This is a genomic window from Mycobacterium neglectum (assembly GCF_002591975.1).
Classification (GTDB): Bacteria; Actinomycetota; Actinomycetes; order Mycobacteriales; family Mycobacteriaceae; genus Mycobacterium; species Mycobacterium neglectum.
Genome location: NZ_NVQE01000042.1, coordinates 1 through 49193, shown reverse-complemented (window position 1 = coordinate 49193; position 49193 = coordinate 1). Strand labels below are relative to the sequence as shown.

Below are 49193 nucleotides of genomic sequence, written 5' to 3'. Positions count from 1 at the left end.
CAAACGCACAGCGTGCGGGTTCAGAAACACAGAAAACTCGGCCCGCCGGATACGCTTCCACTGCACCCGCAAACAGCGGGCCGCAACCCAGACATCATGCTGATTGCCCGCTCAAAATCGAAGAGCCGTCAAAGCCTGCACCTCGTCTCGAGCATTGCATCAGACGACGATGGCAACGAAACCAGCGGACTTACGATTTTCGAAGTTCACAACGGACTAATCACCTATCACGGCCGCTTCGACGAAGACGACTTCGAGGGCGCCTACCGCGAACTGGAGCGTCGCTACTACGCGGGCGAGGGGTCAGAGTTCGCCGAAAACGGCCTCGCGGTGTGTGAAACAGCGCTCGCGATCGCGCGAGGCGACCATGAGTTGTTGTCTCGTGAGTTGCTTTCTCCCACACTGCATTGGGGCAACCGGTCTGGCTCCCCCTCGCCGGGTGGTTCCACCGATGCGCTCATTAGTTGGTTCAAACACTTGGACGAACTGGTCGTCTCCTCAAACATGTGGCAGCCGGCAATCTGTTGGTTGTCGTCTGGTCTGAGTGTCTTTCGTTTGCAGCGAGATGCTCGTGGACGTGATGGCGAACTGTACACGTGGAAAAGCATTGCCGTCGGCGAGCACGGCCACGGCCAGTTGTTGTCGGTATACGAATTCGATCCTGAGGACGAGGATGCGGCGTTTGCTTACGCCGAGGAGCGGATGCAGGCGGCCAGCGTCCGACTCGCTGTGACGAACCGCAGCGTTCAGTCCGCAGAGAAGCTCGGTCAAGCACTGAACGCTCACGATATCGACGCGATTATGAACTGCTTCTCAGACGACCTGGTGTATGACGATCATCGGCGACTGACCGGTGACCCGATCAGCGGCCGCACCGAGTTCCGAGCCGCATTCGAGCGGATACTCGCCCAGTACAGCCATTTTGAGAGACGCGTCCTCGCAGTTCGGGGTGATCGCCTGAATCTGCATAAGGGCCGTTGGTCAGATGACTCCGGGAACGAGACGGCCTACCTTCACGTTTACGAAATGGACGACAACGGTCTGCAGATCTACGAGGGCCGCTTCGACGAAGACGACTTCGAGGGCGCCTATCGCGAGCTCCAGCGGCGTTATTGCGCCGGGGAAGGAGCGTCGTTCGCGGCAGGAGTTGGGGTCGGCACGGAGTGGCTGATCGCCGCCAATAACGGCGACTTTGACCGGGTGTTCGGCGAGCTCAGTCACCCCGACCTACGAACCGGTAACCGGTCTCGCTCGGGATTCCCGGATCGCACGGCCGCCGAGCTTCGCGCCAGCTTCGATGGGCTGAACGCGATGGTCGCCTCGGCGCGGATATGGAACTCAGTTGAACACTGGTTGTCCCCTGCCGTCGTCGTTGGCCGCCAGGAGCGAGAAGCAGTTGGGCCAGACGGCGAGCAATACACATGGGTGCGACTCTTCGTATTCGAGGCTGCAGACGGACGAGCCGCCGGCATGTGTGAATTCGACCCCGACGACGAAGACGCCGCGTTTGCCTACGCCGAGGAGCGGGTGCGGGTAGCGCAACAGCGCTAGCGTGGAGATATGACGACCCCCGCCCCCAAGCTGCAGCTGTCCAACGACGAGTGGCGCAAGAAGCTCAATCCCGAGGAGTACCACGTACTACGCGAGGCCGGTACCGAGCGCCCGTTCGTCGGTGAGTACACCGACGCCAAGACCGAAGGTGTCTACGAATGCCGGGCGTGCGGAGCCGAGTTGTTCCGCAGCAGTGAGAAGTTCGAATCCCACTGCGGCTGGCCGTCCTTCTTCGATCCGGCCAACTCCGACGCGGTGATCCTGCGCTCCGATGACACCCTGGGCATGCACCGCGTCGAGGTGATCTGCGCCAACTGCCACAGCCACCTTGGCCACGTCTTCGAGGGTGAGGGTTACCCGACGCCGACCGATCAGCGCTACTGCATCAACTCGATCTCACTGCGGCTCGTACCCGCCGAGTAGTCGCTAAGCCGGGTAAACCCCGAACTCGGATTGGTCCTCGGTGTCGGCAACGCACTGAAAGATCAACGGCGCCGTCATCGCATTGCCGGTGTAGCAGGTGAACGGCCCGATCGTCTGAAACTTTTCTCCGTACAGATCGTACTGAGCGGCGTAATCAGCGGCAGTGATGCAGTCGATGTCACCGGCGGTGATGACGATGCTCTGCCCATTGGCAGGCGCACAATGTTCGCCGCCAGGTGGCTGCGCGGCCGCGACCGGCGCCAGCGCGAGCGCGACCAACGGCAGTGTCGTGACAAGCAACGCCTTGGTGATCATTGACCAATGATGACCGGACTTTGCCTATGTCGATGGGTAATCGGGAATCCAGCGCACCTCGGCGATGCGCGCGGCCAACTCGTCGTCGCTGCGTTTCGGGGCGACGCCGTCCGCGACCGCTTGCCGGCCGACGGCGAGCGCAATCTTCACGGCGATGTCGGGCACTTCCGACCAGGCGGGCAGCAGCGGCTGATTGGGATCCCTCAGAGCGGGAGACGCATCACCGAGGCTGGTCGCCGCGGCCCGCATCATGTCGTCGGTCACCCGCGTCGCTTGCGCCGCCGTCACCGCCAGCCCCATCGCCGGGAAGATGTACGCGTTGTTGCACTGTGCGACCGGCCGCTCGACACCGTCGCGGTGCAACGGCGCGAACGGTGACCCCGTGGCGATCAACGCCCGCCCGCCAGTCCACTCGTCCAACTCGGCGGGGTGTGCCTCGGCCCTGCTCGTGGGATTGGACAGCGGGAAGATGATCGGCCGCTCGGTCTTGGCCGCGAGCTCGCGGACGATCTCTTCGGTGAACGCACCCGCCGCGGTCGAAAGACCCAGCAGCACACCCACATCAACGTGATGCACAACGTCGGCCAGCTGCGCGGGCCCGGACAAGCCCCAGTCCCCCACCGAGCTCGTCGGCTGGGCGAACGCGCGTTGCCCGTCGGACAGGTCGGCGCGGTCGTCGGTGAGCAGTCCCACGACATCGACCACCCAGATCCGCGACGTCGCTTCCTGTTCCGACAGTCCTTGCGCGACCATCTCCCGCTTGACCATGTTCAGCACACCGATACCGGCCGAACCGGCACCCAGCATCACGACCTGCTGTTGGGACAGCGGGACTCCGGCGACCTTGGTGGCGCCATGCAGCGCGCCGACGGCCACGGCGGCGGTCCCCTGGATGTCGTCGTTGAAGGTGAGTAGCTCGTCGCGGTAGCGCTCGAGGATCGGCTGGGCGTGCGCGGTAGCGAAATCTTCCCATTGCAGTAATACGTCCGGAAGTTCATCGCGAACCGCGGCCACGAACTCGTCGATGAACGCGTAGTAGTCCTCGTCGTCGATGCGCCGGTGCCGCCAGCCCAGATACTGGGGATCTTCCAGCAGTTCGACATTGTCGGTGCCCACGTCGAGCACGATCGGCAGGGTGCGCGCCGGGTTGATGCCTCCGATGAGGATGTACAGCGACAGCTTCCCGATCGGGATGCCCATGCCGCCGATGCCCTGATCGCCGAGTCCCAGAATCCGCTGACCGTCGGTCACCACGATCACATCGGGATTGCGATGCGGGCGATTGCTCAACACCTCGCGCAGGTGTTCGCGGTCGGGATAGCTCACGAACAGTCCGCGCGGCCGGCGATAGATCTCGCTGAAGCGCTGACACGCCTCGCCGACGGTCGGGGTATAGACGATCGGCATCGTCTCGGCGATGTGGTCGTGGAGCAACCGGTAGTACAACGTCTCGTTGCGATCCTGCAGCGCCCGCAGGTAGATGTGCTGGTCGAGACCGGGCCGGCGGGTGGAGAACTCGCGCCAGCTGTGCTCGACCTGTTGATCGAGGGTTTTCTCCGCGGTGGGCAACATGCCCAGCAGGCCGTACTTGCGTCGTTCGGCGTGGGTGAAGGCCGTGCCTTTGGTGGTCAACGGGTCAAAAAGCTTGGCCTGTCCGGTTATTGCCTCAGACACCTGTGTCCTTCCGCCGGAAGCGTTACGGGAGTTTGGTGATCAACTCTTCCACGCTCACCCGCGGCCCGGTGAAAAACGGGGTCTCTTCGCGGGTGTGACGGCGGGCGTCGGTGGCGCGCAGTTCACGCATCAGGTCGACGATGCGATACAACTCGGGCGCCTCGAACGCCAGGATCCACTCGTAGTCCCCGAGCGCGAAAGCGGGCACCGTGTTCGCGCGGACGTCCTTGTACTCCCGGGCGGCCATACCGTGCTCGGCCAGCATCTTGCGGCGCTCGTCATCGGGCAGCAGGTACCACTCCAGCGACCGCACGAACGGATACACGCAGACGTACGCGCCGGGCTCCTCACCGGCCAGGAAGGCAGGGATGTGGCTCTTGTTGAACTCGGCGGGCCGGTGCAACGCCACGCTGCTCCACACCGGATCGCTCGCCCGACCCAGGGCGGTGGTGCGGCGAAAATCCGAGTAGGTCGCCTGCAGGGCCTCGACGGTCTCGGCGTGGGTCCAGAACATGAAGTCGGCGTCGGCCCGCATGCCGGCGATGTCATAGATTCCGCGTATCACGACGCCCTTGTCTTCCTGTTGCTTGAGGAAGGTGGCCGTCTCGTCGACGGCGGCGGCGCGCTCGTCGCCCAATTCACCAGGCTCCACCGAGAACACCGAAAACATCAGGTAGCGGACGGTGGAATTGAGCGCGTCGTAGTCGAGCTTGGCCATAGCCCTATCGTGCCACGCGCGAGGTGACGAGCGAGCCGGCCGCCTTGGTGGCTGCGCCCACACACGCGGGCACCCCGATGCCGTCCAGGTAGGCACCGGCGACGGCCAACGTCGGAGGTACACCCGCCCGCAGCTCGGCGACAAGTTCGCCGTGGCCCGGGCCGTACTGTGGCATCGCGTCGATCCATCGCGCGACGTGACAGTCCTCGGGCTCGGTGGCGACCCCGAACACCGTGGCCAGGTCCTGCGCCGCCCAGTCCAGCAGGTCTTCGTCGCCCGCGCGGCGCGCCACGTCCTCGCCGAACCGGCCGTATGACAGGCGCACCAGCTCGACGTTGCCGCGCTGACCCCATTTTCGCGACGAAAGCGTTATCGCCTTGGCGTGCAATCGTTCTCCCCTCGCGACCAGCACCCCGGACTGCTGAGGCAACGGAGTACCCCCCGGGAGAGCCAGAGCCACCAGCGCACTCGAGGCCACCCCGATGCGGCGAGCGGCCGCGGCGGTGCGCGGGGCTACGTCGTCAACGAGGCGGGCGAGCCGCGGCGCCGGTACAGCCAATACCGCCGCGTCGGCATGGTGACGCCCGCCCTCGTCGTCGACGATCTCCCAGCCCCGCTGCGAACGGCCGATCCGCTCGACGGCCACCTGCAGCCAACGGAAATCTGCCCGCTGGACCAACTCGTCGACCAGCACCGCATAGCCGCCGTCGATCGCCCCGAACACCGACCCGGTGGCTACGGACGGCCCCGAGGCAGACAACGCGTCGCGCACCGCATCGGTCAGGCTGCGCGCGCCGCGGTCCAGCGCGGCGGCCAGCGTCGGAAGAGCCGAGCGCACGCCGATGGTCGCCGACGATCCGGCGTACACACCTGCCAGCAGCGGATCCACCGAGCGGGCCACCACCTGGTCACCGAACCGGTCGGAGACCAACTCGGCAACGGACGGATCGGCCCCGGGCCGCCAGCGCAGCGGCCGGTCCCGCTCGTCACGGATTCGCGCCAGTGTCGCCTCGTCCACCAGTCCGGTGAGCGCCGCGGGCTGCGCCGGAATGCCCTGCAGCGTGTCCGTTGGCATCGGGTGCAGGCGCCCCTGGCTGTAGATCAACGGCCGCGCCCCCGTGGTGCCGATCTGCCTGCCACTCAGGCCCAGCTCGGCCAGCAGTGCGGGCACCTCGGGACGTCGGGCGAGGAAAGCCTCGGCGCCGACGTCCATCAGCTGGCCGCCGATCCGCTCGGTGCGCAGCACACCTCCCAGCCGGTCAGCCGGGTCGATCAGCGCTATCGACACGTCCGGACCCGCCCAGACCCGCAACCGATATGCGGCGACGAGACCTGAAATCCCTCCGCCGACAACGCAATACGACGTGCTCACAGCGAATGCACCACCGCCACCAGTTCAGTGATCACGCCGGGGTCGGTACCGGGCAGCACGCCATGGCCCAGATTGAAGATGTGTCCGGCGGCTCCGGCATCGATCGCGCGGCGGGCGTCCTCGACGACAGCGCGGGCCGCCCGCTCCACAACCGGCCAGCCGGCGAGCAGGACGACCGGATCGAGGTTGCCCTGAAGCGCCGTGTTGGGTGCTACCCGTGCCGCGGCGTCAGCCAGCGACGTGCGCCAGTCCACACCGACGACAGCGGGGGCACCATGCCCCGACACAGCCTCAGACATCGCGCCAAGCAGCTCGGCGGTACCGACCCCGAAATGGGTCATCGGCACACCGGCTTCCTTCAACGAGGAGAACACCCGCGTGCTGTGTGGCAGCACATAGGTGCGGTAGTCGGCCAGCGACAGCGTCCCGGCCCAGGAGTCGAACAGCTGGATCGCATCCACACCGGCGGTGACCTGCGTCTGCAGGAAGGCGATCGTCACATCGGTGAGCGCCGTCATGAGCGCGTGCCAGGTGGCGGTTTCGCCGAGCATCATCGCCTTGGTCCGCTCGTGGTTGCGGCTCGGGCCCCCCTCCACGAGGTAGGAGGCCAGGGTGAACGGCGCGCCCGCGAAGCCGATGAGCGGCACATCGCCAAGCTCGCCCACCAGTTGCGTGATGGCTTGTGCGACGGGCGCAACCTGCTGTGGATCAAGCGGTTTGATCGCGTTGATGTCGGCGATGCTGCGCACCGGATGGTCGATCACCGGTCCGACGTCAGGCACGATGTCGAGTTCGATGCCCGCCGCCCGCAGCGGCACCACGATGTCGGAGAACAGGATGGCGGCGTCCACGCCGTGCCTGCGAATCGGCTGCAGCGTGATCTCGGTGATCAGCTCCGCGTCGAAGCACGCCTGCATCATGGTGTTCTTCGCCCGCAGCGCCCGGTACTCGGGCAGCGAACGTCCGGCCTGCCGCATGAACCACACCGGAACGCGGTTTGGCTTGCGGCCGCGAGCGGCGGCGAGATACGACGAGTCGGGCAGCTCACGGCGGGTAGTCATCGGGTCCAATGCTGCCATGCGCCTCCGGCAGCCCCCCAATTCCCTGCCCAGCGGCACCGGACTTACGCCGACGACGTCTGGCACTTCTCGCGGCGCAGCAAACCTCGCCTGACCACTGCCTATCCCCTCACCGGCCGAAATCGGCGCGCCTGCGCACAGACCAGGCCCGATGGGGCTAGCGTCGAACGGTGACCACCGCCGAACCGGCTCAATTCCGCGAAGCGGTGGCGGCTATGAATGCCACCACCGTCCGAGCCGAGATCGAGCTCGGCCCGATACGCCCACCTCAGCGGCTGGCGCCGTACAGCTACGCGCTCGGCGCCGAGGTCCGCCACCCCGAGACGGCCATCGTTCCCGAACGTTCGGAGGGCGACGCGTTCGGCAGGCTGATCCTGCTGCACGACCCCGAGGGCGCCGAGGCATGGGACGGCACGATGCGAATGGTGGCCTACATCCAGGCCGACCTGGACGCCAGTGAGGCCGTCGACCCACTGTTGCCGGAAGTCGCGTGGAGTTGGCTCGTCGACGCGCTGGAGTCGCGCGCCGAACATGTCACCGCGCTGGGCGGCACGGTCACCGCGACCACATCGGTGCGCTACGGCGACATCTCCGGACCGCCACGCGCCCACCAGCTGGAACTGCGGGCGTCGTGGACGGCGACCAACCTGGCGCTGGGACCGCATGTCGAGGCGTTCTGCGACGTGCTAGAGCATGCCGCAGGCCTGCCCCCGTCAGGGGTGACCGACCTGAGCTCTCGCACGCGCGCCTGACGCATGGCCGACTCCCAGGAGGCCGGCCCCGAGTCGGGTTCGGAGGACGAGCCGGAAGCAACGCCACTGTTGGCACCGCGCGACGGCGTGCCCGAACTGTCGGTGAGCACAAGCGAGATCAAGAGAGCTGCCGAACTCTTGGCGTCCGGCGACGGACCGTTCGCGATCGACGCCGAACGCGCCTCGGGGTTCCGCTATTCGAATCGTGCCTACCTGATCCAAATTCGGCGGGCCGGTGCGGGCACGGTGCTCATCGACCCCGTCAACCACGGCGGTGACCCGATGGCCACACTGGCTCCCGTCGCAAAGGTGCTGGCCACCGACGAGTGGGTGCTGCACGCGGCCGACCAGGACCTGCCCTGCCTGGCCGAGATCGGAATGCGACCGACGGCGCTCTACGACACCGAACTCGCCGGCCGACTCGCGGGCTATGACAAGGTCAACCTCGCCACGATGGTGCAGAAGCTGCTGGGCCTGCAATTGACGAAGGGCCATGGCGCCGCCGACTGGTCACAGCGGCCGCTGCCGCACGACTGGTTGAACTACGCCGCGCTGGACGTCGAAGTGCTGCTCGACCTGCGTCACGCCATCGCTGCTGTGCTCGAGGAACAGAACAAATCCGCTTGGGCGGCAGAGGAATTCGAGCATCTGCGGACGTATGAGGGCATGCCGACCCGAAGGGATCGCTGGCGGCGCACGTCGGGCATTCACAAGATCCGTGACGCACGCGCGCTGGCAGCCGTGCGTGAGCTGTGGACGACTCGCGATCACATCGCACATCGCCGAGACATTGCGCCGGGGCGCATCCTGCCCGACGCGGCGATCGTCAACGCCGCTACCGTCAACCCCGATACCGTCGAAAAGCTGACCGCCCTACCGGTGTTCGGCGGATCACGGCAGCGCCGCATGGCCAGCGTGTGGCTGGAAGCACTCGACCGCGCCCGCTCCACCGACGACCCGCCGGCATCTGCGGAGCCGTCCGTCGGGCCACCGCCCGCGTCGCGATGGGCACGCCGCAAGCCCGAGGCGGCGGCTCGACTGGAAGCGGTAAGGACCGGTATGAGCGAACTGTCGCAACGGATCTCGGTGCCGTCCGAGAACATCATCACCCCGGAGATCGTGCGCCGGTTGTGCTGGGATTGGCAGCCACTACCAACTCTCGAGGAAACTGCCGCGGTGATCGACGAGTTCCTGCGCGAGGCGAAGGTGCGGCAGTGGCAGCGCGAACTCACGGTGCCCGGGCTCGCAGAAGCCCTCTACGCGGCCGAGCCCACCGACCCCAGCGCCGAGATATTGGAGTAGTCGCGCTCAGCCGACTCGGTCGATATGGGCGAGGAAGTGCTGCAGCACGGCTTCAGGAGCTTCGATCTGCGGCCAGTGACCGATGTCGTCGGCGAGCATCACCACGTCCGCATCAGGGATGACCTCGGCATACCGTCGAGCCATGTGGGCGCCGGAATTGGGGTCGATGGGTCCGTCGATGAGCCGCATCGGCACCGAGGTCTCGCGCATGGCGCGCACCCACCGGTTGCGGTGTGTGTACCGATCGCCCAGGAACCGTCCGACCTTGTGCATCACCCGCTTGCCGTCGTTGTATTCGAGGATCTCGTGGAATCGCGCCATCAGCTCGCGTGAGGGCTTGGTGTTCGGACCGAACATCTCGTTGATCGTCGGCTCGACTATCCGTCGCGACAGCGGGCTGCCTTGCAGCGGGCTCATGAGGTCACCCAGCGGCGTTGCGGACATCACCTTCTGCATGGTGCGCGGCGTGTAGGCCTCGTTGAACATCCCGCCGTTGAGCCAGGTGATCGACTGATAGCGCACCGACCCGTACGCATGCTGACCGAATTGGCTGCGGGCCAACAGTTCCTGGCCGACCGAGTCACCGAGGTCGTGCGCGAGCATATGGCACTGCTCGACCTTCAGATGGTCGAGCAGCGCCTCGTGCATATCTGCGTGATCGTGCACCGAGTAGCCGTAGGCGACGGGTTTGGCCGAGAAGCCCATACCGATCATGTCGGGGGCGATGACGGTGAACCGTTCGGTCAGTGCGGGCCAGATCAGCGACCAGTCCCATGAGTTGAACGGATAGCCGTGAACGAGCAGCAGGGTCGGGCCGGTGCCTTCGACCCGGTAGAAGATGTCGAAGCCCAGGTAGTCGAAGTACTGGCCGGCGGCTTTCCAGCATTCGAGTTCAGCATCCATGACCCAAGTGTCGCCGAGACTCGCCTACCGTGAAGTGGTGACCCTCCTGCTCGGCCCCGCATTGCGGCACGTCTCGGACACCACCGCGCTGATCTGGGTGCAGACCGAGCATGCAGCCACAGTGCAGATCCTGGGCTGCTCGGCTCCGACGTTCGAGGTGCAGGGCCACCATTTCGCCCTCGTCACGGTAACCGGACTGACACCGGACACCGTCACCGAATACGAGGTCAGGGTGGACGGGCTGCAGGTGTGGCCGCTGCCGGACTCACGGTTCCCCCGCAGCATCATCCGCACCCGTGGCCCTGAGTCCAAGCATCGCCTTCGCGCCATCTTTGGGTCCTGCCGCTATCCGAAGACAGACGACGACAAGGTCGACTCGAAACTGGGCCTTGATGCGCTGGACAGCTATGCCGACCGCATGGCTGTCCAACCCGTTGACGACTGGCCGGACGCACTGATCTTGCTCGGCGACCAGTTGTATGCCGACGAACTGACCCCCGAAACACGTCGTCGAGTGGCCGGCCGTCGGACTCGCCGCAACACACAAGCCCAGCGTCCACCTGATGAGGTGGTGAGCTTCGCCGAATACGAAAGGCTCTACCGCCATTCGTGGGGCGACCCGGAGATCAGGTGGCTGATGTCCACCGTCCCCACCGCGATGATCTTCGACGACCACGACATCCGCGACGACTGGAACACCTCCGAGTCGTGGCGGACCGAGGTGAACGCCAAACCGTGGTGGCGAGACCGCATCCAGGCAGGCCTCGCCTCGTACTGGGTCTATCAGCATCTGGGCAATCTCAGCCCGGCGGAATTGGCCGACAACGAGGATTACGAACGCCTGCTGTCCACCGATGGAGACACCTGGCCGTTCCTGAGGGATTTGGCCGACCGGGCCGACTACGAAGTCGACTCCAATAAGGGCGTGCGATTCAGCTATCGGTGGGATCTGGGGACGTAGCCGGCTGATCATGGTCGATTCGCGCAACGGGCGAATACTGGATTCCGGGCAGCGGATGATGATCGGCGATCGCGAGTTCGAGTGGCTGGAAGACAATGCGACCGAGCACCTCGGGGAGATCGACCATCTGATGCTCGCATCGTCTCTCCCCTGGCTGCTGCCGCCGGTGATCGGCGATCTGCAATCGGTGAATGAACGCATGGCCGACCGTCCCGGCTGGCGGGGCCGCCTCGGCGAAAAGCTACGACGCGCAGGAGATTTCGAGCACTGGGCGGCGTTCATCAAGTCTTTCCTGCGGCTGACCGAACTGATCGCGCGTGTCGCGGATGATGTGTCCGGGCCGGCCACCGTTTCCGTGCTCTCCGGCGATGTGCACCACAGTTACGCCGCCCGCGCCGAACTGGCCGCCCCGGGATCACGTCGGCAGGATCGCGCGGAGGTGCATCAACTGGTGTGTTCGCCGGTGCACAACTACGTGCCCTGGTTCGTCAAACCGGCATTCAGGCTCGGGTGGTCGACGTGGACGGCAGGGCGCTCGGGTCGGTGGGCGCGTCGACACGGGGTACCACCACTAACCGTGACCTGGAAGAACACCTGCGGCCCACTCTTCGGTAACACCATTGCCACACTGCAGGTCGACGGCCGCAGAGCAGAGGTGTACTTCGAGCAACCGCGCGGTCAGACCGAACTTGAAGAGGTCGGTCGGGTAACACTGAGCGGCCCTGACACCGGCGAGATGGCAGCGGACCAGCGGGTTAGTCGAAGCGTTGGCTGACTTCGCGCTCCGGAGCGACGGATGAACCCTGAGCCGCCACCCAGCCGGTGATCTGGCGGGCGATGTTGCGGTCTGTCAGCCCGACCTCGGAGAGCACCTCGCCGCGCGACGCATGCGCGAAGAACTCCTGCGGCAACCCGAGATCGCGACAGGGCACATCGATCTCGGCCCGGCGCAGCGCCGCGGACACCGCGGACCCGACGCCGCCCTGCACGCCGTTGTCCTCGATGGTGACCACCAGCTTGTGTGCGGCGGCCAACTCCCCCACTGCTGCAGGCACCGGAAGGACCCACCGCGGGTCGGCGACGGTGACGCCGATGCCCTGGTTGCGCAGCCGCTCGGCGACCGCCAGTGCCATCGCGGCGAACGGTCCGACCGCCACCATCAGCACGTCGTCGGACAAGCCGTCGGCCGGGACGGCGAGCACGTCGACGCCACCACGACGTTCGATGGCCGGAATATCCTCGCCGACATCGCCTTTCGGGAACCGAATGGCAGTCGGTCCATCCTTGATGTTGAGCGCCTCGCCGAGTTCCTCACGCAGGCGGGTGCCGTCGCGCGGCGCGGCCACCCGCATCCCGGGGACGATGCCCAGCATGGACAGATCCCAAATGCCGTTGTGGCTCGCCCCATCAGGGCCGGTGACACCCGAGCGATCCAAGACCATCGTGACGGGCAGCTGGTGCAACGCCACGTCCATCATGATCTGGTCGAACGCGCGGTTGAGGAACGTGGAGTAGATGGCCACGACCGGATGCATGCCGCCCATTGCCAGGCCGGCGGCCGACGTCATCGCGTGCTGCTCGGCGATGCCGACGTCGAAGAACCTGTCGGGGAATCGCTTACGGAAGTCGGAAAGCCCGGTCGGGCCGGGCATCGCGGCGGTGATGGCGACGATGTCGCGGCGCCGGGCCGCGTAGCCGATCAACGCCTCGGAGAACGCCGACGTCCACCCGGGGCCCGGTACCGAGGTCGCCAGCCCCGTCTCGGGGTCGATGACACCGCAGGAGTGCATCTGGTCGGCTTCGTCGTTCTCGGCCGGGGCGTACCCCATGCCCTTGCGGGTGACGACGTGCACGATCACGGGTGCGTTGAAGCCACGCGCATGACGCAGCGCGTTCTCCACCGCGTGCTCGTCGTGACCGTCGATCGGACCGACGTACTTCAGGCCCAGATCGGTGAACATCACCTGCGGCGAGAGCGCGTCCTTGATGCCGGCCTTGATGCTGTGCATGCACTGGTAGCAGAGCTCGCCGATGATCGGCATTTTCTGGACGGCCTTGCGGCCCTCCTCGAGTACTCGTTCGTAGCCCGGTTGCAGGCGAAGCCCGGCCATGTGTTCGGCGAAGCCACCGATCGTGGGCGCATAGCTGCGGCCGTTGTCGTTGACGATGATGACCACCGGGCGACGGGACGCGGCGATGTTGTTCAGCGCCTCCCAGCACATGCCGCCGGTCAGGGCGCCGTCGCCGACGACGGCGACCACGTGGCGGTTGCGGTGTCCGGAAAGTTCGAAGGCCTTGGCCAGTCCGTCGGCATACGACAACGCTGCGCTGGCATGACTGGACTCCACCCAGTCGTGCTCGCTTTCGCTGCGTGACGGATAGCCCGAAAGGCCGTCCTTTTTGCGCAGCGTGTCGAAGTCGTGGCTGCGTCCCGTCAGCATCTTGTGCACATAGGACTGATGCCCGGTGTCGAAGATGATGGGATCGTGCGGCGAGTCGAACACCCGATGCAGAGCGAGGGTGAGCTCGACCACACCGAGATTGGGGCCGAGGTGGCCTCCGGTGGCAGCGACCTTGTGAATCAGGAATTCGCGGATTTCCTGTGCCAGGTCACTCATCTGTGACTGGGTCAAGTGCTGCAGATCTGCGGGGCCGCGGATCTGTTCAAGCATTCCGTCAGTCTACGCAACGGCCTCGGTTCAGTCCTGCCGAGACTCGTAGACGTCGGGGACACCGTCCTCATCGGTGTCGACGGTCTCCTGCTCCCAAATCGCCCGATATTGCCTGTTCCGCAGCCGTAATAGCACCGCTGCCAGCAGAGCGGCACACACCGACCCGGTCAACACGCCCATCTTGACGACTTCGTCACGGTGCGATCCCAACCCGTACGCGAGGTCACCGATCAGTAGCGACACGGTGAATCCGATACCCGCCAGCATCGAGATGCCGAGCACGTCGATCCAGCGCAGGGCCGAATCGAGGCTGGCACGACTTACGGCGGAAAGCACTCGCGTAGTCAGAAAGATCCCAACGGGCTTGCCCACGACGAGTCCGAGAACGATGCCCAGGGCGATCGGGTCGCTCAACGCACTGGTGAGCCCGCTGAATCCGCCGACAGCAACCCCCGCCGCGAAGAAGGCGAAAACGGGCACGGCGACGCCTGCCGACAATGGGCGCAGTTTGTGCTCGAACTGCTCGGCCAACCCTGGGCCCGCCTCAGGACCGCCGGCCGCAGCTGAGCGCATCACCGGCACCGTGAAGCCGAGCAGCACGCCGGCGACTGTGGCATGCACACCGGACTCGTGCATCAGCACCCATGTGGCCGCAGCGAGCGGCACCAAAAGCCACCATGAATCGACCCGACGCTGCACACACAGCGCGAAAAGCGCCAGCGGTATGGCTGATAGACCCAGCGCCCAGATCTTGATGTCTTCGGTGTAGAAAATGGCGATCACCGTGACTGCCAGGAGATCGTCGACCACCGCGAGGGTCAACAAAAAGGTGCGAAGCGCCGACGGAAGGTGTGTCGAGATGACGGCGAGTACAGCGACTGCGAACGCGATGTCGGTCGCGGTGGGGATCGCCCAACCCCGAGTCGCGCCGTCTCCGACATGGGCGGTCACCGCAACAAAGATCAGCGCCGGCACCACCATTCCCCCGACGGCGGCCGCGATCGGCAGGGCAGCACGGCTTGGGTCGCGCAGATCACCCGCGACGAACTCGCGCTTGAGCTCCAGTCCGACGATGAAGAAGAAGATCGCGAGCAACCCGTCGGCGGCCCACTCGCCCAGGGTCAGGTTCAAGTGGAGACCCAGCGGTTCACCGCCGATCTCCAGATCTCGAAGCCAGAAGTAAGTCGCCGACCACGGCGAATTGGCCCATATCAACGCTACGGCCGCGGCCACCAGCAGGATCGCGCCGCCGACAGTCTCCTTGCGAAGAATGGAAGTGACGCGGCTGGTCTCCGCCCACGAGCCCCGTGAGAAGAGCGCTCCGCGTGGGAAGCGACGAAGTGGATCGGTGCTCAACTATTTGCCCTAATCGGTAGTCGCCGGTCGCTGAAGGAATCGCCGACCAGACTTCCCGGCACACCTGGAAACACCCTATGCCATTCGCTCGATAGCGGCGTCGGAGGACAACCTGGTGTTCATGTGGCGGCGTGCCGACGGCCGCCCTGACATTCCGGCGACGGCGACATTCCTCGCTGTCGGGGCGGTGCTGATGGCCTCCGGTGTGGCGGGATACCGCCGTCGCGACCTCACTTCGTGATTCTGCATTCTCGACTCTGGGCCACGACGATCACGTGGTCTTGGCGACGAATCGCCGGAACAGTAGCCAAGCAACCGCGAGGTTATAGAACACACCGGCGACCAGGTATGGCCACCACGTGCCGTGCTCGCTGGCGACCCAGAACGTCTTCGCCGCCCAATAGGGCGGCAGCACACCAAAAGCCAGATTCCAGGCCGAGTCGATGAACCACGGCAGGCACGGCAACCCGGCGATCAGCATGCCGAGGGCGCGCATCATGGCGATGCCCTGAATCTTGTTGGCCGCGACGGCGACGATCAGCAACAGCGTGACGACCGCCGACAATCCGGCCAGCAGGCCGATCGGAACCAGGGCGGGAACGAGACCTGCTTCGAGTATTCCGCTGAACGACAGCGTCGCCACCACATATACGGTCGTCAGCGTCATGACGGTGCCCGCACGGTAGGCGAAGAACGTCGACAACGGCACCGGGGTCACCCGCAGCACGGTCATCGTGCCTGCGTCGACCTCGTCGAGCACGAGGAATGCGCCGAGTCCGCCGACGATGATGATGCTCGTCAGCAACAAGAACCCGGTCAGAACAAGTGGGTAGTACGGAACCAGATCGAAGTCGTATCGTGCCGCCAACATGTCGGTGAACAACGGAACGAGGATCACGACTCCGACAGTCCAGATGACCGGAGCCAGAACGATCATCACCAACAGCGGATCACGGTAGGTGCCTCGAATATCGTTGCGGCCGAACGCCGCCAGCACCTTCACCGAAGATGTCATCACAGTCATCACATACCTCCCGATCTAGCGATGACGTAACGGCCGAACAGCGTCCTGGCTGCCCAGAACAGCACCGCCAAACTTGCGAGTGGATACAGCACCGCATAGCCCACCTGCCACGGGGCCAGTGCCACCTGATCGAAGGCCTGGCCGAGCAGCAGCATTGGCCCAAGAGTCGGGATCACATACAGCGCCGGGTTCTCCCACACCCCGGAGTAGTACAGCACCGGTAGGCCCGTCATCACTGCGAGAGGGCCGGTCGCCGACATGAACCAATCGCTGACCGACGAGAACGGAAGCGACGTGATGAATCCGACAAGCAGCATCAACAACGTGCCGAGCGCCAGACCGGTCAGCAGAGGCAGTGGACGATAGGCGAATCCGTGGGCGGCTGACACCACGATAAGCGCCACGACAACTGAAACAGTTAACAGCACAATGAGTTTCGCCCAAAGATACTCCCAGAATCGCAGCGGTGTCGTGATGACGGCGCCGAGGGTGCGCTCCTGCTTCTCGAAGAACACCGAACCTCCGATGAAGAAGAAGCCGATGATCGCGATGTCGCCCAGCAGGATGTAGGGCTCAGCAATCGGACGCAAGGCGTGCGACATGGGCAGCAACACCGCCAGCCAGATGAGTCCGGAGAAGACCGCCGCATGCAGAAACTTCTGCCTGACTTGCAGGGTGATTTCGAGCCGCAACGCACTCGTCAGCCGATTCATGCCAGTTGCCTTCCGGTGGCCTCGACGAAGACGTCGTCCAGGCTGGCCTCGCGGCTATGAATGGTTTCGACGTGGTGGTCTCGCAGCACAGAGTGAAACGCGGGGTTGTCGGCCAGACCGTCCATGGCGAACTCGGCGGCCTCCAAAATGCCGTTGACCCCGCGGAACTGGACTCGGACGCGCCGTTGACTGCGGGCGATCTTCAGTTCGGCGGGCGTGTCCATCGCGACGATCCGGCCGTCGACCACGAAGGCGACTCGGTCGCAAAGCTCGTCGGCAGTGGCCATGTCATGCGTAGTGAGGAAGACGGTGCGGCCCCGCGCCTTTAGATCAAGAATCATGTCCTTGACCTTGCGCGCGTTCACCGGATCAAGGCCAGAGGTGGGCTCGTCGAGAAAAAGTAGTTCCGGGTCGTTGATCAGCGATCTGATGAACGTCAGACGCATCTGCATTCCCTTGGAGTACTTGCCAACTCGCGTGTCAGCGTCGTCGGCGAGACCCACTGCGCCGAGGAGTTCAACCGGCTCCAGTGTGTCGCCGCCGTAGAGCGAGGCGAAGAATCTCAGGTTCTCCAGGCCGGTGAGCTTCTGATAGTGATTCGGCAACTCGAACGAGACCCCGATGCGCTGGTAATAGTCCGGCCCCCATTTCCGTGGGTCCTGACCCCACACCGTCGCTTCGCCGCCGTGACCGCTGAGCAACCCGATGAGGAGCTTTTGAGTGGTCGACTTGCCTGCACCGCTGGGGCCGAGAAACCCGAAGATCTCGCCTTCCCCCACCGAGAAGTCCATGCCGCGCACCGCCGGCTGCGTCGACTTCGGATAGGTGAAGGTCAAACCGCGGACGCGGATTACCTCGGCAGTGGTAGACGGCGACGTGGCCGCCGCGGCGACGCTCTCCATGGACGGTCTCCTCTGGGTATGCGGGTACCAGTTCCGACCAGACTTCCCGGAGCGCCGTCGCTGACTATACTGACTTTTTAGAAATCTTTGAAGACCCTGACCGGAGATCATGATGGCGTCGGATTCGCAGGAGCAGCTCGCGCTTGTTCTCAGCTCGCACGGTCTGCAGCGGATGACCGCGCGAGTCTTGGCATCGTTGCTGTTCACCGAGCATCCGACCATGACCATGGGCGACCTCGCCGAACAGCTGCAAGCCAGCACAGGCGCGGTCTCGGGAGCTCTGAAGATGCTCGGCTCGGTAGGCCTTGTGGAGCGCGTGCCGGCACCGGGAAGCCGGAGGGACCACTATCGGTTGCGGGACGACGCATGGGCGGTCCAGTACACGAATCAGAACGAGGTGACGACCGCAGTCCTGACGGCGGCCGAGGCGGGGATCGCGGCCACGCCCGACGGCAGCCTCCCCCATCAACGACTCACGCAGATGCGCGACTTCTACGCATTCCTCCTCGATGAGATCCCGGCGCTACTGGATCGCTGGCGGCAGCGGTCGACGTCTGCTGGGCGATGACGTCGGATACGTTGGAACAGTCATGATCATCGAACGGCAAAGCGTGATCGACGCACCCACTGATCGGGTGTGGGCCCGCGTGGTCACACCCGAGGGCATCAATGATGAACTGCGGCCGTGGATGACGATGTCGATGCCGCGCGGCGCGAAGGACTTGACCGTCGATACCGCGCCGGTTGGAACCCCGATCGGGCGCTGCTGGATGCGGTTGTTCGGCGTTCTGCCGTTCGACTACGACGACCTGATGATCGCCGAGTTGCGGCCGGGCCGCGGTTTCGACGAGCAGTCGACGATGCTGTCCATGCGCAGGTGGCGCCACGAGCGCACCGTCGAACCCGAAGGCGACGCCAAAACCGTTGTGCGCGATCGTCTCACATTCGAACTACGCACTCCCCTGCGCATGTTGACGCCCGTCATCGCCGCGGGTATTCGGGCGTTGTTCGGCCATCGGCAGCGGCGTCTGCAGAGATACTTCACTAGCTGACTCTGCGGTGAGGCCGTTATTCGTCGGGCGCATTCTCGCGGCGTGAGCGCAGAGTCAACGCGTCTGCGAGACATCAGATCGGCATCCGGTACCCGAAGAACTCGTGATCCTCGTTGTAACCGCCCTGTCCCGACCCGATGTCCTCGAACGACTCGACGAACTCGATCCCCTCGATCCACTTCACCTGTTTGAAGCCGAGTTCAACCTCGTTGCGCAATCGTATTGGCGCCCCATGGGTTTCGTGGAGAGGACCACCGTTCATCTCGTAGGCCAGCAGCGCCATCGGGTCCCACATGTGCTCAATGCGGTGACAGTCGTAATAGCGACCTGTGCCGGGGTCGGCGCCGTCGGCGAAAGAGTAGAAGACGACCCACTTCGCCGTTGCGAGCGGGCGTACGAGATCCATCACGTCCGACATCCGCGCACCGCCCCATTTGGCCACGCCCGACCATCCCTGGATGCAGTAATGCTGCGTGATCTGCTCGTACTTCGGTAGCGCTCGCAACTGCTCGTACGAAATGCTGAGAGGGTTTTCGACGAGTCCCTCGATGCGCAACGAGAAGTCGGCCCAGTTCGACCGCTGCAGCTCCCGATACCGTTCGGAGTCCGGCGGGTGCCCATTGGGCCAGAAGTACGGCGAGATGTCGTTCTCCGAATACCTGGCTTTCGGATGGACCCATTCCATCAATGCCTTCACCCATCCGACCATCCACCGGCCGGTTCGCTGAATGGCGGCGGGATGCCGAATCGTCAGCGGGGAGGCGATCAGCCACAGCACGGCGAGAACCACCATGACGATCAAATAGATCGCCAGTGCCCAGTACGAATCGGTGTTGGTGCCCAACACGATGTGATTGAGATTCCCGATGAAACCGGTGACCAGCACCATCACCGTGTGTACGACGATGAAAAAGACCATCCAGAGCAAAATCGCGAAGTGGATGCTCCTGGCGACCTGTCGATTCAGCACCCCGCGGCCGAACCCGAATCTCGCCGCGATCGCCGGTGCCTGCAAAAGGCCGGTGATGAACGCCAGTGGCGCGGCGACGAACACAGTGAGGAAGTACGCGATCATCTGCATACCGTTGTAGCTGGTAAAGCCCTCGTTCGCTGGCAGCTCGAGCGACGCGTACTGCACCGCCGTCGACATGGCGTTGGGGATGACGTCCCATGAGCGCGGCACGATCCGGCGCCACTGCCCCGTCGCGAACAGCAGCACATAGAAGACGATGCCGTTGACGAGCCACAACAGATCAAAGCTGAAGTGCCACCAGCGGGCGAGACCGATGGAATGACGAAAGCCCGGTATTCCCAACCACTTCGGCAGGGCCACCGAATCGTCCTTCGCCGTCCAGACGTGCGCGGTGTCGCGGGTGTCCATCCGCTCGGTCGGCACCGGGTCGCGCATGCGGAACCACTCAGTTCCTGGAGCGCAACCCGGATTCAGATATAGCCGCGGATGATCTGCAAGGATCTGCAGCCCCGCCCGGATGATGAACATCATGAATACGATGTTGAACAGGTGCTGCCACCGCAGCCAGGCGGGAAAGCCGGTGTCGACCGCCGTCGCATAGCTTGCCGACGTACCGGGAAACTGCGCGATGAACGCCTGCATCCATTCGAACTGCCGCAAGTGCTGCGCCAGCGCGATAGCGACGACCATTGCGGCGAGCCCCAGCGGAATAAACCACAGCGTGGAAAACCAGCGGCGGCCGATTCGCACCGACGGCACCCTCGCCTGTTCCTGCGGAAGTCCCCCCGCCCATTCTTCGATATTGATCGGCCCGGCTCGCTTATCGTCCGATTTTCTCTGGCCAACGAGCGATTGAAGCGATGGCTTGGAATCGGACTCGGATTCAGGCGTACGCGAAGGGTTCTCAGCCACGGATTTGCTCTCCTCGGAGTGCGCGATCGCGAAAGGCATTCGGTTCATGCAACGTAACAAGCGGGCCGTCCCGGTAGGGCCGAAAACAGCTAACGGGTGAGCACGGCGACGCATTCGACATGATGCGTCAAGGGGAACGAATCGAAGACACGCAGGTCCTCGACCTGATATCCGTGGCCCCGGTAAAGCCCGATATCGCGGGCGAATGAGGCCGCCTCGCAACCGATGTGAACCACCCGCGGCACCTCGGCGGCGGCCAGCAGGTCGATCACCTCGCGGCCTGCCCCCGATCTCGGCGGGTCCAGCACCGCGACGTTGGGTCGTTGCCGCTGAGCCGTCAGTGCCCGGCGTACAGAGTCGGTGACGACGGAAACCCATCCCAGGTCGGCCAGCGCGTCGCGCGCCGACCGTGATGCTCCCCGCGAAGTGTCGACGGTGACAACCTTGCCGGTGTCACCGACGGCCTGCGCCAGCACCGCCGCGAATATCCCTGCCCCGCCGTACAAATCCCAGGCCGTCATCCCACTGCTCAACTGGGCCCAGTCAGCGACCAGGTCGCTGTACACCCGCGGAGCGTCGCGATGCGCCTGCCAGAACGCGGTCACCGGCACCCGCCACTCCCGCTGCCCGACCCGTTGCACGGCCTCGTATTGCCCCTCGATCACGTGAGTGGAGGTCTTGCGGCCTTCCCGAGGTCCGGACTGCACCACGTGCCTGTCGCCGTTGTCGTCAATGGCCACGTGCACGTGGGCGCCGTGCGGCCAGTGCCAGTCGTGGATGCCGTCGAGCATGCCGGGCGGTAGCTGCGCGCAATTCAGATCGGTGACCAGTTCGGCGCTGTGATATCGGTGGAATCCCGCTCGGCCCTGCGGCGAGGTGTCCAATCGCACCCGGCTGCGCCAGCCGGTCACCCCGCGGTCACCGACCGGCTCGGCGGTCGCGTCGTCCTCGGCGCGCCATTCATAGGAGCCCAGCCGATTCAACTGGTTGGCGACGACCGCGCCCTTGAGTCGGCGCGCCGCCGCGGGCTCCGCGAACGCCATATCGCAACAGCCCGCGCCATCCACACCGGCGATCGGACAGATCGACTCGACGCGGTCCGGGGACGGCTCGATCACCTCGACGACGTCTGCGTGCCAATATGATCCGCGATCCGAGGCACCGTCTCGGATCCGGGCCCGGACCGTCTCCCCGGGTAATGCGTAGCGGACGAACACCACACGGCCGTCATGGCGCGCGACGCAGCTGCCGCCGTTCGCGGGAGGTCCCACCGTCAGGGTGAGTTCGGACGGAGAACCCGGCGACCCGTCGATCGTTCCTTCGACGCTCAATCCAGGAAGCCCCTGCGTGCGTCGCCAGGAGCGGACTGTGGCTCCAGTGTCTTGAGGCGCTCCGACGAACTCAATTGCCACGGAACCGATGTCACCATCACGTTCGGCTCGAACAACAGGCGGCCCTTGAGCCGCAGCGCACTCTGATTGTGCAGCACCTGCTCCCACCAATGGCCGACGACATACTCGGGAATGAAGACTGTCACCACGGTACGCGGCGACTCCTTGCTGACCCGCTTGACGTATTCGAGCACCGGGCGCGTGATTTCCCGGTACGGCGAGGCGATCACCTTCAGCGGCACGCTGATATCGCTGTCTTCCCACTTGTGCACCAGCGCACGCGTCTCGCCGTCGTCGACGCTGACGGTGATCGCCTCGAGCACGTCGGGACGGGTTGCCCTGGCATAGGCCAGTGCTCGCATCGTCGGCAGATGCAGCTTGGACACCAGCACGATCGCATGGTTTCGGCTCGGCAGCACCATGCTGTCGGCCTCCGCGGCCTCCTGCTCCTCGAGTTCACGCGCCACGGTGGTGTAGTGCTTCTGTATCGATTTCATGATGACGAACAGAACCCCCATGGCCAGGATCGCGATCCAGGCGCCCGCGAGGAACTTCGTCACCACCACGATGATCAAAACTGTTCCCGTGCAAGCACACCCGATGGTGTTGATCACCCGAGACCGCATCATCCTCGAACGCACCGCAGGCTCGGTCTCGGTGCGCAACAGTCGGGTCCAATGCCGAACCATCCCGATCTGACTCAGCGTGAACGACACGAACACCCCGACGATGTAGAGCTGGATGAGCGCCGTCACTTCCGCCTGGAACGCCACGACAAACGCGACAGCGGCCAACGCCAGGAACAGAATCCCGTTGCTGAACGCCAGTCGGTCGCCACGAGTGTGCAACTGCCGCGGCAGATAACGGTCCTGGGCCAGAATCGACCCCAGGACGGGAAATCCGTTGAAGGCGGTGTTGGCGGCGAGCACAAGGATCAACGCCGTAACTCCGGCGATGAGGTAGAGCCCGATCGTGAAGTCACCAAAGACCGCGTCGGCCAGCTGGGCGATGAGGGTCTTCTGGTGGTAGTCGGCCGGAGCACCGGCCAGTTGCGTCTCTGGATGCTCGACGATCTGCACACCGGTTTCCTTGGCCAGCATGATGATCCCCATGAACAATGTGACGGCGATGACGCCCAGCAGAGCCAGCGTTGTCGCGGCGTTGCGCGACTTCGGTTTGCGGAACGCCGGAACACCGTTGCTGATTGCCTCGACCCCCGTCAACGCCGCACTGCCCGACGAAAAAGCCCGCGCAACAAGGAATACCAACGCGAAGCCGAGGATTTCGCCGTGGTCGGAGTGCATCTCGAAATCGGCCGACTCGGCCTTCAGCGGCGTGTCGAGGACGTAGATCTGGAAGAACCCCCACCCGAGCATGGTCAGAATGCCGAACATGAAGGCGTAGGTGGGAATCGCGAACGCGGTGCCGGACTCCCGGATGCCACGCAGATTGATCGACGCCAGGATCAGGATCGCGATGACGGCGAACAGCACCTTGTGCTGGTTGATGAACGGGATCGCCGAGCCGATGTTCGACATCGCCGAGGACATCGACACCGCGACCGTCAGCACGTAGTCCACCAGCAGCGCACTCGCCACCGTCAGCCCCGCGGTCGGCCCGAGGTTGGTGGTGACCACCTCGTAGTCGCCGCCGCCGGACGGGTAGGCGTGCACGTTCTGCCGATAACTGGCGATCACCACCAGCATGACCCCCGCGACGGCCAGTCCGATCCACGGCGTCATCGAGTAGGCGGTCAGGCCCGCCACCGACAACACCAGGAAGATCTCCTCGGGCGCGTATGCCACCGATGACAGCGCATCGGACGCGAACACCGGCAGGGCGATCCGCTTGGGCAGCAGGGTGTGCGACAGCTTGTCGCTGCGGAACGGCCTGCCGAGAACCAACCGCCGCGTGACGGTCGAAAGCTTGGACACGAGTGCCAAGAGTAAGCGCAGCGGAGAATGGTTGTAGCGTTCTCCAGTGCGCAGGGTCGACCGGAAGGGACCAACAGGTGCGAGTAGTGGTGATGGGATGCGGCCGCGTCGGCGCGTCGCTATCGGACAGTCTGGCCCGCATCGGCCATGACGTTGCGGTCATCGACCGGGACAGCACCGCGTTTCACCGCCTGTCCCCGGACTTTCCCGGCGAGCGAGTGCTCGGCATGGGTTTCGACCGCGACGTGCTGCTGCGGGCGGGTATCGAGGACGCGGGCGCCTTCGCTGCGGTGTCGTCGGGTGATAACTCGAACATCATCTCGGCGCGCGTGGCCCGTGAGACGTTCAGCGTCGAGCGTGTGGTGGCCCGCATCTACGACGCCAAACGCGCCGCGGTGTACGAACGGCTCGGCATCCCCACGGTGGCGACCGTGCCGTGGACGACCGACCGGCTACTCAACGTCCTGACCCGCGAAACCGAGACCGCCAAGTGGCGCGACCCCACGGGCAACGTCGGCGTTACCGAGCTGGCGCTGCACGAGGAATGGGTGGGCCATCGCCTGACTGCCCTGGAAACCGCGACCGGCGGCCGCGTGGCGTTCCTGATCCGCTTCGGCGAGGGCCTGCTGCCCGAGGCCAAGACCGTCGTCCAGGCCGGCGATCAGGTGTTCATGGCGGCCATCGCCGGGCACATCGCCGAAGCGCTGGCCATCGCGGCACTGCCGCCCAGCGAGGATGTCGACGCGCAATGAGGGTCGCCATCGCCGGGGCCGGCGCGGTCGGCCGGTCCATCGCCCGCGAACTCGTCGACAGCCACGAGGTCACGCTGCTCGAACGCAACCCGGACCACATCGACGTCGACGCGATCCCGGCCGCTCAGTGGCGTCTCGGCGACGCGTGCGAGCTGACCGTCATGGAATCGGTGAACCTCCACGAGTTCGACGTCGTGATCGCCGCGACGGGCGACGACAAGGTCAACGTGGTGGTCAGCCTGCTGGCCAAGACCGAGTTCGCCGTACCGCGCGTGGTGGCCCGCGTCAACGACCCCCGCAATGAGTGGCTGTTCGACGAGAACTGGGGCGTCGATGTGGCGGTGTCGACGCCACGCATGCTGGCCTCCCTCGTGGAGGAAGCTGTCGCGGTCGGCGATCTGGTGCGGCTGATGGAGTTCCGCAAGGGCCAGGCGAACCTGGTGGAGATCACGCTGCCCGACGACACGCCGTGGGGCGGTAAGCCCGTCAAACGCCTCGATCTGCCCCGTGACGCCACGTTGGTGACGATTCTGCGTGGTCCGCGGGTGATCGTGCCCGAGGGCGACGAACCCCTCGAGGGCGGCGACGAGCTGCTGTTCGTCGCGGTCACCGAGGTCGAGGAACGACTGCAGGAGCTGCTCCTCAATCCCGAGGCGCGCTGAGTCAGCGCGGGGGGTAGGCCGGCGGCGGGGTCGCCCTGTCGTGACATGGTGCCGCCGACTTCGGTGAGACGCGCTCGAGGTGGCATTGATCGTTGCGGATACCCACCGCCGAGATCAGCCCGGCAAGCGCGAAGAGCCCGGCCGTCACCAGCATGCCCCGCCGGAACCCCGCGAAATCGACTGCGCCGCCGATGATCACGCCGGTGAACGCGATGGCGATCAGACCCGCGATCCGCGAGAGCGCATTGTTGATCGCCGAACCGATACCGCTCTGCGCAGGATCGACGGCAGCCAGAATCGCCGCGGTGAGCGGCGACACGGTGATCGTCAGCCCGAGGCCGAACACCACGAGTCCGGGCAGCATCTGGGTCCAGAAGTCGAACGGCTCGGCCGCGCGGGCCATGAGCAGATAGCCGATCCCCGCGACCAACGGTCCGACCGCCATGAAAAGTCGCGGGCCGTGAACGCCTGCCAGCGTGCCGAACCGGCGGGCCAGCAGGAACGACAGCACCGGGACCGGCAGGCTGGCCAGACCCGCCGCCGTGGCCGACAGGCCGGCGGTCTCCTGAAGGAACAGGCCCAATACGAGCATGCCGAGAGAAACCCCGGCGTAGAGAAAGACCGTGGCCAGGTTCCCGACGGCGAAATTGCGGGCGGTGAAGATGCCCAACGGCATCATCGGCCCTGGGGCTTGCCATTCCCAGAACGGAAACGCGATCAGGCACGCGACACCGACCACGAGACCCACCACGACCGCCGGATGCGAGAAGCCCAGCCGCTGCCCCTCGATCAAGGCGTACACCGCACCGGTCAGACCGATGGCGTTCAGCACCGCCCCGACGAAATCGACGCGGGCCGACCGATTCGCGGAGGCGAACTCCCCCGCCGGCAGCCTGGTCACGAGATAGAGCGTGATCGCCAACGGGACGATGTTGACGCCGAAGATCCATCGCCAGTTCAGTGCGTCGACCAACACTCCGCCGAGCAGTGGGCCGACGACGAAAGCCGTTCCGGTCCAAGCAGTCCAGGTTCCGATTGCGCGGGCCTGGGCGGCCCCGGAGAAGCGGGCGTTGATCATCGCGAGCGAACTGGGCACCAAGAAGGCCGCGCCGACGCCCTGCAGGCAGCGCGCGGCGACCAGCACCCAGCCAGTGGGCGCCACGGCACACAGCACCGAGGACACCGCGAAAATCAACAGGCCCGCCCGCAGCACCTTGAGCCGGCCGAACTGGTCGGAGATGGCGCCCGCAACGAGGATCAGCGCGCCGAGGCTGAGCAGATAGCCGTCGACCACCCATTGCTGCAGCGCCAGACCGCCTGCGAAATCACGCCCGATGGCCGGCAACGCCAAGTTGACCACCGACCCGTCGAGGAACGCCACGAACGATGCCAGCACAGCGACGGCGACGAGCGGTTTGTCGGTGTCGTCGGCGCGACGCGGAATTCGCTCGTCGGGCTCAGTGGGCATCGGGCTGCGTCACGCCCGGATTCTCGCTGTGCGCGTCTCCCGTGAGGGCTTCGGCTTCCTGGGCTTCGGTCCTGTCCTGCGCATGCATGGCGCGTTGCGCTGCCCGAATGGCCAGATAGGTCACCAGCGCCGCCACCGCCGTCAGTGGCCAGCCCATCGAGATCCGTGCGACGCCCAGCCAGCCCGTCTGGTCGGCGTCGTAGAGGTGGTGCTGCACGACGAAGCGAGATGCGAAGACGAGCACCCACACCATCGTCGCGATGTCGAACGCGCGCACCGCCTTGCGCACCGTGCGCCAGTCGCGGTCGTGGTCGTTGACCCAGCCCCAGACGTAGCCGACGATAGGACGGCGGATCACCACCGACAGTGTGAACACCGACGCCCATACCAATGACGACCAAATGCCAAGCAGGAAATAGCCTTTGGACTCGCCCATGAAGTATGCGATGCCCGCGCAGATGCCGACGCCGATGAAGCCGGAGATCGCAGGCTGAGTGGACTCCCGACGGGCCAGCCGCCACACGAGGATGACCGCGGCCACCCCGAGGGCCGCGACGATGGCCGTGGTGAGCCCGAAGAATTGGGAGACCGGGACGAACGCCACCACCGGCAGCGATGAATAGATCAGGCCGCTGATGCCGCCCATTTGCTCGAGGACGGCGTGTGCCTTGCTGGAACGCTTCCCCGGGTCGGTGCCGGGGTCACTCACTTTTGGATCTCGTAGTGCGGGTTGTAGATCGCCTTCGAACCGTTGTCCAGTTTGCCGACACGGCCGTGCACCTTGAGGGTGCGACCCGATTCGATGCCGGGGATGCGGCGCTGGCCGAGCCAGACCAGCATCACGGTGTCGGTGCCGTCGAACAGTTCGGCCTTGACGCCGCCCGCGCAGCCCTTGCCGTTGCACTCGACGCTGCGCAGGAGGCCGACCATGGTCACTTCCTGGCCGCGCTGACAGTCGATCGCCTTGGAGGCGCCGGTATTGGCGGCGTCGTCGGCGAGTTCGTCGACGTCGAGTTGTTCCGGGGCTTCAGTCAGCCGCCGCGTAAGTCGGCGTAGATACCCTTCGGCCGTAGCCATGGCCTCTCCTGAACATTCCGCAGATCTATCGTTGATCTATACCCCGAACAACGCCACGGTAGACCTGTTGGTTCCCATCTGCCACGTGGGGTGGGGTCGACGCGCCGATCGGAGTCTGCGCAGGGCACCATCGTGTGATGGCGGTCTCTCTGCGCGGCGTCACGACGGTGCTCCTGCCCGGCACCGGATCCGATGACGACTACGTCTACCGGGCGTTTTCTGCCGCTCTGCACGGCGAGGGCGCGGTCGTCGTTACCCCGAAACCCCAACCGGAGCGGCTCGTCGAGGGCTACCGTGACGCGCTGGACAACGCGGCGCGCACCGCACCGATCGCCGTCGGCGGGGTGTCCATCGGCGCAGCTGTGGCCGCCGCATGGGCGCTTGCTCATCCGAGCCGCGCGGTCGCGGTCCTTGCGGCACTACCGGCGTGGACGGGCGCGCCGGATTCTGCGCCCGCGGCGATAGCTGCTCGCCACTCCGCGAGTGTGCTGCGACGCGACGGGCTGGCCTCGGCCACCGCCCAGATGCGCGCAGGCAGCCCGCAGTGGCTGGCCGACGAGTTGACGCGTTCGTGGGTGGGTCAGTGGCCGTCGCTCCCCGATGCGATGGAGGCCGCGGCCGGCTACGTGGCGCCCACGTGCAGTGCCTTGGAGAAGTTGGCGGTCCCGATGGGGATCGCGGCTGCGACCGATGACCCGGTGCATCCCGTCGAGGTCGGCGTCGAGTGGATGACGGCGGCGCCGCGCGCGGCGTTGCGCACGATCACCCTCGACGAGTTGGGCGCCGACCCGGCGGCGCTGGGCGCCGCATGCGTGTCCGCGCTTCTGGAGGCCTGACCTTCGTGAATCGGGCGCGCAAATCCACCGCCACGGGCGACGAGCGCGCCGAATTCGCTAGCCGCCGGTGATGGTCCGCAACTGCTGCATCGCCGACCCCTGCTCGCTGCGGCGCGCCGCCGGAGTCGGCGCTGGTGGCTCTTGCAACCCCGCCTGCTGAGCCGCGGCCTGTTCAGCAGCGGCCCGCAACTGGTTGGCCATCGGTTCCGGAAGCTCGACCGGCAGCGGAGTGCGAACCGGCAGTGGAGTGTCGCCGCGGCGTACCACCGTCTCGGCCAGCGCGTCTCGCGCCTGTGTGGCCAGCGCGTCGGCGGTCTCCTCCGGGCCGTTCACGACACAACGGATCATCCACCGATAGCCGTCGACGCCGATGAACCGCACCACGCCGCCCGCTCCGCCGCTCGGCGCCGCACCGACGACCTCACGGCCCCACGGTCCATCCTTGATCGCCACCTCGGTCGCGTCCTTGCGAAGTGAGTCCGCCAGTTCGGTGGCGACCTCGCGCCACAGCCCCGCACTCTTGGGGGCGGCGTAGGCGGCGACGGTGAACCGTCCGTTGGGTGTGACCACCCACACGGCACTGGGCACGCCCTGCTGCGTGAGCTCCACCTGGACCTGTCCGGCCTCGGGCAGCGGAATCAGCACTGACCCGAGATCGAGCCGTCCCTCCGTTGCCGCCGACGGATCGTCGAAGTCGTCGATGTCGAACGGTCCGTCCATGCCGTCGTCATCGGTTCCGGGTGCCGAGATGACCTCATCGCCGCTGTCGCGGCTTGCATCGTCCTTTTTCTTACCGAATGCCATTTCACAAACTCGCATGTCCGCCGGAGGAACCGTGGCCGCCTTCGCCACGGGAAGTGTCTGCCAGGCCGGCCTCGTCGAACGAGGTCACCTCGACCAATTCGGGCAGTTCGACTCGCTGAACCAGAAGCTGTGCGATCCGATCCCCGCGGTGCACGACGATGGGTTCGGCCGGGTCGAGGTTGATCAGCGCCACCTTGATCTCGCCGCGATATCCGGCATCGACCGTACCGGGGCTGTTCACGATCGAAAGTCCCACGCGGGCAGCCAAACCCGAACGCGGATGAATAAGCCCCACCATCCCGTGCGGGATGGCGACGGCAATCCCGGTCGGCACGAGTGCGCGCTGACCGGGTGCCAGTTCGACGTCGAGCGCGCTGCAGAGATCTACGCCGGCGTCGCCATGATGGGCACGACTCGGCATGGGTAGACCAGGGTCCAGGCGCACGACCGCGAGAGTGGTGGACACGACGACAGAGATTACTCTTGGCCGCGTGTCCGACACGCGCGCCACGTCACAAACCGTGCGCTACCGCGAACGGCTGACGGTGCCGTGGTGGTGGTGGCTGCCCGGCCTCGGGTTGGCGGCGTTGATCGCACTCGAGGCCAACCAGGGCATACCCGCGTTGCCCGTCTGGCTGCCTTACGCCATCTTGTTGCCGGTCGCGGCCGTCGCGCTGCTGCTATTGGGCAGCACGCAGCTGCGCGTGGTTGGCGGCGCGGGCGATACCGAACTGTGGGTCGGCGACGCCCACCTGCCCGTCAGCGTGATCTCCCGGTCGGCTGAAGTGCCGCGCAGCGCCAAGTCGGCCGCCCTGGGCCGCCAGCTCGATCCCGCCGCCTACGTGGTGCACAAGGCGTGGATAGGCCCGATGGTTCTTCTCGTTCTCGACGATCCGGACGATCCGACGCCGTACTGGCTGGTGAGTTGCCGGCACCCCGAGCGGGTGCTGGCTGCACTTCGCGGTTAGCGATCAAGCTGCACTGCGCGGTTAGCCCGTCAGGCGGCGCAGTCCGTGCAGATCATGACGCCGTTCTTTTCGCTGGCGAGCCGGCTGCGGTGGTGAACCAGGAAGCAGCTCGAGCAGGTGAACTCGTCGGCCTGCTTCGGCACAACGCGAACGGACAATTCTTCGCCGGAGAGATCAGCTCCCGGCAGTTCGAATGATTCGGCGGACTCGGACTCGTCGACGTCAACAACCGCCGACTGGGCCTCGTTACGCCGCGCCTTGAGCTCCTCCAGCGAATCCTCCGAAACTTCATCGCTTTCGGTACGCCTCGGGGCGTCGTAATCGGTAGCCATTTTGTGTCCCCTCCATCAGACCTTGCAGCAGTGCTTTGTACCAGCGTCGAACGCATCCACCAAATGATTCGTGCCCGGACTGGAACACGTTGCACTGTGATTTACGTCACACTCTCGTCTATGCCACCGAAAGGTCGCAGCGACGGGACCTTTAGAGTGCTCTCGTGGTCGCGCAAATCACCGAGGGTACGGCATTCGACAAGCAGGGTCGGCCATTCCGCCGTCGCAACTATCTGCCGGGCATTTTGCTGCTCGCAGCCCTTTCGGTCGTGACGTTGACGATCTGGGTCATGGCGCTGAACCAGCCGGTCGCCGTCGAGGAGACCGCCGCGTGCAATCCCCCACCGGCACCGGCCGACCCGAACACCCCGCCGGTGGCGATCGGCGAGCAGGTGACGCGCAGCCAGATGATCGACGTCACCCCGGCCAAGCTCGCCGACACCAAGATCCGGGTGCTCAACGCGAGCGGACAGGGCGGCCAGGCCGCCGAGGTGGCCGGCGCGCTTCGCGATCTGGGTTTCGCTGAGCCGAGTGCGGCGAACGACGAGGTGTACGCGAGCGCGCGGCTGACGTGCCAGGGCCAGATCCGGTTCGGGCCGTCCGGGCGGGCGGCGGCGGCGGCGGTCTGGCTGGTCGCCCCGTGTACCGAGCTGTTCGAGGACGAGCGCGGCGACGACACGGTCGATCTGGCGATCGGCACCGAGTTCTCCGAGTTGAGCCACAGCGACGACATCGACGCCGCTCTTGCCAGCCTCAGCCCAGAGGCAACGCAGACGGTGGACACAGCGCTGCTGAGCAAGATTCACTCCACGACCTGCTAGGCGCATATTGCGCTGGCGCCCAATGGTTTCCGTTACCTAGAGCGCCCCAGACCTCTCGAGGACGGCTGCCAGGGCGTCTGCGACCGCGGGTGCTGCCGCGACGATGAAACCCGGTGTGCCGTCAGCGGGCGGCAGTCGCAGGACCGCACCGGCCTCGGCGGCGATCAGACCGCCCGCGGCCCAATCCCACACATGCACACCGTCCTCGTAGTAGGCGTCCAGACCGCCCGCAGCCACCATGCAGAGATCTAACGCGCACGATCCGAGTCGACGGATGTCACGGACGGCGGGCAGGACCGAGGTGAGCACCTCGGCCTGATGTCTCCGCTTATCGGCGTCGTAAGAAAAGCCGGTGCCTACCAACGACATTGACAGCTCGGCGACGGCGCTGGCCCGCAGCGGTGTCGTCACTCCACCGCGCTGCAGATGTGCGCCGTGACCCATCGCCGCGGAGTACAGCGCGCCGGTGGGCACGTTCACGACGGCGCCGGCCACCGATGTTCCATTGCGCTGTACGCCCACCGACACCGCGTACGTCTCGATGCCGTAGACGAAGTTCACGGTTCCGTCGATGGGGTCGAGCACCCACGTGAGCTGTCCGTCGCCGCTGTCGATCGATCCGCCCTGCTCCTCACCCATCACGGGTTCCCCGGGGCGCAGGACAGCCAGCCGATCGCGCAGCAGCGCCTCGGTCTCGGTGTCGACGACGGTCACGGGATCGGTCGGAGTGCTCTTGGAACGCACTGACGACGCGGTGTTCTGCGACGGGCCGCCGAACACTTCGGCACGGCGCGCTCGGACAAACGCAGCCGCCTCGGTGGCCAGTTGCTCGGCTACCGAACGCAGCTGGACGGGATCAGGGAATGATTCCCGGAGCGCCGGGGTGTCGTTTTCGACCACCCGTCTATCGCAACACAGTCCATCCGTACGCGGACCGGTTGCACGACTACGCCCGCCCGCGTTGCCGAGGGTTCACACATGAGGTTTCCCGAGCCACTAAGGTGTTGGGCGCGTCGCAGTGCCGTGCCGAAGCCGAGGAGCGCCGATGACAGCCACCGATTCACCCGCCGCTGAGTCGAATACCGGCGGGGGTCAGCGCCGCGGCTTCGGCATCGATGTCGGCGGAAGCGGCGTGAAGGGCGGCATCGTCGACCTCGACACCGGCCTGCTGATCGGAGATCGCTTCAAGCTCGAGACGCCGCAACCGGCGACTCCCGACGCGGTCAGCAAGACCGTCGCCGCCGTGGTCCGCGAGTTCGGTTGGACCGAGCGGGTCGGCGTCACCTACCCCGGTGTGGTGACCGACGGCATCGTGCGCACCGCGGCCAACGTCGACAAGGGTTGGATCGGCAGCAACGCCAGCGAGTTCTACAGCAAGGCGCTCGACGGCCAGGAAGTGACGGTGCTCAACGACGCCGACGCGGCCGGACTGGCCGAGGAAAGGTTCGGCGCGGGCAGGGACAACACCGGCGTCATCGTGCTGTTGACCTTCGGCACCGGTATCGGCTCGGCGGTGATTCACAACGGCGTACTGCTGCCCAACACCGAGTTCGGGCACATCGAGGTCGACGGCAAGGAAGCCGAGCACCGCGCGGCGTCGTCGATCAAGGAAAAGAAGGACTGGAGCTACGAGCGCTGGACCCAAGAGGTGACGAAGGTGCTGGTGGCGATCGAAAACGCGATCTGGCCGGACCTGTTCATCGCCGGCGGCGGCATCAGCCGCAAGGCCGAAAAGTGGGTCCCGCTGCTGAAGAACCGGACACCGGTGGTGGCTGCGGCCCTGCAGAACACCGCGGGCATCGTCGGCGCCGCGATGGCCGCGGAACTTGATGTCACAGCTACTGGCAAGTAGCCGCGCCGAGAACGTCGAATTTGCCGCTCAGCGCGGCAGTAGCCCACACTGTCGTTACAATGGTTGACGGCGGCCGTAGCCCGGATAGCGGCGAAATCAAACCGCCGATATTCGACAGCCGATATTTTTCGATGGCGCATGATCCCGACCTGCGGTGGGGTTCCCAACTGCCCACCGGAACGAAGCACGACGAAAGGGTGACGTGGCAGCGACAAAGGCAAGCCCGGCAACCGATCAGCCGGTGAAGCGCACCGCTACCAAGACCCCGGCCAAGAAGGCCCCGGCGGCCAAGTCCGCCAACGGTTCGGCGCCCGCCAAGCGGGCCACCAAATCGACTGCGGCGAAGGTGACCAAGGCCACTGCCGCCACCACGGCGACCAAGCCGGCCAAGGCGGCGACGAAGGCTGCGCCGGCCAAACGCGCCGCGAAGGCCAAGGACGACGCTGCCCCCGCGGCCCGCGGTCGGGCCAAGAAGGCCACCTCACCGGAGGCGGACGCGACCAAGGCCGTCGACGGCGAAGAGGTCGAGACCGACGACGACGTCGAGGTAGAGCCCGACGGCGACCTCGAAGTGGAAGAGGTCGATCTAGAGGATCTCGAAGTCGACGATGACGAGCCGGTCGCGGCTGAGGCCGCCGAAGGCGAGGGAGCCGCCGCCAAGACGTCCCCCAAGGTCAAGGTGGCAGCGCCCGCGACCGACGACGAGGACATCGCCGAACCGAGCGAGAAGGACAAGGCCTCGGGCGACTTCGTCTGGGACGAAGAGGAGTCCGAGGCGCTGCGGCAGGCCCGCAAGGACGCCGAGCTGACGGCATCGGCCGACTCGGTCCGTGCCTACCTGAAGCAGATCGGCAAGGTAGCGCTGCTCAACGCCGAAGAAGAGGTCGAGCTGGCCAAGCGCATCGAGGCCGGGCTGTATGCCACCCAGCTGACGGTCGAAAAGGCGGCAAAGGGCGAGAAGTTCTCGCCTGCCGAACGCCGCGACATGTCGTGGATCTGCCGCGACGGTGACCGCGCGAAAAACCATCTGCTCGAGGCGAACCTGCGTCTGGTGGTGTCGCTGGCCAAGCGCTACACCGGGCGCGGCATGGCGTTCCTGGACCTCATCCAGGAGGGCAACCTCGGCCTGATCCGCGCGGTCGAGAAGTTCGACTACACCAAGGGCTACAAGTTCTCCACCTATGCGACATGGTGGATTCGACAGGCGATCACCCGCGCGATGGCCGACCAGGCCCGCACCATCCGCATCCCGGTGCACATGGTCGAGGTGATCAACAAGCTCGGCCGCATCCAGCGTGAGTTGCTGCAGGACCTGGGCCGCGAGCCCACGCCCGAAGAGCTCGCCAAGGAGATGGACATCACGCCGGAGAAGGTGCTGGAGATCCAGCAGTACGCGCGCGAACCGATCTCGCTGGACCAGACCATCGGCGACGAAGGCGATTCGCAGCTGGGCGATTTCATCGAAGACTCCGAGGCTGTCGTCGCAGTCGACGCGGTGAGTTTCACGCTGCTGCAGGATCAACTGCAGTCGGTGTTGGAGACGCTGTCGGAACGCGAGGCGGGCGTGGTGCGGCTGCGGTTCGGTCTCACCGACGGCCAGCCGCGCACCCTCGACGAGATCGGTCAGGTATACGGCGTGACGCGTGAGCGCATCCGTCAGATCGAGAGCAAGACGATGTCGAAGTTGCGCCACCCCAGCCGTTCTCAGGTGTTGCGCGACTACCTGGACTGAGCGGCACGGCTGATCCGTCAGGGTTTGGCGAAGCCGGCCGCGCTCAGCGTCTTCTGACCAGCTTCATCCGTGACAGCGTCGATGAACTTACGGGCCAGTCGCTGGTGTTCGGACGACTTGAGCGCGCTGATCGGATAGGTGTTCAACGCATCCGCGGACTCGGGGAACGCCACCGCGGTGACCTTGTCCCCCGCGGCAGCCGCGTCGGTGACATACACCAGCCCGGCGTCGGCCTGGCCCGTCGTCACCTTGTTGAGCACATCGCTGACCGACGACTCCTCACTCACGGGTGTGATACCCACCCCCGCGGCTTCCTCCACTTTCTGGGTCGCCGACCCGCACGGGACCTGCGGTGCGCACACCACCACAGTCAGGCCGGATTTCGTCAGATCCTGAAATGACGTGATCTGCTTCGGGTTTCCCGGAGCGGCGGCGATCGTCAATGTGTTGGATGCGAAGTTCACCGGATCGCCGTCGAGCAGTCCCGCGTCTGCCGCCTTGTCCATGTTCGTGGTGTCGGCTGATGCAAAAACGTCGGCCGGGGCGCCCTGCGTGAGCTGGGTGACCAGATCGGAGGAGCCCGCGAAGGAGAACTCCACCGCGGCTCCGGGGTTGTCGGTCTTGAACTGCTCACCGATTTGCGTGAACGTCGACTTCAGTGATGCGGCCGCGAACACCACGATGGTTTGGCTGTCCGCCGCGTTGTTGCTGGAGCCGCATGCCGACACCACCAATGTCAGTACCGCTGCCGACGCAAACAGCTTGGACTGCTTCATGATTGGCCTCTGGGGGTTTCCACGATCACGGTGGTGGCCTTGACGACGGCCACCGCGATGCTTCCCGGCTCCAGTTGCAGTTCGCGTACTGCGTCTGTGCTCATGAGTGAGACGACGGTGAACGGGCCGCATTGCAGCTCGACCTGAGCCATCACCGTGTCGGTGACGACCTTCGTCACCAGCCCGGCGAAGCGGTTGCGCGCCGAACTGGACACAGTCAACGGGTCCTTGGGTGCTCGGCTGGCGTTGGCCGCGGCGAATGCGGCCAGCGTGGCCCCGTCGATCGCCTTGCGGCCCGACACGTCGAGGTGAGCGGGTAAGGCACCGTCGTCGATCCAACGGCGCACGGTGTCGTCGCTGACTCCGAGGAGTTCTGCGGCTTCGCGAATGCGGATTTCCGGCACAGCGGAAGCGTACCGACAGCTATTCGGCCAGACATCCGATTCCGCGGTCTCAGGAGCAGCATATATCCGTGTTTGCGGCAAAGAATGAAGTGTCACTACTGACCGGTAGGCTACCGCTCCGTGCCCGAGAAGCCCGCAAAAGTTCCGCCCGCCCGCGTCGTCCGCATCATCGAATCCGCCCGCACCGCGCTACAGAAGATGAACCGGGCGATGGTGCCCGGCTACGTCGCACTGCTCGAGACGGCGCAGGGCGCCTGGGTGTCCCAGGCGCTCTACGTGGCCGCCAAGCTCGGCATCGCCGACGAGCTTGCGAACGGCCCCAAGACAGCTGATCAGGTGGCCGCCAAAGTGGGTGCACACCCCGACTCGGTGTTCCGTTTGATGCGCATGCTCGCCGGCCGGGATGTGTTCCGCCAGCTCCAGGATGGCCGGTTCGAACTGGCCCCGATGGGCGAGGCCCTGCGCGCCGACGCTCCGGGTTCGCTGCGGTCGATGGTCTTGTTCATCGGATCTCCCGAGCACTGGGCTGAATGGGGCGAGCTGCTGTACTCGGTGCAAACGGGTCGCCCCTCACCCGAAAAGCTCTACGGCAAATCATATTTCGATCATCTCGATGAGGCGCCCGAGCAGGCTGCGATTTTCAACGACGCGATGACGACCATGGCGGCGATGGCGAACGAAACGGTGATCCCGGCGTATGACTTCTCCGGCTTCAAGCTCATCGCCGACGTCGGCGGTGGCCACGGCCGGCTGATCAGCGCGATTCTGCGCTCGGCCCCAACGGCCCGCGGCGTGCTGTTCGATCTTCCCTCGGTCGTCAGCGGCGCCGGACCGGTTCTCGAGGCTGCAGGAGTCGCGAATCGTTGCGCCGTCGAGGGCGGTTCGTTCATGGATTCGGTGCCCGACGGCGCCGATGCTTACGTGCTGAAGTCGATCATCCACGACTGGGACGACGAGATCTCGGAGAAGATCCTGCGCAACATCCGTACCGCGATCGCGCCGAACGGCCGACTGCTGCTGCTCGAGCTGGTGCTGCCCGAGCGGGCGACCACGAACTGGGGCGCCGTACTCGACATGGAGATGCTCGTGTCGCCCGGCGGCCGCGAGCGCACACGCGCCGAGTTCGCCAATCTGTTGGCGCGGTGCGGGTTCCGGCTCACCCGCGTCGTGGATACCGCGACGCCGATGATGTCGATCGTGGAAGCCGCGCCCGCTTAGCGCTTCTTCTCGCGGATCTTGTACGTCGACGGCCACGACTCCCGGGTCTCGTCGCCGACCAGCGGGACGCCCTTGCTGCCGATCCTGATGTCGAATGCTTCTTTGCCCGCGCCGACCTCGCGGTTGGCATGTTCGGTGGCGAGGTAGATCAGCTGGTCGATCTCCGCCTCGGCGAACGCGACGAACGTGGTGTTGCGCACGATCTCCTCCTCCGGCGGGGCCATCCGCTCGGGAAGCAGGCGCGACGCCAGCGCGGCGAGGCCCAGCAGCGAGAACGGGACCACCCAGTAGCAGACGAAGGACAGCGGCGTCTTGGTGTCCAGGATGGTCGCCTCGCCGTACACGATGGGCGGGATGGCCGACGACACCGTCATCCCCGCAAACGCGGCCACCCAGATCCACGTCAACACCAAGGTGATGCGCTTGAAGACGTCGGTCTCGATGATTTCCTTGGGCTGGCCGACCTCGGCGAACTCACGCACGAACGGCCTGCCGACCAGCACGCTTCCCAGCGCCACGAGGCAGATGCCCGCGTTGCTCAACGGCTGCATCCACTGCTGCATGAACTGATCCGTCAAAGTGAAGGTCAGCACGGTCAGAATCAAGAACGTTGCGATGGCGCCGATTTCAAGTGTGCGACCCGACGTTCCCTTGACGCGTCCGATCACGAACGAAAGCACCGCGATCGCGAGAGCGACGAGGACCGCGGCGTGAAACGGGACGTTGCCGACAAGAACCCAGTAGACGATCCACGGCGCGAAGCCCAAGAGAATTCCCACGGTGGGTCAGTTTAGGTTGTCAGTCAATGGCTCGACTGTAAACCCGTTGCACCGACCACAGGGCCGACTACTTTGTGACTGATGAAGCGCCGCAACGTGTCGTCCGACTCCGAGTACGAGGCCACGGTCAGGTACTCGCGTGCGGTGCGAACGGGCCCGTACGTCGTGGTCGCGGGTACGACGGGCACCGGTGACGACGCAACCGCGCAGGCGCGGGACGCTTTGCAGCGCATAGCGATAGCACTTCGACAAACCGGTGCGTCCATCGCGGACGTCGTGCGTACCCGAATCTATGTGACGGATATCTCTCGATGGCGCGACGTCGGCGCGGTTCATGCCGAGGTGTTCGGCGAGGTCATGCCCGTGGCGACCATGGTCGAAGTGTCTGCCCTGATCGCGCCCGAACACCTGGTGGAGATCGAGGTCGACGCTTACGTCGACGGGGAACGATAGGCCGACTGCTCGCCGCGCGCGCTACTGCGAGAGCGGTGCAAAGCGTCCGTCGGCCCCCGGTCGATATTGCGTGACAGTAATCACAGCGTCTGCAGGGAGTGGTCCGTACAGATGTGGGAACACCATCGCAGCGGGATCGGTCGGAACGCCGGGTTCCCAACGGATTGGGGAGGACAACCGTGCGGGGTCGACGCAAAGCAGCACGAGGTCAGTGCGACCGGCGTAAAGCCGGTTCGCCGGCAGGTGCACCTGCTCGGGCGTGGACAGATGCACGAAACCGGTCGAGACCAGCGAGTCAGGCCGCAGCTCACCGTCCGTCTGCGCCGACTGCCACTCGTCGGCGCCGCAGATATGGACCAGCACAGCCGGCAAGGGTTGCATACCGTCAGCCTGCCGCGTGAGCAACTCGGCGTAACGGTGAGACACGACACACCGGTAAACCAACGGGGAACAAGGCCAGAACCGAAAGCGTCTGAGACAGTAGACATACGTGAGTAACCGATGGAGGTGCCATGACCGCAACGCTCTTTAGCCCGGAATTGACCAAGGCTGACCGCTGCGATCGCTGCGGGGCCGCGGCTCGCGTACGGGCAAAGCTGCCGTCGGGCGGTGAACTGTTGTTCTGCCAGCATCACGCCAACGAGCACGAGGCCAAGTTGGTCGAGCTGGCAGCGGTTCTCGAATCGAGCCCGTTGGAGGCATAGCCGCCGACACGACGGCCCGCCCCGTTAGGCGGGATGGGCCGTCGTCAGGAATGCTGGGCTGGACATGAGCGACCAGTCCCAGCCGTTACCACTACCGCCGTCGCGCCATCACATTCGGCATATCGTCCGGCGCACCCTCTCGAAGAGTTGGGACGACTCGATCTTTTCCGAGTCGGCGCAAGCGGCGTTCTGGTGCGCGCTGTCACTGCCTCCGCTGTTACTGGGGATGCTCGGAAGTCTGGCGTATATCGCGCCGCTGTTCGGCCCCGAGACCCTGCCTGCCATCCAGGAACAGCTGATCGGCACCGCGGAACGCTTCTTCTCCTCCAGCGTCGTGGACGAGATCATCGAGCCCACGGTCCGCGACATCGTCAAGGGCGCCAGGGGCGAAGTGGTGTCGATCGGCTTCGTCATCTCGCTGTGGGCGGGCTCGTCGGCCATTTCGTCGTTCGTCGACTCCATCGTCGAGGCGCACGACCAGACACCGCTGCGCCATCCCGTGCGGCAGCGGTTCTTCGCGCTGGGCCTTTACGTGGTGATGCTGGTGTCGGCGATTGCGGCAGCGCCGTTCGTCGCACTCGGGCCGCGCAAGATCGCCGAACAGCTGCCCCAAAGCTGGGACAACGCACTGGCCTTCGGCTACTACCCCTTGCTGTTCGTCACGTTGGTGGTCGGGGTGAACATCCTCTATCGGGTGTCGTTGCCCGAACCGCTGCCTACGCATCGGCTCGTCCTTGGCTCGATACTGGCGACGGTTGTGTTCCTGGCAGCGACGTTGGGCCTGCGGGTTTACCTGACCTGGATCACCAGCACCGGATACACCTACGGCGCGCTGGCGACACCGATCGCGTTCCTACTGTTCGCCTTCTTCCTCGGCTTCGCGATCATGCTGGGCGCCGAACTCAACGCCGCCATCCAGGAGGAGTGGCCCGCATCGACCACCCATGCCAATCGGGTCCGGGCGTGGCTGAAGGGGAAAGCCGGCTCGCTCAACGGTGACACCAAGGCGCCCGGAGAAACCGCCGAGCGCGCAGCGGCCCCGCCGGCTGCGGCACAATCGCCGGCTCCGCCGGCTGCGGCAGAATCGCCGGCTCCGCCGGCCGGGACCGATGCCGGGACCGACGCCGCTACGTCTTGAGCTTCTCGTAGATCTTCTTGCAGTCGGGGCAGACCGGCGATCCAGGTTTTGCGGCCTTCGTGACAGGGAACACCTCGCCGCACAGCGCCACGACGTGCGTACCCATCACCGCGCTCTCGGCGATCTTGTCCTTCTTGACGTAGTGAAAGTACTTCGGGGTGTCGCTGTCAGTCCCGTCGTCGACGCGTTCGTCGGTGTCGGTGCGTTCGATGGTCTGGGTTCGCATGTCACCATTTTGCCCGTAAGAATTCCGACACGTACAGCAGACGCCGAGTGTGGAACAGTGGAGCTATGAAACAAAGCCCTGAGCTGAGTTTCGATGATGATGGCCGGCCCGTCCTGATCACTCGCGCCGCACCCTCGTACGAAGTCCAGCACCGCGCGCGGGTACGCAAGTACCTGGCGCTGATGTTCTGGCGCATACCCGCGCTCATCGCGGCCGCGGTGGCGTACGGCATCTGGGAGAACGGACTCATCTCGCTGGCGATCCTGGTGGCGTCTATTCCCTTGCCGTGGATCGCCGTGCTGATCGCCAATGACCGTCCGCCGCGAAGTGCCGAGGAACCGCGGCGCTACGAGTCGGCACGGCGAATTCCCCTGTTTCCGACGGCCGAACGACCCGCGCTGGAGTATCGCGCACACTCGGTGCGGCAATCTGACGAAGGCGAGCCACCCCGCGATGTCGCGGGCTGAGGATTTTCTTTCGCTATTCTCAGCACATTCTCAGGTCGACTGCGAATAACCGCAGATCAGAAGGTGTGAACCGGCCGATGCGTGGGAACTCCTAGGGGCAGATGAGCGTTATAGCTCATGACAGTTCGACCCGATCAGGAGGCCGTCATGGCAAATGCCACCCTTAGCCGCATCGAGGGCGACCTGGACGCCCAGAGTCCAGCCGCCGACCTCGTACGCGTTTATCTGAACGGCATTGGCAAAACGGCATTGCTCAATGCTGCCGATGAGGTTGAGCTCGCAAAGCGCATTGAGGCAGGGCTTTACGCGCAGCATCTGCTCGCCACTCGGAAGCGCCTGGGCGAGAACCGCAAACGTGATCTTGGTGCCATTGTCCGCGACGGCGAAGCCGCTCGCGGCCACCTGCTCGAAGCCAACCTTCGCCTCGTGGTGTCGTTGGCCAAGCGCTACACCGGACGCGGAATGCCGCTGCTGGATCTGATCCAGGAAGGCAACCTCGGCCTGATCCGCGCGATGGAGAAGTTTGACTACGCCAAGGGCTTCAAGTTCTCGACGTACGCCACCTGGTGGATCCGTCAGGCGATCACCCGCGGCATGGCCGACCAGAGCCGCACCATCCGCCTCCCCGTCCACCTCGTCGAGCAGGTCAACAAGCTCGCCCGGATCAAGCGCGAGATGCACCAGAACCTGGGCCGCGACGCGACCGACGAGGAACTGGCTGAAGAGTCGGGCATCCCGGCCGAGAAGATCGCCGATCTGCTCTCGCACAGCCGCGATCCGGTGAGCCTGGACATGCCCGTCGGAAGCGATGAGGAAGCACCGCTTGGCGACTTCATCGAGGATGCCGAGGCGATGTCGGCCGAGAACGCGGTGATCTCCGAATTGCTGCACACCGATATTCGCCACGTCCTGGCCACGCTCGACGAGCGCGAGCAGCAGGTGATCCGGTTGCGCTTCGGCCTGGACGACGGCCAGCCGCGCACCCTGGACCAGATCGGCAAGCTGTTCGGCCTCTCCCGCGAGCGCGTCCGGCAGATCGAGCGTGAGGTGATGGCGAAGCTTCGCAATGGCGAGCGTGCCGACCGACTTCGGTCTTACGCCAGCTAAGAGCGTTTTCCCTGAATGCCCGCCGGTTCGCCGGCGGGCATTCTTACGTCCACGTGTCGGCGAGCACGTGTCGGCGAGCGTAGCGCCGCAGTTCAGGCCGCTCGGCCGGTAGACTCACCGGTGACGGAGGGTTGCGAAATGAACGATCTGGTCGATACCACCGAGATGTACCTGCGGACCATCTACGACCTCGAGGAAGAGGGCGTAGTGCCGCTGCGTGCGCGCATCGCTGAACGCTTGGACCAGAGCGGCCCCACCGTCAGCCAGACCGTCTCCCGGATGGAACGCGACGGCCTGCTGCACGTAGCAGGCGACCGGCACCTCCAGCTCACCGACAAGGGCCGCGGCCTGGCCATCGCCGTGATGCGCAAGCACCGGCTCGCTGAGCGGCTCCTGGTCGACGTGATCGGGCTGCCGTGGGAGGAAGTACACGCCGAGGCCTGTCGCTGGGAACACGTCATGAGCGAGGACGTCGAGCGCCGCCTGGTGCGGGTTCTCGACAACCCCACCACCTCCCCTTTCGGCAATCCCATTCCAGGCCTGGCTGAGCTCGGTCTGGCCTCCAGCGGGTCGGGCGCCGACCAGATCAACCTGGTTCGGCTCACCGAGTTGCCCGCCGGAATGCCCGTCGCAGTCGTTGTGCGCCAACTGACCGAACATGTCCAGGGTGACGTCGAGCTCATCGGACGACTCAAGGACGCCGGCGTGGTGCCCAACGCCCGCGTGACCGTCGAAGCCAACGACCACGGCGGCGTGATGATCGTGATCCCCGGCCACGAACAGGTCGAATTGCCCCACCATATGGCGCACGCCGTGAAGGTCGAGAAGGTCTAACTCCGCGTTCGCGGCTTCACCCGGCACGGCGCCCGAACGCGCGTCTGGGTGGCAGCTGCACCCCCAGACGGTTGGCCAACCGGTATCCGGTCGTCGCCAAGTCTCGGATCTGCTCCGGCCGCATCCCCGATTGCAGTGCCGTGTCGAGCATGCCCGCCATGCGATGGCTGTCGTCGCACCGTAGCGCCGCGTCCAACGACACGCCGGCCAGCGGCCCATCGCCGCGCGCGTATGCCGAGAATGCCAGCAGCACAAGCGCTTCCACGCGCCAAGGCTCTGGAAGCGTTCGTGCCAGTTCAGCCCACAGCGACTCAGCCGCTCCTGCGTCCTCCCCCACCGCCAGCGCATAGAGGGTGTCGCGCACCAGCGGATCGGTCAATGCGCACGCCAGCCGGGCGGCCGTCTCATCGGACAGCGGCCGCCCGTCGGCGACATGCGCGGCCGCGGCGATCGCCGCCTCGACGTCGCTTCGCACGGCGGCATCCGGCCGGTCGATGTCGCACGTGCCGATCGCCTCGGCCATAGCCGCGCTGCGGGCCGGATCGACGACGGCAATGACGTCCTGAAGCTCTGTGCGTCGCGCATAGAGCCTGCGCCCGTCCAAGACAGCCGCCACGGCCAACGGCGACGCGGACGGGTCCTCGACGGTGCCCGCGTGGCCGCAGCCGTCCGCACAGTGCCACCGTCCCCCGACGGCGACCCGGTCGACGACGTGCGCGGCCAACAATTCGATGCCGCGCTCGGCCAGCGCCGAAGACAGGGCGGCGGCCAGCTGGCGGTAGTCGTCGTTGCACATCCGGCAGGTTGCACCGCTCTCGTCGACTACGACCGCGATTGCTGCGTCAGGTTCTGCGGTGGCGGCCACTTCTGCGATGTGCTCGACCGTGTCGGACAGCTCATCGGAAAGATCAACGCGCATAACGCATCCCATCTCTCCGCGATCGACCGTCACCAAGACGAGCGACTTCTCGGGCACGAAGCCCAGGACTGCGGGCAGGGCGGCGATCAGAACGCCGGGGCGGTTCAGACTGAAGTCGGGCGATTGCGTTGTCATGCCCCCACCGTGGTGGGCCGGACCCACTTACCCGCGCGCCACAACGCCGCGCGAAGCGTTCGTGGGGATGAATCTGCGGTTGGGGATAACTAGCGGTCGCGACGCAGTTTCACCACGGCGTCCCTGAACACCGCGTCCAGCGACGACGTGTCCGCCTCGTCGGATGCCGGATCCTGCAGCCAGGTGGCGCTGACCCGAGCGTCGCCGATCTGGGCGGCGAAGGTGAGTGTGGTGCGCTCGGATTCCGGCGACGTCACCGTCTGTTCGACGGCGTAGGCGTCGTCCGCGTCGACCGGCGGAGCAGGCAGCACTGTCACGTTCACCGTGATCGCGTCCTCACCCTGACCCACGTCGAAAGTGGGGCATCTGCGCAGTTGATCCAGCCGCGTGACCAGCGGCGGGACCGGGCGGGTCACGACGACGATGAGCCTGCTCGCGGTCGCACTGTCAACGCCCTCCACGGCTACCGCCTCGGTATGCCACAGCGCCGGCGGTGTGCAGTCGACAGGACTGACTACATAACCCGTCGGAATACCGTCGATGTCCTGCAGTGCGCGATCAACCGCTGCGTCATCGAGCACTGCGGCCCGATATTGGGGTGGGAACCGATCGGGTTCGATGAGCAACTGTGCAATCGGGACCGGCGGGTTTTCTTCGTCCGCCTCGGCGGCCTGCGTCGTCCCGACGATCACCCGACTGCATGCGGCCAGAAGCAGCGCTGCCATCAGCAGCGCGCATCCGCGCATGCACCGCGACAGCATGTCGACCATCGGCGTCATCGTCTCACCGGTATGCCGGGCCGCCGGTCAGGCGCGCGTAGCAGACTCGAGTTGCCGAACGGGTGATTAATTTCCTGTGTTGTTGGTGCCCGTCGGCGTGCAAGAACCGCGCAACCGGCGTAAACCTTTGGCCATGGGTTCCATGGTCGAATACGACCTCGTCGTCATCGGTTCGGGTCCGGGTGGCCAGAAAGCCGCGATCGCGGCCGCAAAACTCGGCAAGACGGTGGCGGTCATCGAACGCGGCCGAATGCTGGGCGGGGTTTGTGTGAACACCGGGACCATCCCCTCGAAGACGCTGCGCGAGGCAGTGGTCTATCTCACGGGCATGAGCCAACGCGAGTTGTACGGGGCGAGTTACCGCGTCAAGGAGAAGATCACCACCGCCGACCTGCTCGCACGCACCTCCCACGTGATCGGCAAGGAGCAGGACGTCGTGCGGTCGCAACTCATGCGCAACCGCATCGACCTCATCCAGGGCCACGGTCGGTTCCTCGACGCGCACACCGTGCTGGTCGAGGAACCCACCCGCGGCGAGCGCACCACCGTCAGCGGTGAGTACATCGTCATCGCCACCGGCACCAAGCCCGCGCGCCCGGCCGGCGTCGAGTTCGACGAAGACCGCGTCCTGGACTCCGACGGCATCCTGGATCTCAAATCGCTGCCCACCACCATGGTGGTCGTGGGCGCCGGGGTGATCGGCATCGAATACGCCTCGATGTTCGCCGCATTGGGCACCAAGGTGACCGTGGTCGAAAAGCGCAACGACATGCTCGACTTCTGCGACCCGGAGATCATCGAGGCGCTGAAGTTCCATCTGCGCGACCTCGCGGTGACGTTCCGCTTCGGCGAGGAGGTGACCGCCGTCGACGTCGGCGCCGCTGGCACGGTGACGACGCTGGCCAGTGGGAAACAGATCCCGGCCGAAACGGTGATGTACTCCGCGGGCAGGCAGGGTCAGACCGAACACCTCGACCTGCCCAACGCCGGCCTCGAAACCGACCCCCGCGGGCGCATCACCGTCGACAGCAATTTCGCAACCACGGTCGACCACATCTACGCCGTCGGCGACGTGATCGGCTTTCCGGCGCTGGCCGCCACGTCGATGGATCAAGGCAGGCTGGCCGCCTACCACGCGTTCGGTGAACCGGCCAAGGGCATGACCGACCTTCAGCCCATCGGCATCTACTCGATCCCCGAGGTGTCCTACGTGGGCGCCACCGAGGTCGAGCTGACCAAGAAGTGCCTGCCCTATGAGGTCGGAGTGTCGCGTTATCGCGAACTGGCGCGTGGCCAGATCGCCGGCGACTCCTACGGCATGCTCAAACTGCTGGTGTCGACGGACGATTTGAAGCTGCTCGGTGTGCACATCTTTGGGACGAGCGCGACCGAGATGGTCCACATCGGCCAGGCTGTGATGGGTTGCGGCGGCACGATCGAGTACCTCGTAGATGCGGTTTTCAACTATCCCACGTTCTCGGAGGCCTACAAGGTCGCTGCGCTGGACGTGATGAACAAGCTGCGCGCGCTGAATCAGTTTCGCCACTAGCCCTCCGCCGCTACGCCGCGACCGGTCAGAGCCGGGGTCAGGCGTTGCGGGAACGCCACATGGGCGACACTGGTTAATACGATGGGAAGGCGATCACCGCCTGCGCACCGTAGAGGAGGCGTGGAGATGACCGACGAAGCAGATCAACCGCAGCAGCAATACCAGCCGGATCAGACCGGCATGTACGAGTTGGAGTTCCCGGCGCCACAACTGACGTCACCTGACGGCCGGGGACCGGTGATGCTTCACGCACTCGAGGGCTTTTCCGACGCCGGGCACGCCATTCGGCTGGCCGCCGAGCACCTCAAGAACACGCTGGACACCGAGTTGGTGGCCTCCTTCGCCATCGACGAACTGCTGGATTATCGGTCGCGGCGTCCGCTGATGACCTTCAAAACCGACCATTTCACCCACTACGAGGAACCGGAGCTCAGCCTCTACGCGATGCACGACAGCGTGGGCACACCGTTCCTGCTGCTCGCGGGCATGGAACCGGATCTGCGCTGGGAGCGATTCCTGACCGCCGTGCGACTGCTGGCCGAACGGCTGGGCGTGCGCCGAGTGATCGGTTTGGGAGCCATCCCGATGGCCGTCCCGCACACCCGTCCCATCACGATGACTGCGCACGCCAACAACAAAGAACTGATCGCCGAACACCAACCGTGGGTGGGCGAGTTGCAGGTGCCCGGCAGCGTGTCAAACCTGTTGGAATTCCGGATGTCTCAGCACGGGTACGAAGTCGTCGGCTTCACCGTTCACGTGCCGCACTATTTGGCCCAGACTGACTATCCCGCCGCCGCGGAGGTACTTCTCGCCGAGGTCGCCAAGTGCGGATCACTGCAGATTCCGCTGGAGGCGCTGGATGCGGCGGGCGCCGAAGTACAGGCCAAAATCAATGAGCAGGTCGAGGGCAGCGCTGAAGTGGCGCAGGTGGTGACCGCACTGGAGCATCAGTACGACGCCTTCACCACTGCTCAGGAGAACCGTTCCCTGCTTGCCCACGATGAGGACCTGCCCAGCGGTGACGAGCTCGGTGCGGAGTTCGAACGGTTCCTCCGTCAGCAGGACAGGGGCAAGGACGACGACGCCAAATAGCGTCAGACCGAAAGGGCAGCTAAGTTGTCGCAATGGCTGCGCGATCGCCCAATCTGCGACCCGTGCGGGAACTCACACCCGAGTTGCAGTTCCGCACCATTCATGGATATCGGCGCGCTTTTCGAGTAGCGGGCTCTGGACCTGCGATTCTGCTGATTCACGGCATCGGCGACAACTCCACCACTTGGAGCACGGTCCAATCCAAGCTGGCGCAGCGATTCACCGTCATCGCTCCAGATCTGCTGGGTCACGGAAAGTCCGATAAGCCCCGCGCCGACTACTCGGTGGCCGCGTACGCCAACGGCATGAGAGACCTGCTCAGCGTGCTCGACGTCGATAAAGTGACCGTCGTCGGCCACTCACTGGGTGGCGGTGTCGCGATGCAATTCGCCTATCAGTTCCCCCAACTGGTCGAGCGGCTGATCCTCGTGGGCGCCGGCGGTGTCACAAAAGACGTCAACATCGCATTGCGGATCGCCTCACTTCCCATGGGCAGCGAGGCGCTGGCGTTCCTCCGACTGCCTCTCGTGTTGCCCACGTTGCAGGTCGCCGGGCGCGTGGCGGGCACCGTGTTCGGTTCCACCCCGCTGGGGCGCGACTTGCCCGATGTGCTGCGGATCCTCGCCGACCTACCGGAGCCCACCGCATCGTCCGCGTTCGCGCGCACGCTGCGGGCTGTCGTCGACTGGCGAGGCCAGGTCGTCACGATGCTCGACCGATGTTACTTGACACAATCCGTTCCGGTGCAACTGATTTGGGGAAGCGGAGACTCGGTAATTCCGGTAAGTCACGCCCGCATGGCGCACGCGGCGATGCCCGGCTCACATTTGGAGATCTTCGACGGTTCCGGCCACTTCCCGTTTCACGACGATCCCGACCGATTCGTCGAGGCAGTGGAACGATTCATCGGTTCCACCGAACCCGCCGTCTACGACCAGGATTATCTCCGCGGACTGCTGCGGACCGGCATCGAGAAGGGCACGATTTCGGGCCCGGCCGACACCCGGGATGCCGTTCTCGACGCGATGGGCCACGACGAGCGCAGCGCCACCTGACGATTGCGGCGCAACTCCGGTAAGTAGCATCGGTGCCATGGCCATCGACGTAACAGTTCTGCGGGTATTCACCGACGTGGACGGCAACTATGGAAATCCGCTGGGCGTAGTCGACAACAGCACTGTTGAGCCCACCGATCGCCAGCGAGCAATGATCAGAACCTGTGGATGACCCTCGGTGGGGCGGCATGAAAGTGGGCGCACCTTCCCGGGGATGATCTGAAGTCCAAGGTTCTCTGATCAAGACCGGCGTTGACGCGCTGGTTGGGAAG

At 65.4% G+C, this 49193-nt stretch carries 50 protein-coding genes and 3 pseudogenes; 25 read left to right on the top strand and 28 right to left on the bottom strand.

The window, feature by feature from the left end:
• Nucleotides 1-1551, top strand: a 1551-nt coding sequence (locus tag CSQ99_RS24875; RefSeq protein ID WP_218014613.1) for a YybH family protein, incomplete at its 5' end; no start/stop codon positions are given.
• A gap of 9 nt (nt 1552-1560) precedes the next feature.
• On the top strand, nt 1561-1974 hold the full coding sequence (gene msrB, locus CSQ99_RS24870; RefSeq protein ID WP_099041664.1) for a peptide-methionine (R)-S-oxide reductase MsrB: 414 nt from the start codon (nt 1561-1563) through the stop codon (nt 1972-1974).
• 3 nt (nt 1975-1977) lie between these two features.
• Here msrB and CSQ99_RS24865 read toward each other — a convergent pair whose 3' ends face one another.
• The 5 genes and pseudogenes from CSQ99_RS24865 to hemE all read right to left on the bottom strand — a co-directional run bounded on the left by CSQ99_RS24865 (nt 1978) and on the right by hemE (nt 7114).
• On the bottom strand, nt 1978-2289 hold the full coding sequence (locus tag CSQ99_RS24865; protein ID WP_099041663.1) for a hypothetical protein: 312 nt from the start codon (nt 2287-2289) through the stop codon (nt 1978-1980).
• 24 nt (nt 2290-2313) lie between these two features.
• Nucleotides 2314-3966: pseudogene (locus CSQ99_RS24860) on the bottom strand (NAD-dependent malic enzyme); the annotation flags it as partial.
• Nucleotides 3967-3985: 19 nt separating this feature from the next.
• On the bottom strand, nt 3986-4681 hold the full coding sequence (gene hemQ / locus CSQ99_RS24855) for a hydrogen peroxide-dependent heme synthase (RefSeq protein WP_099041661.1): 696 nt from the start codon (nt 4679-4681) through the stop codon (nt 3986-3988).
• Between the two features lie 4 nt (nt 4682-4685).
• Nucleotides 4686-6053, bottom strand: a complete 1368-nt coding sequence (locus CSQ99_RS24850; RefSeq protein WP_099041660.1) for a protoporphyrinogen oxidase — start codon at nt 6051-6053, stop codon at nt 4686-4688.
• Entirely contained in the window at nt 6050-7114 is a 1065-nt protein-coding gene (gene hemE, locus CSQ99_RS24845) for a uroporphyrinogen decarboxylase (protein ID WP_099041674.1), read from the bottom strand. The genes CSQ99_RS24850 and hemE overlap by 4 nt, the downstream gene beginning before the upstream one ends.
• A gap of 188 nt (nt 7115-7302) precedes the next feature.
• Here hemE and CSQ99_RS24840 point away from each other — a divergent pair, with 188 nt between their 5' ends.
• Together CSQ99_RS24840 and CSQ99_RS24835 are read left to right on the top strand one after the other, a co-directional pair.
• Nucleotides 7303-7884 (top strand): DUF3000 domain-containing protein, encoded by a 582-nt coding sequence (locus tag CSQ99_RS24840; RefSeq protein ID WP_099041659.1) that lies wholly within the window; start codon nt 7303-7305, stop codon nt 7882-7884.
• A gap of 3 nt (nt 7885-7887) precedes the next feature.
• Entirely contained in the window at nt 7888-9186 is a 1299-nt protein-coding gene (locus CSQ99_RS24835) for a ribonuclease D (protein ID WP_099041658.1), read from the top strand.
• Nucleotides 9187-9192: 6 nt separating this feature from the next.
• On the opposite strand, the gene CSQ99_RS24830 is transcribed toward CSQ99_RS24835, so the two are convergent.
• Nucleotides 9193-10089 (bottom strand): alpha/beta fold hydrolase, encoded by an 897-nt coding sequence (locus CSQ99_RS24830; RefSeq protein WP_099041657.1) that lies wholly within the window; start codon nt 10087-10089, stop codon nt 9193-9195.
• Nucleotides 10090-10126: 37 nt separating this feature from the next.
• On the opposite strand from CSQ99_RS24830, the pseudogene CSQ99_RS24825 reads away from it, so the two are divergent.
• Nucleotides 10127-11825, top strand: a pseudogene (locus tag CSQ99_RS24825) (alkaline phosphatase D family protein).
• Here the strand turns inward: CSQ99_RS24825 and dxs are convergent.
• From dxs to CSQ99_RS24800, 5 genes are all read right to left on the bottom strand, one after another.
• Nucleotides 11806-13722, bottom strand: coding sequence for a 1-deoxy-D-xylulose-5-phosphate synthase (gene dxs / locus CSQ99_RS24820; RefSeq protein ID WP_099041656.1), 1917 nt, complete (start codon nt 13720-13722; stop codon nt 11806-11808). The pseudogene CSQ99_RS24825 and the gene dxs sit on opposite strands and share 20 nt — an antisense overlap.
• A gap of 27 nt (nt 13723-13749) precedes the next feature.
• Entirely contained in the window at nt 13750-15078 is a 1329-nt protein-coding gene (nhaA, locus tag CSQ99_RS24815; protein ID WP_099041655.1) for a Na+/H+ antiporter NhaA, read from the bottom strand.
• Nucleotides 15079-15349: 271 nt separating this feature from the next.
• Entirely contained in the window at nt 15350-16093 is a 744-nt protein-coding gene (locus tag CSQ99_RS24810; protein WP_425437870.1) for an ABC transporter permease, read from the bottom strand.
• Between the two features lie 8 nt (nt 16094-16101).
• Nucleotides 16102-16815 carry a fluoroquinolone export ABC transporter permease subunit gene (locus CSQ99_RS24805; RefSeq protein WP_099041653.1) on the bottom strand — a complete coding sequence of 238 codons (714 nt, stop codon included), beginning with the start codon at nt 16813-16815 and terminating at the stop codon, nt 16102-16104.
• Nucleotides 16812-17717, bottom strand: a complete 906-nt coding sequence (locus CSQ99_RS24800) for an ABC transporter ATP-binding protein (RefSeq protein WP_099041652.1) — start codon at nt 17715-17717, stop codon at nt 16812-16814. The genes CSQ99_RS24805 and CSQ99_RS24800 overlap by 4 nt, the downstream gene beginning before the upstream one ends.
• A 112-nt stretch (nt 17718-17829) precedes the next feature.
• Between CSQ99_RS24800 and CSQ99_RS24795 the strand changes: the two genes are divergently transcribed.
• Together CSQ99_RS24795 and CSQ99_RS24790 are read left to right on the top strand one after the other, a co-directional pair.
• Nucleotides 17830-18285: a GbsR/MarR family transcriptional regulator gene (locus CSQ99_RS24795; protein WP_099041673.1), complete on the top strand. Its 456-nt coding sequence runs from the start codon at nt 17830-17832 to the stop codon at nt 18283-18285.
• 22 nt (nt 18286-18307) lie between these two features.
• Entirely contained in the window at nt 18308-18769 is a 462-nt protein-coding gene (locus CSQ99_RS24790) for a hypothetical protein (RefSeq protein ID WP_099041651.1), read from the top strand.
• A gap of 73 nt (nt 18770-18842) precedes the next feature.
• On the opposite strand, the gene CSQ99_RS24785 is transcribed toward CSQ99_RS24790, so the two are convergent.
• The 3 genes from CSQ99_RS24785 to CSQ99_RS24775 form a co-directional block, all read right to left on the bottom strand.
• Entirely contained in the window at nt 18843-20492 is a 1650-nt protein-coding gene (locus tag CSQ99_RS24785) for a molybdopterin-dependent oxidoreductase (protein ID WP_342746734.1), read from the bottom strand.
• Nucleotides 20493-20743: 251 nt separating this feature from the next.
• Nucleotides 20744-21985, bottom strand: coding sequence for a class I SAM-dependent RNA methyltransferase (locus CSQ99_RS24780; RefSeq protein WP_425437869.1), 1242 nt, complete (start codon nt 21983-21985; stop codon nt 20744-20746).
• Nucleotides 21982-23979 carry an APC family permease gene (locus CSQ99_RS24775; protein WP_099041650.1) on the bottom strand — a complete coding sequence of 666 codons (1998 nt, stop codon included), beginning with the start codon at nt 23977-23979 and terminating at the stop codon, nt 21982-21984. Before CSQ99_RS24775 ends, CSQ99_RS24780 begins: the two co-directional genes overlap by 4 nt.
• A gap of 77 nt (nt 23980-24056) precedes the next feature.
• Between CSQ99_RS24775 and CSQ99_RS24770 the strand changes: the two genes are divergently transcribed.
• Together CSQ99_RS24770 and CSQ99_RS24765 are read left to right on the top strand one after the other, a co-directional pair.
• Nucleotides 24057-24731 carry a potassium channel family protein gene (locus tag CSQ99_RS24770; RefSeq protein ID WP_099041649.1) on the top strand — a complete coding sequence of 225 codons (675 nt, stop codon included), beginning with the start codon at nt 24057-24059 and terminating at the stop codon, nt 24729-24731.
• Complete coding sequence (locus tag CSQ99_RS24765; RefSeq protein ID WP_099041648.1) at nt 24728-25393, top strand: potassium channel family protein; 666 nt, start codon at nt 24728-24730, stop codon at nt 25391-25393. The genes CSQ99_RS24770 and CSQ99_RS24765 overlap by 4 nt, the downstream gene beginning before the upstream one ends.
• A 1-nt stretch (nt 25394) precedes the next feature.
• On the opposite strand, the gene CSQ99_RS24760 is transcribed toward CSQ99_RS24765, so the two are convergent.
• The 3 genes from CSQ99_RS24760 to CSQ99_RS24750 are packed head-to-tail and all read right to left on the bottom strand — an operon-like array spanning nt 25395 to nt 27938.
• The gene (locus tag CSQ99_RS24760) at nt 25395-26861 is read right to left on the bottom strand and encodes an MFS transporter (RefSeq protein WP_099041647.1); all 1467 of its coding nucleotides are present in this window, start codon (nt 26859-26861) and stop codon (nt 25395-25397) included.
• Entirely contained in the window at nt 26851-27570 is a 720-nt protein-coding gene (locus CSQ99_RS24755) for a DUF3159 domain-containing protein (RefSeq protein ID WP_099041646.1), read from the bottom strand. The genes CSQ99_RS24760 and CSQ99_RS24755 overlap by 11 nt, the downstream gene beginning before the upstream one ends.
• On the bottom strand, nt 27567-27938 hold the full coding sequence (locus CSQ99_RS24750; protein WP_099041645.1) for an OB-fold nucleic acid binding domain-containing protein: 372 nt from the start codon (nt 27936-27938) through the stop codon (nt 27567-27569). The genes CSQ99_RS24755 and CSQ99_RS24750 overlap by 4 nt, the downstream gene beginning before the upstream one ends.
• Nucleotides 27939-28075: 137 nt before the next feature.
• Here CSQ99_RS24750 and CSQ99_RS24745 point away from each other — a divergent pair, with 137 nt between their 5' ends.
• Nucleotides 28076-28774 carry a hypothetical protein gene (locus CSQ99_RS24745; protein WP_099041670.1) on the top strand — a complete coding sequence of 233 codons (699 nt, stop codon included), beginning with the start codon at nt 28076-28078 and terminating at the stop codon, nt 28772-28774.
• A gap of 57 nt (nt 28775-28831) precedes the next feature.
• Here CSQ99_RS24745 and CSQ99_RS24740 read toward each other — a convergent pair whose 3' ends face one another.
• Both CSQ99_RS24740 and dut read right to left on the bottom strand, forming a co-directional pair.
• A complete protein-coding gene (locus CSQ99_RS24740; RefSeq protein ID WP_099041644.1) occupies nt 28832-29578 on the bottom strand; it encodes a DUF3710 domain-containing protein in 747 nt (248 codons plus the stop codon).
• A 1-nt stretch (nt 29579) separates the two neighbouring features.
• On the bottom strand, nt 29580-30044 hold the full coding sequence (dut, locus tag CSQ99_RS24735; protein ID WP_099041643.1) for a dUTP diphosphatase: 465 nt from the start codon (nt 30042-30044) through the stop codon (nt 29580-29582).
• Nucleotides 30045-30069: 25 nt separating this feature from the next.
• On the opposite strand from dut, the gene CSQ99_RS24730 reads away from it, so the two are divergent.
• Nucleotides 30070-30546, top strand: a complete 477-nt coding sequence (locus tag CSQ99_RS24730) for a DUF3093 domain-containing protein (RefSeq protein ID WP_099041642.1) — start codon at nt 30070-30072, stop codon at nt 30544-30546.
• A gap of 29 nt (nt 30547-30575) precedes the next feature.
• On the opposite strand, the gene CSQ99_RS24725 is transcribed toward CSQ99_RS24730, so the two are convergent.
• Entirely contained in the window at nt 30576-30878 is a 303-nt protein-coding gene (locus tag CSQ99_RS24725; RefSeq protein WP_099041641.1) for a DUF4193 domain-containing protein, read from the bottom strand.
• Between the two features lie 164 nt (nt 30879-31042).
• Here CSQ99_RS24725 and cei point away from each other — a divergent pair, with 164 nt between their 5' ends.
• Entirely contained in the window at nt 31043-31699 is a 657-nt protein-coding gene (gene cei, locus CSQ99_RS24720) for an envelope integrity protein Cei (protein WP_099041640.1), read from the top strand.
• Between the two features lie 36 nt (nt 31700-31735).
• Here the strand turns inward: cei and CSQ99_RS24715 are convergent, their stop codons facing one another.
• Nucleotides 31736-32599 carry an inositol monophosphatase family protein gene (locus CSQ99_RS24715; RefSeq protein WP_099041639.1) on the bottom strand — a complete coding sequence of 288 codons (864 nt, stop codon included), beginning with the start codon at nt 32597-32599 and terminating at the stop codon, nt 31736-31738.
• Nucleotides 32600-32744: 145 nt separating this feature from the next.
• Between CSQ99_RS24715 and ppgK the strand changes: the two genes are divergently transcribed.
• Together ppgK and CSQ99_RS24705 are read left to right on the top strand one after the other, a co-directional pair.
• Entirely contained in the window at nt 32745-33551 is an 807-nt protein-coding gene (ppgK, locus tag CSQ99_RS24710; RefSeq protein WP_099041638.1) for a polyphosphate--glucose phosphotransferase, read from the top strand.
• Between the two features lie 202 nt (nt 33552-33753).
• Complete coding sequence (locus tag CSQ99_RS24705; RefSeq protein ID WP_099041637.1) at nt 33754-35283, top strand: RNA polymerase sigma factor; 1530 nt, start codon at nt 33754-33756, stop codon at nt 35281-35283.
• Between the two features lie 17 nt (nt 35284-35300).
• Here the strand turns inward: CSQ99_RS24705 and modA are convergent, their stop codons facing one another.
• Both modA and CSQ99_RS24695 read right to left on the bottom strand, forming a co-directional pair.
• Nucleotides 35301-36059, bottom strand: coding sequence for a molybdate ABC transporter substrate-binding protein (modA, locus tag CSQ99_RS24700; protein WP_099041636.1), 759 nt, complete (start codon nt 36057-36059; stop codon nt 35301-35303).
• Nucleotides 36056-36463 carry a TOBE domain-containing protein gene (locus CSQ99_RS24695; protein ID WP_099041635.1) on the bottom strand — a complete coding sequence of 136 codons (408 nt, stop codon included), beginning with the start codon at nt 36461-36463 and terminating at the stop codon, nt 36056-36058. Before CSQ99_RS24695 ends, modA begins: the two co-directional genes overlap by 4 nt.
• Nucleotides 36464-36583: 120 nt before the next feature.
• Between CSQ99_RS24695 and CSQ99_RS24690 the strand changes: the two genes are divergently transcribed.
• On the top strand, nt 36584-37681 hold the full coding sequence (locus tag CSQ99_RS24690) for a methyltransferase (RefSeq protein ID WP_099041634.1): 1098 nt from the start codon (nt 36584-36586) through the stop codon (nt 37679-37681).
• On the opposite strand, the gene CSQ99_RS24685 is transcribed toward CSQ99_RS24690, so the two are convergent.
• Nucleotides 37678-38460 carry a hypothetical protein gene (locus CSQ99_RS24685; protein WP_099041633.1) on the bottom strand — a complete coding sequence of 261 codons (783 nt, stop codon included), beginning with the start codon at nt 38458-38460 and terminating at the stop codon, nt 37678-37680. The genes CSQ99_RS24690 and CSQ99_RS24685 overlap by 4 nt on opposite strands.
• Before the next feature lie 81 nt (nt 38461-38541).
• Here CSQ99_RS24685 and CSQ99_RS24680 point away from each other — a divergent pair, with 81 nt between their 5' ends.
• Nucleotides 38542-38913 carry a RidA family protein gene (locus CSQ99_RS24680; protein ID WP_099041632.1) on the top strand — a complete coding sequence of 124 codons (372 nt, stop codon included), beginning with the start codon at nt 38542-38544 and terminating at the stop codon, nt 38911-38913.
• Nucleotides 38914-38934: 21 nt separating this feature from the next.
• Here the strand turns inward: CSQ99_RS24680 and CSQ99_RS24675 are convergent, their stop codons facing one another.
• Nucleotides 38935-39294, bottom strand: a complete 360-nt coding sequence (locus CSQ99_RS24675; RefSeq protein ID WP_099041669.1) for a DUF952 domain-containing protein — start codon at nt 39292-39294, stop codon at nt 38935-38937.
• A gap of 131 nt (nt 39295-39425) precedes the next feature.
• On the opposite strand from CSQ99_RS24675, the gene CSQ99_RS24670 reads away from it, so the two are divergent.
• Both CSQ99_RS24670 and CSQ99_RS24665 read left to right on the top strand, forming a co-directional pair.
• Nucleotides 39426-39617 carry a DUF7455 domain-containing protein gene (locus CSQ99_RS24670; protein WP_006241885.1) on the top strand — a complete coding sequence of 64 codons (192 nt, stop codon included), beginning with the start codon at nt 39426-39428 and terminating at the stop codon, nt 39615-39617.
• Between the two features lie 64 nt (nt 39618-39681).
• Nucleotides 39682-40755, top strand: coding sequence for a YihY/virulence factor BrkB family protein (locus CSQ99_RS24665; RefSeq protein WP_245909071.1), 1074 nt, complete (start codon nt 39682-39684; stop codon nt 40753-40755).
• On the opposite strand, the gene CSQ99_RS24660 is transcribed toward CSQ99_RS24665, so the two are convergent.
• Complete coding sequence (locus tag CSQ99_RS24660) at nt 40745-40981, bottom strand: DUF3039 domain-containing protein (protein ID WP_006241887.1); 237 nt, start codon at nt 40979-40981, stop codon at nt 40745-40747. The genes CSQ99_RS24665 and CSQ99_RS24660 overlap by 11 nt on opposite strands.
• Before the next feature lie 65 nt (nt 40982-41046).
• Here CSQ99_RS24660 and CSQ99_RS24655 point away from each other — a divergent pair, with 65 nt between their 5' ends.
• The 3 genes from CSQ99_RS24655 (at nt 41047) to CSQ99_RS24645 (ending at nt 43389) form a co-directional block, all read left to right on the top strand.
• Nucleotides 41047-41448, top strand: a complete 402-nt coding sequence (locus tag CSQ99_RS24655) for a DUF3099 domain-containing protein (RefSeq protein ID WP_099041631.1) — start codon at nt 41047-41049, stop codon at nt 41446-41448.
• Between the two features lie 147 nt (nt 41449-41595).
• The gene (locus CSQ99_RS24650) at nt 41596-42555 is read left to right on the top strand and encodes a sigma-70 family RNA polymerase sigma factor (RefSeq protein WP_099041630.1); all 960 of its coding nucleotides are present in this window, start codon (nt 41596-41598) and stop codon (nt 42553-42555) included.
• Nucleotides 42556-42693: 138 nt separating this feature from the next.
• Nucleotides 42694-43389 (top strand): iron-dependent transcriptional repressor DtxR, encoded by a 696-nt coding sequence (locus tag CSQ99_RS24645; RefSeq protein WP_099041629.1) that lies wholly within the window; start codon nt 42694-42696, stop codon nt 43387-43389.
• 16 nt (nt 43390-43405) lie between these two features.
• Here CSQ99_RS24645 and CSQ99_RS24640 read toward each other — a convergent pair whose 3' ends face one another.
• Entirely contained in the window at nt 43406-44443 is a 1038-nt protein-coding gene (locus tag CSQ99_RS24640) for a DUF4192 domain-containing protein (protein WP_099041628.1), read from the bottom strand.
• An 89-nt stretch (nt 44444-44532) separates the two neighbouring features.
• The gene (locus CSQ99_RS24635; RefSeq protein WP_245909070.1) at nt 44533-45222 is read right to left on the bottom strand and encodes a hypothetical protein; all 690 of its coding nucleotides are present in this window, start codon (nt 45220-45222) and stop codon (nt 44533-44535) included.
• Between the two features lie 142 nt (nt 45223-45364).
• On the opposite strand from CSQ99_RS24635, the gene sthA reads away from it, so the two are divergent.
• The 4 genes and pseudogenes from sthA to CSQ99_RS24615 form a co-directional block, all read left to right on the top strand.
• Nucleotides 45365-46771 (top strand): Si-specific NAD(P)(+) transhydrogenase, encoded by a 1407-nt coding sequence (gene sthA / locus CSQ99_RS24630; RefSeq protein ID WP_176561209.1) that lies wholly within the window; start codon nt 45365-45367, stop codon nt 46769-46771.
• 126 nt (nt 46772-46897) lie between these two features.
• Complete coding sequence (locus tag CSQ99_RS24625; RefSeq protein WP_099041666.1) at nt 46898-47866, top strand: proteasome assembly chaperone family protein; 969 nt, start codon at nt 46898-46900, stop codon at nt 47864-47866.
• A 32-nt stretch (nt 47867-47898) separates the two neighbouring features.
• A complete protein-coding gene (locus CSQ99_RS24620; RefSeq protein ID WP_099041627.1) occupies nt 47899-48921 on the top strand; it encodes an alpha/beta fold hydrolase in 1023 nt (340 codons plus the stop codon).
• Between the two features lie 37 nt (nt 48922-48958).
• Nucleotides 48959-49069, top strand: a pseudogene (locus tag CSQ99_RS24615) (PhzF family phenazine biosynthesis protein); the annotation flags it as partial.
• Nucleotides 49070-49193 lie beyond the last annotated feature (124 nt).

Excerpts from the sequence above, each read along its gene's own strand:
- msrB (WP_099041664.1), top strand. The coding sequence starts at position 1,561 with ATGACGACCCCCGCCCCCAAGCTGCAGCTGTCCAACGACGAGTGGCGC.
- CSQ99_RS24865 (WP_099041663.1), bottom strand. The coding sequence starts at position 2,289 with ATGATCACCAAGGCGTTGCTTGTCACGACACTGCCGTTGGTCGCGCTC.
- hemQ (WP_099041661.1), bottom strand. The coding sequence starts at position 4,681 with ATGGCCAAGCTCGACTACGACGCGCTCAATTCCACCGTCCGCTACCTG.
- hemE (WP_099041674.1), bottom strand. The coding sequence starts at position 7,114 with ATGACTACCCGCCGTGAGCTGCCCGACTCGTCGTATCTCGCCGCCGCT.
- CSQ99_RS24835 (WP_099041658.1), top strand. The coding sequence starts at position 7,888 with ATGGCCGACTCCCAGGAGGCCGGCCCCGAGTCGGGTTCGGAGGACGAG.
- CSQ99_RS24830 (WP_099041657.1), bottom strand. The coding sequence starts at position 10,089 with ATGGATGCTGAACTCGAATGCTGGAAAGCCGCCGGCCAGTACTTCGAC.
- dxs (WP_099041656.1), bottom strand. The coding sequence starts at position 13,722 with ATGCTTGAACAGATCCGCGGCCCCGCAGATCTGCAGCACTTGACCCAG.
- CSQ99_RS24810 (WP_425437870.1), bottom strand. The coding sequence starts at position 16,093 with ATGACATCTTCGGTGAAGGTGCTGGCGGCGTTCGGCCGCAACGATATT.
- CSQ99_RS24805 (WP_099041653.1), bottom strand. The coding sequence starts at position 16,815 with ATGAATCGGCTGACGAGTGCGTTGCGGCTCGAAATCACCCTGCAAGTC.
- CSQ99_RS24800 (WP_099041652.1), bottom strand. The coding sequence starts at position 17,717 with ATGGAGAGCGTCGCCGCGGCGGCCACGTCGCCGTCTACCACTGCCGAG.
- CSQ99_RS24795 (WP_099041673.1), top strand. The coding sequence starts at position 17,830 with ATGGCGTCGGATTCGCAGGAGCAGCTCGCGCTTGTTCTCAGCTCGCAC.
- CSQ99_RS24790 (WP_099041651.1), top strand. The coding sequence starts at position 18,308 with ATGATCATCGAACGGCAAAGCGTGATCGACGCACCCACTGATCGGGTG.
- CSQ99_RS24765 (WP_099041648.1), top strand. The coding sequence starts at position 24,728 with ATGAGGGTCGCCATCGCCGGGGCCGGCGCGGTCGGCCGGTCCATCGCC.
- CSQ99_RS24760 (WP_099041647.1), bottom strand. The coding sequence starts at position 26,861 with ATGCCCACTGAGCCCGACGAGCGAATTCCGCGTCGCGCCGACGACACC.
- CSQ99_RS24750 (WP_099041645.1), bottom strand. The coding sequence starts at position 27,938 with ATGGCTACGGCCGAAGGGTATCTACGCCGACTTACGCGGCGGCTGACT.
- CSQ99_RS24745 (WP_099041670.1), top strand. The coding sequence starts at position 28,076 with ATGGCGGTCTCTCTGCGCGGCGTCACGACGGTGCTCCTGCCCGGCACC.
- CSQ99_RS24740 (WP_099041644.1), bottom strand. The coding sequence starts at position 29,578 with ATGGCATTCGGTAAGAAAAAGGACGATGCAAGCCGCGACAGCGGCGAT.
- CSQ99_RS24725 (WP_099041641.1), bottom strand. The coding sequence starts at position 30,878 with ATGGCTACCGATTACGACGCCCCGAGGCGTACCGAAAGCGATGAAGTT.
- ppgK (WP_099041638.1), top strand. The coding sequence starts at position 32,745 with ATGACAGCCACCGATTCACCCGCCGCTGAGTCGAATACCGGCGGGGGT.
- modA (WP_099041636.1), bottom strand. The coding sequence starts at position 36,059 with ATGAAGCAGTCCAAGCTGTTTGCGTCGGCAGCGGTACTGACATTGGTG.
- CSQ99_RS24680 (WP_099041632.1), top strand. The coding sequence starts at position 38,542 with ATGAAGCGCCGCAACGTGTCGTCCGACTCCGAGTACGAGGCCACGGTC.
- CSQ99_RS24675 (WP_099041669.1), bottom strand. The coding sequence starts at position 39,294 with ATGCAACCCTTGCCGGCTGTGCTGGTCCATATCTGCGGCGCCGACGAG.
- CSQ99_RS24670 (WP_006241885.1), top strand. The coding sequence starts at position 39,426 with ATGACCGCAACGCTCTTTAGCCCGGAATTGACCAAGGCTGACCGCTGC.
- CSQ99_RS24665 (WP_245909071.1), top strand. The coding sequence starts at position 39,682 with ATGAGCGACCAGTCCCAGCCGTTACCACTACCGCCGTCGCGCCATCAC.
- CSQ99_RS24660 (WP_006241887.1), bottom strand. The coding sequence starts at position 40,981 with ATGCGAACCCAGACCATCGAACGCACCGACACCGACGAACGCGTCGAC.
- CSQ99_RS24655 (WP_099041631.1), top strand. The coding sequence starts at position 41,047 with ATGAAACAAAGCCCTGAGCTGAGTTTCGATGATGATGGCCGGCCCGTC.
- CSQ99_RS24650 (WP_099041630.1), top strand. The coding sequence starts at position 41,596 with ATGGCAAATGCCACCCTTAGCCGCATCGAGGGCGACCTGGACGCCCAG.
- CSQ99_RS24645 (WP_099041629.1), top strand. The coding sequence starts at position 42,694 with ATGAACGATCTGGTCGATACCACCGAGATGTACCTGCGGACCATCTAC.
- CSQ99_RS24640 (WP_099041628.1), bottom strand. The coding sequence starts at position 44,443 with ATGACAACGCAATCGCCCGACTTCAGTCTGAACCGCCCCGGCGTTCTG.
- CSQ99_RS24635 (WP_245909070.1), bottom strand. The coding sequence starts at position 45,222 with ATGACGCCGATGGTCGACATGCTGTCGCGGTGCATGCGCGGATGCGCG.
- sthA (WP_176561209.1), top strand. The coding sequence starts at position 45,365 with ATGGTCGAATACGACCTCGTCGTCATCGGTTCGGGTCCGGGTGGCCAG.
- CSQ99_RS24625 (WP_099041666.1), top strand. The coding sequence starts at position 46,898 with ATGACCGACGAAGCAGATCAACCGCAGCAGCAATACCAGCCGGATCAG.
- CSQ99_RS24620 (WP_099041627.1), top strand. The coding sequence starts at position 47,899 with ATGGCTGCGCGATCGCCCAATCTGCGACCCGTGCGGGAACTCACACCC.